Here is a 57,671-nt window from a genome sequence, read left to right on the forward strand (position 1 = left end):
TACTGGACACGTCAGCGTGAGCTGTCCCCGGGGGTGCACTGGCTTCGACGGGGGTTGCGAAATCGCCTGGCGCATGCCGAGGGGGTAGCTTTCCTCGTAAATCCAGCTGCAAAACTCTAGTTGCCAACGACGACAACTACGCTCTGGCCGCTTAAGGCCTAAGCCCCGAAACTGCTTGTGTCCGTGCTCGCAGCGTAGGGTCATTATCACGGAATCGCCGGGAGTGGCTGCCTGCCAGCACCCGGTTAACCCATAGCAGGCTGGTTCCTGGATGCGCTTTGCGCGCCGTGCTGTCCGGGGACGAGATCTAACGGAGCGCTAAGCATGTAGTGCCGGGGATGGAGTGCCTTCGGACGGGGGTTCAATTCCCCCCACCTCCACCAACACCGAAAAAGCCGCCTTTGGGCGGCTTTTTCTTTTTCACGGCGGCGACGCTCACCCCTTCCGGCTGCGCCGCAACAGACGCAATGCCGCCTGCTCCCACTGGCGCTCGCCGCGCGCGGAGGCAACGGCGCGCTGCAGGCGGCCGTCCTGCCAGCAGTCGAACACCACCGGGTCGATGTAGGAACTGCGGCACACCGCCGGCGTGTTGCCGAGAGACTTCGCAACCTGCGCGATCACTGTGTTGCGCAGCGCGGTCGTCGCCGTCGCATCGGGTTCGCCGTCCTCGCGCAGCGGCACATCGCTCGCCGCGAGCAGGCGGATCGCGGCCAGCGTACCGCCCCAGGTGCGGAAGTCCTTGGCGGTGAACGCCTCGCCCATCGCCTCGCGCAGGTAGTCGTTGACCTGTCCCGAATCCACCGGCTGCACCGAACCGTCGTCGTCGACGTACTGGAACAGCATCTGCCCCGGCAGTTGCTGGCATCGCCGCACCAGACGCGTGAGTCGGGCGTTGTCGAGCACGATGTCGTGCTCCTGCCCGCCCTTGCCGCGGAAATGCAGGTGCAGGCGCCCGCCGCGAAGGAACTCGACGTGCCGATTGCGCAGCGTCGTCAATCCGTACGATCGGTTGCCGCGCTCGTATTCGACGTTGCCCACGCGCAGCAAGGTATCCGCGAGCACCGATACCACGATCGCCAGCACCTTCTCGCGACCGAACCCTCGCCGCGCCAGGTCGCGCCGCAGCACACGGCGCAAGCGCGGAAGCGCTGCGGCGAAGGCGACGATGCGATCGAACTTCCGCGCATCGCGCACGACCTTCCAGCGCGGGTGGTAGCGATACTGCTTGCGACCGCGCGCATCGCGTCCCGACGCCTGCAAATGGCCGTTCGCGCGGCGACAGATCCACACATCGCGATACGCCGGCGGGATGGCAAGTGCACGGATGCGCGACAGCGTCTGCGCGTCGGTCACGTGTCGTCCATCCGGATCGACGTAGCTGAATCCCTTGCCCGCGCGGCGCCGACGCAGACCGGGCTCGTCGTCGTTCACATAGACCAGTCCGCCGTCACTGGCGGACTCGACACTGCCATTGGTGTCGAGGCTGGCATTCGCGGGAGCGTTCGATCGAGCCATGCGGCGAGCATTCCGCGTCGAGCATCAACGCCGCGTCGCGAAGTGCGGGATGATTCGAGGATGGCGTTCCTGCGCAGCTCCGACCCCGACACGCACGGCCCCAGCGAGGGCGCCTGCTTCCTGTATGTGCTTCCCTGCGCGTACGAGGACCTGCTCAAGCTCGGCTTCTCGCGGCATCCACTGGAACGCATGCAGGCGCTGCATCCGCGCTACTACGAGTTCTTCGACCTCGACCGCGCATTGCTGGTGGAAACCGACACGGTGCGCGACGCGCGCGACCTCGAACTGCGGTTCGGCCGCGCACTGACCGAACACGGCGCGCCCTCGCCACTGACCGTGCGCCGCGAAGCCGCCGGGCACACCGAGTGGTACCGCGGCGCCTACAGGCGACTCGCGGACGAGGCGAGACAACTGCGCGCGCAAGGCCACGTCGTGCACGAACCGCTGCGACCGTGGTTGCGTAAACAGCTGGAAAACCACGCACAGGGACTCTACGACTGGGCCGTGGCACTGCTCGAAAGCGTGCAGCACGAACCCGCGCAACTCGACGCGCCGGAGCTGGTCGGATTGCGTCGCCGCGTGGTCGATGCACTCGACGCGTACGTCGCGCTTGACCTCGATCTCGACCAGCACCTTCCGCCCGCACTCTCGCAATGGCAGCGCATGCGCGTGCGCTGAAAGCCCTACTTGCGCCCCGCGGGTAGCGGTTCCTCATCCATGCGGTAAGCCGGCGGCGAATACAGATTGATCGTCTTAAGCAGCGTGCGACCCGTATTGCGGATCTCGTGCCGCTCGCCTCGCTCGATCACGATCAGGCTGCCGGCACCGAGCTTCTGGCGTCGTCCTTCGACGATCGCCAGGCCGGTGCCGGATACCACGAACAACCACTGATCGGCGCCGCGATGGCGGTTGTCCGGACCGCCCTCATGGCCGCCCGGAGCGATGACCATTTCGGCCGCCTGCACCTTGCGGACCGCGAAAGCGACCCGGAATCCCTTGCCGAACCGGAAGCGCTTGTGCTTCACGGCGCTTGTGCTTCACGGCTCTCGCGTCGCGATGTCAGCGCGCCCTGCCGCGCGTGAACAGATTGACGATGGCCAGCAGCACGATCGCGCCGACCAGCGAAAGCAGCAGTCCACTGATGCTGAAGTTTCCGTCGTTGATGTCGCCACCGCCGATGCCGAGCGCGCCGCCCAGCCAGCCGCCGATGAACGCGCCGACGATTCCGACGACGATGTTGAGCAGCAGGCCCTGCTGCGCATCGCGACGCATCACGATGCTCGCCAGCCAACCGATCACGCCGCCCACGATCAACCAGATGATGATGCCCATGCTCCACCTCCTCGTCCGATGAACGGCGGGATGGTAGGCAGGCCATCGTGACGCGCGCGTGTGTGCGCAATCCACACGGTCGTGACGTGGCCTACACGGGCACGGCACCACTTTGGGTCGCATGGACTGGATGCTGCAGCTGCAGGTGCTCGCCGACACCGCCATCGCGATGGCGCTGGGCGGGGCGATCGGCTTCGAGCGCGAGCTGAAGAACCGCCCGGCGGGGTTCCGTACGCACATGCTGGTAGCCGGCGCGGCGGCGTTGCTCGTCGGGCTGGGCCAGTTGGTGCTGGAAGACCATCGCTTGGACAGCGACCTGCGCGTCACCGTGGACCCGCTGCGACTGGTCGAAGCGGTGATCGCGGGCGTGTCCTTCATCGGCGCCGGCACGATCTTCGCGCGGCGTGGCTCCGACGTCGTCGTCGGCATCACCACCGCGGCGTCGATCCTGATGGTCGCGGTGATCGGCGTGATGTGCGGCTTCCGTTACCACCTGCTGGCGGGACTGGCGACCGCATTGACCCTGCTGGTGCTGAGCGCGATAGCCACCGTCGAGCGCAGCCTCGCCGCGAAGGCGAGGAAGCTCCGCGACAAGCAGGACTGAATGCGCCGCACACGGCCTCACGAAGCCTTCGCAGCTGCTGCCTATGCTGGCACCGCCATGAAATCTCGCGCGTGGTGGAATCCCACATTCGCGCGGCGCGCGGTCGCCGCGGCGGCATGAACACGCAGGTGCAGAGCCTCGCGCGCACGGGCCGCATCGTGCGCTTCCTCATGCGTTATCGCGGCACCGGCGTGTTTACCGGCCTCGACCTGCGTTCGACCGCGCCTATCCCCAGTGAGACCGAATCCTTCGACCACCGCCCGGAGCAGTTCGTCGACGATCTCGAAGCGCTGGGACCGACCTTCATCAAGCTTGGGCAGGCGCTGTCGACGCGTCCCGACCTCGTGCCGGCGCCCTATCTCGCCGCGCTCGCACGCACGCAGAGCCACGCCACGCCGGTCGAATGGGATGCGATCCGCACGCAAGTGGAGAACGCACTCGAACGTCCGCTAACGGAGGTGTTCGCGTGGTTCGATCCCGCGCCGCTCGGCTCGGCATCGCTCGCGCAGGTACATCGCGCGCGCCTTCTCGACGGCCGGCCCGTCGCGGTGAAGGTTCAGCGTCCCGGCGTCGCCGACGAAGTGCGGCAGGATCTCGCGGTACTCGAATCCATCGCCAGCGGTGTCGATCACACCACCGGACTGGGCCAGCGCGTGCGTTTCTCCGACTGGGTGCACGAGTTCCGCAAGGCGCTGATGGGCGAACTCGACTACACGCTGGAAGCCGCGAACCTGGAACGCTTCTCCGAGCACCTCGCCGACTATCCCGACCTGCTGATTCCACGCCCGGTGTGGCCACTTACACGCACGCGCGTGCTGGTGATGGACCTCGTCAACGGTGACCCTCTCAACGGCCACCTGCACCTGCGCCTGCCGGTCGACGCTCGCGAAGGATTGTGCGAATCGCTGCTGCGCGGCTACCTCGACCAGATGTTCGTGCACGGCGAGATCCATGCCGATCCGCATCCTGGCAACCTTCTGATCACCGACGACGGCCGCCTCGCGATCATCGACCTCGGCATGGTCGTGCACGTGCCACCGCGCCAGCGCACGCGCCTGCTCAAGCTGATGTTCTCTTCGGTGGAAGGACGCGGCGACGATGCGGCGGACGAAGTGATCGCGCTGGGTACGCGACTGGAGACCTTCGATGAGGAACGCTACCTGCGTGAGTCGGGGCAGCTGATCGCACGCTATGCCGCGCACGCGGGACTACAGGATCATTCCGAAGGCCGGTTGATGCTCGACCTCACTCGCATCGGCGCGATGTGCGGGCTTCGTACGCCGCCGGAACTGAGCCTGCTCGGTCGCACTCTGTTGCATCTTGAAGGCGTGTGCCGGCTTCTGGCGCCGCACCTGAACGTGCAGAAGATCATCGGCGATCACATGCCGCGGATGATCACCGCGCAGATCCGTCGCTCTCTGTCGCTGCCGGCAATGGCGGTGGAAGCGGTTGAGTTGCAGGGGCTGGTCCAGGACGCCCCACGAAAGCTGTCGGCGGCGCTGTCACTGCTCGCCGAGAATCGGCTGCAGGTGCGCATCACCGGGCTGCAGGAATCACGTCTGATGGAGAACCTGCAGAAGATCGCCAACCGAATCGCTGCAGGCGTGATCGTGGCCGCGTTGATTCTCGCGTCCGCCCTGCTCCTGCGCGGCGCGGGAAGCGGCCAACCCAATCGCTACGAATGGCTCGCGCTGGTGCTGTTCCTGGTCGCCACCGCACTCGGCTTGGGTCTCGTCATCAGTGCGCTGCTGCGCGACCGCAAGGCGCGTCCACGCGAAGAACGCGGTCCTCGCGGCTGACCAGCGGCATCGCTTTCACGCCCTCTACGCGCACGCTTCACGCGTTCGCAATCGCGCGCGTGCCACTGTGCAAGGTCTATACGACCGCAGGAGCGAAACGCGATGAAAGTAGCTGAGATCATGAACACGAACGTCTTCCTCACCGCCCCGAACCGCAGTATCCGCGAGGCGGCCGAGACCATGCAGCGCATGGACGTTGGCAGCCTGCCCGTCGGCGATGGCGACCGCCTGGTGGGCATGGTGACGGACCGCGACCTCGCTATCCGCGCGATCGCCCGCGGGCTCGGCGCCGACACACCCGTGCGCGAGGTGATGACCGACCAGGTCCGCTACTGCTTCGACGACGAGGATGTCGAACATGTCGCGCGCAACATGGCCGACCTGCAGGTGCGGCGTCTGCCGGTGATCAACCGCGACAAGCGACTGGTCGGCTTCGTCTCGCTGGCCGACTTCGCCCACAGCGGCGACGACCAGTCGTCCGAGGAGCTGCTGAAGGGCGTCGCCAAGCCGCACTGATCGGACTGCCGACGCGGTCAGCGGATACAGACACACAAGAATGATGGCGACCCGAGGGTCGCCATCTTCGTTCCAGTACGCGTAGATCCCGCTTGCGTCACCGTCTCAACGGATGGTGGCGAAGCCGAAGTGCGGCTCTGACCCCATCTTCGCCGTCGCGCTGCGCTCAGCCAGGCGTGTCCATGCGGCAAGCGCCACCGGGAGCGCCTCGTTCCAATCCAAACGCGACACGCCGCGAATGCGTTCGTACGTGTGTTCGAGGTTGTCGGCCATGCCGTCGAAGTCGTTGCCGTGTCCGCGAAGGTAGGCGTCCAACCCGAGTTTCAGCGCCGGCAGGTAGTCGATGCTGCGGAAGCCCGGAACATAGTTGCGGTAGTGGCGCATCCAGTGCGCGACCTCTTCCTCCATGTCGACCGCATCCACCACGATCGAATGTTCGCCGTAGTACAGGTTCGCGTTCATCGTCTCTCTCCAAATGACTGACTGCCTCGCTGCGCCGCTCCTTCGATTCAGATTCGTCTACATCCGATGTGGACAGACAATGCGACGCAAGCAACGTGCCAAGAACTCGCGACGTCGGATCCATGCGATTGCGGTGTGAAAAAGCTTCGCGCCGCTGTCGTCCAGTGAGGCCGCGATGCCCGTTCGCACGTGGCGCGTCGTTCATATGAACAGCGCTATCGGAAAGAATTTCCTTCCGCGATGAAGCATCTTCAAGGCCGCTTAACCCCGGCGGACATACGCTGCCTTCCAGTCTCGATGGGGATTCCGTCCGTGCCTGCATCCTTGTTGATCGTCGACGATGATCGCGACTTCACCGAGTCCGCGGCCGATTTCGCGCGTATGCGCGGCTTCCAGCCCTACATCGCGCATTCGCTCGAACAATCGCGCCAGCTTGGCCACTTGCCTCCGCTGGACCTGCTGCTGCTCGACCTCGACCTGCCCGACGGCAACGGCCTGGATCTGCTCGATGATCCGGCGATGCCGGCGCACGAGCATGCCGTGATCGTCACCGGCAGTCCTACCGTGGAATCGGCGATCCAGGCCGTGTCGCGCCCTGTGTACGACTACCTGCTCAAGCCGTTGTGCCCCGCGCAGTTCGATGCCCTGCTCGCCCAGTCCGCCGCGGCGCATGCGCGCGCGCAGGACGGCACGTCGCAGCATGGAATGGTCGGCGGTTGCGAGGCGATGCAGCAGGTGTATCGCGACATCGAGCGCGTGGCGACCTCCAACGTCTCGGTGCTCGTCTGTGGCGACAGCGGTACCGGCAAGGAACTGGTCGCACGTGCGCTGCATGCGCGCAGCGGTCGGCGCGGTGCGTTCGTGGCGGTCAATGCCGGCGCAGTGTCGCCGGAGCTTCTCGCCAGCCACCTGTTCGGCCACGAGCGAGGCAGTTTCACTGGTGCGAACTATCGCCATGCCGGCTACTTCGAACAGGCCAATGGCGGCACGTTGTTCCTGGACGAGATCACCGAAATGACGCCGGCGCTGCAGGTCTATCTGCTGCGCGTTCTGGAGGCCGGCACGTTGACGCGCGTGGGGGGAAGCGAACCGATCGGCATCGACGTGCGCATCGTCGCAGCCACCAATCGCGATCCGCTCGTCGCGATGGAGGCCGGCGCATTGCGCGAGGATCTGTACTATCGCCTCGCCGACTACACGATGTGCCTTCCCCCGTTGCGCGAGCGCGGCGACGACGTGGTGCTTCTGGCGCGGCATTTCCTCGAGCAGCTCAACTTCCGCCACGGCACCGGACGGCGCCTCGCCGACGGCAGCGAACGCGTTCTGCTGCGACATGCGTGGCCCGGCAACGTGCGCGAACTGCGCAGCGCCATACAGCGCGCGTACCTCGCCAGCGATGGCCAGCAGGTTCGCGTATGGCCCGCCCAACGACGGATGCGGCCGGCGCTCGACGATGCGGACAGCGTGATCTTCACCGTCGGCACGAGCTACGCGGAGATCGAGCGTGAAATGCTGGCGCGTACGCTGGCCCGCTTCGACAACGACCGTACGCGCGCCGCGCAGGCGCTGGGCGTGAGCGTGCGCACGATCCACAACCAGCTCGCCCGCCTGAAGCGTTCGACGGAGGCGCGGTGACCGACGCTTCGACGGAACGCACCGAGGGCATGCACTGGCGCCACGCGCTGCGCAATGAGCTCAACACCATCACGATGGCGAATGCTGCCGCGGTGACGCTGCTCGATCACGGCGCGCCGCTGGAACGCGTGCGCGAACACCTGATGCGCGCCGAGGCTGCATGCCGCCGTTGCAGCGACCTGGTCCGCGACCCGGACAAGGATTGAGTCGCCACGCGACGCGAACGCGCCGCGTCAGGGACGCGTGCTGCCGTTGCCTTCCTGCAATTCCGGCTTGAACGGAACATCCGGCGGCGGCCGCGCGCCGGGAGGCTGGTCGTTGAGGTTTGGATCGCTGAGTCCGCATCCGCCGCCGAGCGCGAGCAGCGACACCACGCATTCGATGCGTTTGCCGGTGCCCGGGATCGGGATGGCGACCTTCTTGATGCCCTTGCGCACCCATTCGGCGAGCAGGGTTTCGTGGGGCACCCAGTACTTGTCGAGCGAGGTCGGTTCGAAGTCGTTCGGCTTGCGCTTGAGCCACGTGCCGGAGCGGTCGAGGTCGCGGATTTCCTCGGTGATCGCGCCCGGCGGCTGTCCGGGCGCTGCCGATCCCGGTTGTTCCGCCAGACGCACGCTGCCGTCGCGGTTGTACAGACCCGGCGTCACGCCGCGTTGTCCGCCCGGCGCGTTGCGCGTGCTCTCGCCCCAGTCGTCGCCGCGTGTCGGCGTGGACCAGGTGCCCGGTGCAGGTGTCGGACGCGGACCGGCGCCCGCGGTGGCGGGCGTGGTCGATGGCGCGGGCGTACCGGCCGTCCCTGGCGTGGCCGCTGCGGGTGCGGCCGGGCGCGCGGTCGAAGGCGCCGCAGGTGCTGTGCTGGCCGCGGAGGCGGGCGACGCAGTTGCGGTGCTCGGCGCTGTGCTCGGTGCCGCACTCGGCGTAGGCGGCGCGGCTGTCGGTGGTGCGGGCGTCGGTGCGGCGGCAACCGGTGTCGGAATCTCTCGCGTGCGCAGTGCCTGTTCGGTCGCGCGCACCTGCGGCACGGGCACGGTCGGCGTCGGCAGTTCGCGCACGGGCGCACGCTGCACCGGTGCGGTGACTTCGCGCACGGTGATCTCCTGCGCACGCTGCTCGATCGTCGGCGCGGCCATGTCCCGTGGTGCGATGTCGCGACGGATCGGTTGCACCGGCTCGGCGACGTCGGTCGTGCGCACGGTCGGTGTGGGCGACGTGAGGTCCGGCGCGACGATCGTCGGCTCGGTACGACGACGCGTTGGCGGCAGCACGAACACCTGCGGCGCGTCCGGCACCGGTTCGCTCACCGTGACGGCCTGTTCCTGCGGCGGCGCGGGTGTCGGCAGTTGCGGTTCGGGGACGTCGCGCTGGGCTATCTCGGGCAGCGGCGCATCGACGCTGGGCGCCGGCGGCGCGGGCACGGACGGCGCGGGCGCCGAGAGTTCAGCCGGCGCGGATGCCTGCGGTTGGGCGGGCGCGGGTTGCGGCTGCGGCGCGGGTTGCGACGGTTGCTCGGTCGGCTGCGCCTGGCCACCGCCCGGCTCCAGCGGCGTGCCCTTGCCGATGTATTCGATCATCACCACCTGCTCGCCTTCCGGTGGCGCCGCGCTTAGCGCCATGAAGCGCAGGTACATCAGGTACAGCAGCATCGCGCTGAAGAACACGTGCCAAAGCACGGTGAACGTGGCGGCGAACCAGTGCGTGCGGCGGTCGTACTTGTCCCAGCTGCGGTCTTCGCGCCAGTCCTGTCGCCACAGCGTGGCGAAGGCTTGCCAGCGCGTGAGTTCGGCGACACGGCGCGGCCGCATCGCCAGCGGACGCTGCACGAACACCGCGATGATCGCGTCGTCTGTCGCGCCGCGCACCGCGCCGGCGCGCTCGTGCATGCTGTCGAACCATGCCTGCCAACCGGGCGGAAACGTGCCCGGTGGACGACGCAGGTGCGGCGCGATGAGCTGCAGCCGTCGCTGCAGTGCGTGGATCAGGTCGGCGGCGGAGAACATCTACGTCGCCCGGCCCCGGGTCAGGCTGCCGAATCGCGCGGAATGTAGGGTGCGTCGCCGGTCGCGTGGTCGGTCGCGTCGCGTACCGCGGTCACGCCGGGCACCTTGCTCAGCAGGGTCTTCTCGATGCCCTGCTTCAGCGTCACGTCGGCCATGCCGCAGCCGTGGCAACCACCGCCGAAACGCAGCACTACGACACCGTCGGCGGTGACTTCCTGCACCGACACATGGCCGCGGTGCGAAGCGAGCTGCGGATTGATCTCCTGCTCGACGATCCAGTGCACGCGCTCCACGAGCGATGCCGAATCGGCCGGCGCCTCGCCCTTGATCTTCGGCGCGCGGATCTGCAGCTGCCCGCCGGTGGCCTGGGTCTCGTAGTCGATCTCGGCCGAGTCCAGGTAGGTCACGCTGGCCGCATCGAGCCACAGGGTGAAGCCGTCGCAATCCACCGCCCACTCGTCGCCCTGCAGGTCGGCCGGCTCGGCGAACTCCAGGCGCACGTCCGCGCGCGGCGTGCCGGCGTGGATCGCCGACAGTCGGACGCCAAGGCCCGGAAGCGCCTCGCGTTCGATCAGCTTGCGGAAATGGAGCTGGGCGGATTCGGAAATATTGATCATGGGGCTATTCTAACGGTGTCCGCGCAGCCTGAAGGCGCGCCCATCACCGGCGATCGCCGACGATGTGTTCCATTCAGTCGGTGTATCACCGCAAGGAGCCTTGAACCGTGAACGACCTGATTCCCCTCGCCCAGGCCCACTGCCTTGCCCGCCGCGGCAGCGAGCACAGGCTCAGCGAAGCGCGCGTGCGCGAACTGCTGCCCGAGGTGCCGGGCTGGGAGGTGGTCGAGGACGGCCATGCGATCTCCAAGACGTTCCACTTCCACAATTACTACGAAACGATGGCCTTCGTTAACGCGCTGGCGTTCATGGCCCACCGCGAGGACCACCACCCGGACCTCGGCGTGCACTACAACCGCTGCGTGGTGCGTTATTCGACCCACGATGTCGGCGGGCTGAGCGAGAACGACTTCATCTGCGCGGCAAAGGCCGAAGCCCTGTCGTCCTGACTTTCCGCGATCCGCACGTGAGCGAGGCCGTATGAGCATCGATCGTCACCTCCGCATCGTCCTGCCCCTTGCCGCCGTCGTGGCGCTGGCCGCCTGCCAGCCGCAGGCGCCGCAGGCACCGGCCGTGCCACCCACCGAACTGCTGGCAGTGGACACGCCTCCGCCGGGCTATCCGGAAGAACTCGCCTGCGACAACGTCGGCGGCCAGGTGGTCCTGCAACTGACGGTCGGTGCCGACGGCAAGCCGAGCTCGGTCGAGGTCTTCCGCAGCAGCGGTATCGCGCCGCTCGACAAGGCCGCGCAGGAAGGCGTACGCGGCTGGGTATTCAAGCCGGCCACGCGCGCCGGCGTCGCGCAGATAACGAAACTGCAGGTGCCGGTCAATTTCCGCCCGCCGCAGGTGCGGCCGCAGTCGTGCTTCGTGCTGGACGAACAGCGCCGCCGCGGCGGCTGAGCGCGCGTCTCAGCCCAGGCGGTCGAGCACGTCGACCAGCTCCGGCGCCAGCGGCGCGTTGAGCAGGTAAGGCGCCTTGCCGCCATCGAGGGCGAACTCCAGCGTGGACGCGTGCAGGAACAGCCGCTTCAGCCCGGCCTGATCGCGCAGACGTTTGTTGGCTTCGGCTTCGCCGTATTTGTCGTCGCCCGCGATCGGGTGGCCGATGTGCTGCGCGTGGACGCGGATCTGGTGGGTGCGACCGGTCTCGATGCGCACCTCGCAGTAGGACTGCCCGCCGCGACGCTCGAGCACGCGGAAATGGCTCAGCGAGGGCTTGCCGGCCGGATTCACCTGCACATGGCGCTCGCCGCCCTGGCGCAGGCCGATGTGCAGCGGCGCATCGACCGTCATCACGCCGTCGGGCATCCGACCGGTCAACAGCGCCAGATAGCGCTTGGTGATCCCGCCGTCCTCGCGCATCAGCGCCTGCAGTTCGGTCAGCGCCGAGCGCTTCTTGGCAACCACCAGCAGGCCGGAGGTGTCCCGGTCGAGGCGATGGACCAGCTCCAGCGTTTGTCCCGGGCGCAGCGCGCGCAGGGATTCGATGGCACCGTGGCTAATGCCGCTGCCTCCATGACTGGCCAGCCCCGACGGCTTGTTGAGCGCAAGCAGGCGGGCGTCCTCGAACACGATCGCCGCCTCCAGCGCGTCCAGCAGGCCCCTGGGCGGCGTCGGCCGGTCGCCGGCCTCGGCGAGACGGACCGGCGGGATCCGCACCTCGTCGCCGTCCTCGAGCTTGCGCTCGGCCTTGGCCCGGCCACCGTTGACGCGGACCTGCCCGGAACGGACCAGTTTGTAGACCAGCGAGCGCGGGGCGCCCTTCAGCTGGCCCAGCAGGAAATTGTCCAGGCGCTGGCCGGCACGGTCGGCCGGCACGCGCACGGTCCGGACCTGGGGCTCGGCGGCGCCCTTGGGGGCGGCCTGGCCGGTCTTGGGAGGGGCTGAATGGGTCATCCGACGGGGTTATCTGTTACACTCGCGACGCGAGATAAGGTTTTGATTTCGCAGGAAGTTGTTACATCAGCGGCCGAAAGCCCCTTCCTGCGATTCCGGTCCGCGTCTAACCACTGCCCCCGGGGCAGCCATGTTAGCAGCGATGGCCCGGCGGAACCGGACCTCGTCCGGCGGGTCAAACCGCCAGTGATGAACACGTCCCGTGCGGCGCTCGCGCCGCCGGCCCTAGCAGTCAGGATAGAAACAAAGCGCTCCCGCGGCGTGCCGTGGTGTCGTAGCGCTGGAAAACTTGAAGCCGGCCGCCAGACCGCTTTGTCATGCGCTGGCCAGCTTGCGGTATCCAGAGGCGAAACGCCCACGGCGTTCCGCGGCTGCAGGACGCGTTTGCGTCCTGCGCCGACCACGCGCAGGAGCGCGCGAGGAACGCAACAATGAAGCGAATGCTGATCAACGCGACGCAGGCGGAAGAACTCCGCGTCGCCATCGTCGACGGCCAGACCCTGTACGACATCGACATCGAACAGCCGGCCAAGGAACAAAAGAAGTCCAACATCTACAAAGGCAAGATCACCCGCCTCGAGCCCTCGCTCGAAGCGGCCTTCGTCGAATACGGCGGAGAGCGCCACGGCTTCCTGCCGCTGAAGGAGATCTCCCGCGATTACTTCCAGGCGGGCGTCGACCACAACAAGGCGACGATCCGTGAACTCCTGCGCGAAGGTCAGGAAGTGGTGGTGCAGGTCGACAAGGAAGAGCGCGGCAACAAGGGCGCTGCCCTGACCACGTTCATCTCGCTGGCCGGCCGCTACATGGTGCTGATGCCCAACTCGCCCACCGCCGGTGGCGTGTCGCGCCGCATCGAGGGCGAGGATCGCGCCGAGCTCAAGCGCGCGATGGACGCGCTGGACATCCCCGACGACATGGGCGTGATCATCCGCACCGCCGGCGTCGGCCGCGACGCGGAAGAACTGCAGTGGGACCTGGACTACCTGCTCCAGGTCTGGAAGGCCGTGGCCGAAGCCGCGCTGACCAAGCCCGCGCCGTTCCTGATCTACCAGGAATCGCGCCTGATCATCCGCGCCCTGCGCGACTACATGCGCCCGGACATCGGCGAGATCCTGGTCGATACGCCCGAGATGCACACCGAGGCGCGTGACTTCGTCGAGCAGGTGATGCCGCACAACCTGCGCAAGCTCAAGCACTACACCGACGACACGCCGCTGTTCAACCGCTTCCAGATCGAATCGCAGATCGAGAACGCCTACGAGCGCGAAGTGCGTCTGCCCTCCGGCGGCGCGCTGGTGATCGACCAGACCGAAGCGCTGACCGCGATCGACGTCAACTCGGCGCGCGCCACCAAGGGCGGCGACATCGAGGAAACCGCGTTCAACACCAACCTGGAAGCCGCCGAGGAAGTCGCGCGCCAGATGCGCCTGCGCGACCTGGGCGGCCTGGTGGTGATCGACTTCATCGACATGTCGTCGAACAAGCACCAGCGCGAAGTCGAGAACCGCCTGCAGCACGCGCTCAAGCAGGACCGCGCGCGCGTGCAGATCGGCCGCATCTCGCGCTTCGGCCTGCTCGAACTGAGCCGCCAGCGCCTGCGTCCGTCGCTGGGCGAATCCAGCCAGATCGTCTGCCCGCGCTGCGAAGGCCACGGCCGCATGCGCAGCGTCGAGTCGCTGTCGCTGTCGATCCTGCGCCTCGCGGAAGAGCATGCGATGAAGGAGAACACCGGCCAGGTGCTGGTGCAGGCACCGACCGAGATCGCCAACTACCTGCTCAACGAAAAGCGCCGCGCGCTCAGCGACATCGAACGCCGCCACGACGCGCCGATCGTGATCGTCGCCGACGAGCAGCTGCATACCCCGCACTACGAAGTCACGCGCATCCGCGAGAACGAGCTGGGCGAGGAATCGAACAAGCCCAGCTACCAGCGCGGCACCCCGCGCAAGTTGCCGACGCACGCGCTGACCAAGGCCAACCTCAACATCCCGGCGCTGCCGGCGGTGACTAACGTCAAGCCGGCCCAGCCCGCACCGCTGCGAGAGCCGCGCGAGCAGACCGCACCGACGCCGATGCCCGCGCCGGTCGTGGCCGCGCCGACGCATTCGATCGGTGTGGTCGAACGCATCATGCGTTTCTTCCGCGGCGGCGCGCCGATCGCGGTGGAACCGGCGCCGGCCGCCCGACCGCAGGACAGCCGCGGCGGACGCAACGACCGCAACGCGCCGCAGCAGCGCCGCGAAGGTCGCAACGGCAAGCAGGGTCGCGACAATCGTCGCGACGAAGCGCGCCGTGACGAGCCGCGTCGCGAGAAGGGTCCGCAGCAGCAGGCCCAGCAACCGCAGCAGGGCAAGCAACAGCAGCAGCCCAAGCAGCAACAGCCGAAGCAGCAGCAACCGCAACAGCAGAAGCAGGCGGAGCAGAAGCAGGCCGAGCAGAAGGCGCGTCCGCCCAAGCCGCAGGCCGACGAGCGCGCTCCCGCCCCGCAGCCGCAGGTGGCCGCCGAAGCGCCGCGTGCACCGCGCAACGAACCGCGTCCGGAAACCCGTCCGGAACCGACGCCTGCCGCCGAGGCCGCAGCCACTGCGCTGATCGCACCGGCCGTGGCAGTGGCCGCCGCTACGGCCGAGGCCCCTGTCGCTACCGCACCGGTCGCGACGCCGGCACCGGCCGGCGATGCCACGCATGCCGACGCCGCAGGCGAAGGCGGCGGACGCCGTCGTCGCGGTCGTCGTGGCGGCCGTCGTCGCCGTCGTGGCGGTGGCGCAGGCGAAAACGCCGCGGGCGTCGACGAGACCAACCTGCACGACGACGCCCTCGGTTTCGACGACGAGGACGACCAGCACGACGAGGCCGAAGCGCCTGCAGCCGCAGCCGCACCGTCGGCCCAGCGCTCGCAGCCCGAGTTCGATTTCGACGATGAGGCAGAGGCCGCTCCGCGCGCGCCGACGTCCGTTGCCGCCGCCCCGGTCCAGCCTGCTCCGGTCGTGACGCCGGCCGCAGTCGCCGCGACCGTGGCCGCCACGGTCGTCGTGCAGGAAGCCGCTTCCGAGCCCGCACCGGTCGTACAAACCCCGTCGCGGGACGTACCGGCGACGCACGTTCCGGCCGAGCCTGCCGTAGTGATCGAAGCGCCAGTCGTGGTGCCGGAACCCGTCCCCGCACCGGAAAAGGTCGAAGCGCCTGAAGTGGTCGAGCCGACGCCGGTTCCGACGCAGGACGAGAACGGCCAGGCTCCGGCGCAGGATGCCGCCGAGATCGCCGACTCCCGCCCGACCGCCACGGCGACCGCGTACGCCGAGCCGCCGCGCACGCGCGGCCTGTTCGACACGCTGCCCGTCGAGAGCGAGACCGAAACCGCCATCGAAGGCGAGCCGGCTGTCGAGGCCGAGCCTGTCCCGGCGCCGGCCGAGGCCGCAGCCATCGTCGAGTCGGAGGCGGTCGAAGCTTCAACGGCCGAAGAGGTTGCCGTCGAGACGCCCGCCGACGCGGCTGCGATCGAGCACGCGCATCTGGGCGAGCAGCACGATGGCGAGCGCAAGCAGGAGCAGGGTCACGCCTGAGTGGCGTCTCTCCCGCAGCAGTGAATCACTGGCCGCCTCCGGGCGGCCAGTGTGTTTTCAGGGCTCGGATTCCTGCGCCGTCGCGTCTCGCGACGAAATCGCTAGAGCGCGTGCGCCGGATTGATGACGCCGTAGCGACTGGCAAGTCTTGCCAGCGCGATGGTGTCGTTGATGTCGAGCTTCTCGAACAGACGCGCCTTGTGTGTGTTGACGGTCTTGGCGCTGAGACTCAGACGCTTGGCGATGTCGTCCTGGCGCATGCCCTGCACGAGCATCAACGCGATCTCCATCTCGCGCGGCGAGAGCAGGTCGAACGGCGAGGCGTCGCCTTCGATGCCGGACAGCGCGATGCTCTGTGCGATGCCGCTGGACAGATACCGCCGGCCGCGCGCGACTTCGCGGATCGCGCGCAGCAGCTCGCTTGCATCGCCCCCCTTGCCGACATAACCCGACGCGCCCGCTTCGAGCAGGCGCTTGGGCATCGGGCCGTCTTCCAGCACCGAGACGATGATGACGCGCGTGCCGTGATCGCCCTTGACCACGCGCTCGGTGACTTCCAGTCCGCTCAGTCCCGGCAGGTGCAGATCGCACAGCACGACATCCGGTTTGAGCTTGCGGATCAGCGGCATCGCCAGCTCGCCGCTCTCGACGTCGCCGAGCACCTCGATGTCGGTCTCGGCCGACAGGATCATGCGCATGCCGGTCCGCACCAGCGCATGGTCGTCCACGATGAACACTCGGATCGTCATCCTTCTCTCCGGTCGCACCAGCAAGACTTCATGGAAGGGAGGCCGCGGATAGGCCGTTCGGCCTATGGCGTCCACCCCGGACTGCGGCACACTGCCCGGATTCTAAAGGGGGCCTGCCCGATGCGCCGACTGAAAGTTGCACTGCTGCCGATCCTTTTTCTCAGCACCGGCCTGACCGCCGTCCAGGCCCGCGAGGCCACCCCGCCGCCCGGCCAGTGGCTGGAGGACGTCCGCAGCATCGCCGATGCGGGCGACAACGCCCAGCGCCGGGCCGCCATCGGCGCACGCCTGAAGGCACTCGGACTGGAGGCTCAGGCCGTTCCGTTCGAAGCCCGGCAGCGTGAGGGCGAGAACCTGATCGCCGAGGTCGCCGGCCCGTCGAGTGCGCCGCTGCTGCTGATCGGCGCGCATTCCGATCGCGTCGAAGCCGGCGACGGCGCCACCGACAACGCCTCCGGCAGCGCGACCGTCCTCGCCCTCGCCGAGCGCTTCCGCGCGAAGCCGCTCAAGCACCACCGCGTCGCCGTGGCGTTCTGGGACCTGGAGGAAGCCGGTCTGCTCGGCTCCAAGGCCTACGTCGACGGTGGCTCCACGCGACCGGCGTTGTACGTCAACTTCGACGTGTTCGGTTGGGGCGACACGCTGTGGATGATGGCGCCGGCCAACCAGCAGGCCGCACTGGTCGAAACCAGCCGCGCCGCCACCAAGGCGCAGCGCATCGGCTTCTCGCCGGGTGAACACTACCCGCCCACCGACCACCTGCCCTTCGTGCGCGCCGGCTGGCCGGCCGTGTCGTATTCGCTGGTCGATGCCGAAGAAGTCGCGAAGGTGCTTGGCGCCTACGCCGGCAAGAGTTCGCCGACGCCCGCCAAGGTGATGCAGGTGATCCACAGCGAGAACGACACCATCGACCAGATCGATGCGAAAGCCGTCGCCCGCGGTGTCGATGCCGTCGAACAGGCACTGCGCCTGTGGGATGCGCAGGCAGTCACGACCACGCCGACTACGACGTCCGGAAGCGGCGAGTAAGGCACGCAGTCGCGTGCCAGCATCGCGTCTCCCTTCACTCCACCAGACGCCATGAACCCGCACGCCGACTCCGCCCGCCGCTTCCGCCAACTGCACGCGCAGGGCGTCCTGCGCGTCGCCAATTGCTGGGACGCGGGCAGCGCCCGGCTGATCGAAAGCCTCGGCGCGTCCGCGATCGCCACCACCAGCGCGGGCCTGGCGTGGAGTCGCGGCTACGCCGACGGCGATACGTTGCCGGTCGAGCATCTGCTCGAGGCGGTGGCGGAAATCGTCCGGGTGATCCGCGTGCCGCTGAGCGTGGACGTGGAAGGTGGCTATTCGGACGATGCCGTCGTCGTTGCCGGCTACGTGATGCGACTGGCGCGACTGGGCGTGGTCGGCATCAACCTGGAGGACGGCAGCGGCGCTCCGGAGCTGTTGTGCGCGAAGCTCGCGCGCATCCGCGAAGCCTGCGCGCGCGATGGCGTCGACGTGTACGTCAATGCGCGCACGGACGTGTACCTGCGCGGGCTCGTCCCGCCGGAACGCCGTGTCGAGGAAACGCTCGCGCGTGCGGCGCTGTACCGCGATGCCGGCGCCGATGGATTGTTCGTGCCGGCACTCACCGATGCCGACGAGATTCGCGCGATCGCGTCCGGCACGACTCTGCCGCTCAACGTGATGCTCCGCTCCGCCCTGCCCGCCCTGGACGAACTCGAAGCCCTCGGCGTGCGTCGCCTCAGTGCCGGCTCCGATCTCGCCGAGGCCGCGTTCGCGCATGCACGACTGCTCGCATCGGCGTTCCTGCGCGACGGCCGCGCCGCCGCAGCGCCACGCATGGACTACGGCGACATCAACGCGCTGTTCGCGCCGCGCGACTAGCCTCGGCCTCATTGCGCATCGCGGCGCTTGGCGCGCGGGAAGTCGCCGTCGGACGCGGTCCGGATATCCTGTCGTTCCGGTTCCGGACCGCGCCCCCATACGGAGACCCCGCGCATGACCTCCTCCTTCGACGCATTCCGCATCCACAACGACGATGCGGGCTACCGCAGCGGCATCGAACGCATCGCGGTCGATGACCTGTCGCCCGGCGAAGTCGTCGTCCGTGTGGCCTTTTCATCGGTGAACTTCAAGGACGCGCTGGCCGGCACGGGCCAGGGCAAGATCCTGCGCCGCTTCCCACTGGTCGGCGGCATCGACGTGGCCGGCCACGTGGTCGCCTCCACCGATCCGTCCTTCCGCGAAGGCGATGAGGTCCTGGTCACCGGCTGCGGACTGAGCGAGACCCGCGATGGCGGCTACGGCGAATACGCGCGCCTGGAAGCGAAGTGGGTCATCCCGCTGCCAAAGGGCCTGAGCCTGCGCGAGAGCATGATCCTGGGTACCGCGGGCTTCACCGCCGCACTGGCGCTGTTCCGCATGCACGAGAACCGGCAGACCCCGGCGCTGGGCCCGCTGGCCGTCACCGGTGCGACCGGCGGCGTGGGTTCGCTGGCGGTCGACATCTTCAGTCGCGCTGGATTCGAAGTGCACGCGATCAGCGGCAAGCCCGAGCATGCCGATTACCTCAAGGCCATCGGCGCATCGCAGGTGCTCGGACGCGACGCCCTGGCGACGACGCGGCCGATGGAATCGGCGCGCTTCGGCGGCGGTCTGGACAACGTCGGCGGACCGATGCTCACCAGCCTGCTGGCGCAGACCACGCCCTACGGCAACGTCGCCAGCGCCGGCCTGGCTGCATCGCCCGAACTGGACGCCACGGTGATGCCCTTCATCATCCGCGGCGTGTCGCTGCTGGGCGTGGCCTCGGCCGGCACGGCGCGCGACGTGCGCGAAGCGGTCTGGCAGCACCTGGCCGACGACTGGAAGCCGCGCCACCTCGACCGGATCTGCATGCGCGAGGTCGGCCTGCCGCAGCTGCCCGAGGTATTCGCGAACATGCTGGCCGGCGGCTCGCTCGGACGCACGCTGGTCGTGATCTGACGCACGGATTGCACCTGGGCCGGCCGCGATGCGATGCGCGGCCGCCTGTTGCCACGCCGTCGGCGCTGGCTACAATCGCGGAACGTTCTGGGGGAAACATATGGCGCGCATTCTGATCGTCGACGACTCGCCGTCGCAGCTCATGGGTATCCGGCGAATCGTCGAGAAGCTCGGCCACGAAGCACTGACGGCCGAGGACGGCGCCGCCGGGGTCGAGGCCGCCAAGCGCGAGCTGCCGGACATGATCCTGATGGACGTGGTCATGCCGAACCTCAACGGCTTCCAGGCTACTCGCTCGATCACTCGCGACCCGACCACGTCGCACATCCCGGTCGTGCTGGTAACCACCAAGGACCAGGACACCGACCGCGTGTGGGGCATGCGCCAGGGCGCCAAGGCCTACATCACCAAGCCCTTCAGCGAGGGCGACCTGTCGGACGTGATCAGCCAGGTCATGAAGGCCTGAACCTCGCGCTCGATCCGCGCTAGTCCAGCAAGCGGCTGACGGCCTCGGCAAAGATCGCGAAGGCCGTCACGCCCGATACTCCCCAGAGGAAGCAGATGGCGTTGCGCATCCAGCGCGACGCGTAGGACTTTGGCTGTGGCATGCAGTCATGGCATCAGCCGCTGCCTCGCAAGACCATAGGAATTCTCTGATCTTGAGGACGGCCGTATCCGGCCTCTCTCGGAAACCTCTGATGGATGCGTGAGGGTGAGAAACCGAAACTGCGCGACCTTTCGACGGTTCCCGCATTCTCCATGTTCGAGAAGCTCGTTTCCTGGCCGGCCGTCGCCTTTGTCCTTGGCGTGGCCGTCCTGATCGCCTTCATGGGCTACCGCGAGACATCCGAGATGACGCGACTGTCCGAGCACGGTCGCAAGGCGATGGCGCAGATCGAGGAAGTCCACTGGACCACCCGGCGCGGGATCGACAGCAACTACACGCTGGATGTCACGTTCGAGCCGGAGGGTGGCAAGGCTGTCCACGAGGAGGTCTCGGTGGACAACGACATCGGCGAACAGGCGCGCAACGACGAATCCTTCACCGAGCTGGAAGTGTCCTACCTGCCGGACGATACGTCCGTGGTGCGTCCTGCCGACGCGGAAGACGGTTCAACTCGCATGTACGTGGTGGCCGGTGCGATGGCCGCTTTGGCAGCCCTGCTGGCGATGCTGCGCCTACGCCAGGGGTATGCTGCAGGCGGCTGATCGCAACGCAGGCCAGCCTGCTCGACGAAGCTTGCTCGAAGAACAAGGGTCGCCTCGGTGCCCCTTCGCTTTTCTGCCTTATGCGCGGCGCCAGTCGTCGCCGAACGCCTCGCCCATCCGCTCGTAGGCTTCGCGCTGCGCCTCGGTGTGCGCGCGTGGGGCGAGCACTTCCAGTTCCACGATCTGATCGCCCGGCGGGTGTTTGCCCGATGGATCGTTGGGCAATCCACGTCCGCGTAGACGCAGCTTGCGACCGGCTTCCGAGTTGGCGGGAATCTTCAGTTCAACCGCGCCGCCGAGGGTCGGCACGCTGACCGTGGCGCCCAGTGCGGCCTCCCACGGCGCGATCGCCAACACGTGGATCACGTTGCGGCCGTCCACTTCGAACCGCGGATGCGCGGCGTACTCGATCTCCAGCAGCAGATCGCCATGCGCGCCCTGCCCCGCGAGCCGGATCACCTGGCCCGGGCGGATGCCCTTGGGAATGCGCACGTCGAGGGTCTTGTCGTTGACCGAGATGCGCACGCTTCCGCCGCTGTAGACGGTCTCCAGTGCGACGGCCAGCTTGGCGCGCGTGTCGCCGCGCGGCTGCGGCCCGCGTTGGCCGAAACCACCACCGCGACCGAACAGGCTCTCGAAGAAATCGCTGAATCCGCCGCCCGCGCCGCCGCCGGCGAAGATCTCGTCGAAGTCGACCCCGCCAGGGCCCGCACCGCCAAAGCCGCCGGGCGGCGGCTGGACCTCATCGCCAGGACGGTAACCGCGTGCGCGCAACTGGTCGTACGCGGCGCGCTTGGGCGGATCGCGCAGGGCCTCGTAGGCTTCGTTGACCGCCTTGAACTTCTCCTCCGCGCCCGCTTCCTTGCTGACGTCGGGGTGGTATTTGCGGGCAAGGCGACGGTACGCCGTCTTGATCTCGGCATCGCCGGCGCCCGGTTCGACGCCGAGGGTTTCGTAGTAGTCCTTGAACTGCATGGATCGATCCGTCCGGAAAGCCAGGGCCGCTGGCCACGGGCGAAAGGTTAACGCACTGGATGCGAGGCTCGCGCACACGGCCGAGCCATCCAACGCATCATTGACGTTGGCTTGCCGGCCAACCGCTAGACTGCCGTCCAGAATCCGAGAAGCTCCCCACAGGACACGCACATGACCATCCAGATCGGCGAACGCATTCCCGAAGTGACGCTGCAGCGCATCCGCGAAGGCGTGGAGACCATCGACACGAACGCGCTGTTCGACGATCGCCGCATCGTCCTGTTCGCCGTGCCCGGCGCGTTCACGCCGACCTGCTCGGAAAAGCACCTGCCCGGCTTCGTGCAGCACTTCGAGGAATTCCGCAATCAGGGCATCGAAGTCGCCTGCATGGCGGTCAACGACCCGTTCGTGATGCAGGCCTGGGGCGTGAGCCAGCACGTCCCCGACGGCTTGATGATGCTCGCCGACGGCAACGGCGACTTCACCCGCGCGCTCGGCCTGGAACTCGACGCCAGCGCCTACGGCATGGGCCTGCGCGCCAGGCGCTTCGCCCTGTTCGCCGAAAACGGCGTGGTGAAGCTGCTGAACATCGAGGCGCCGGGCGAGTTCCGCGTGTCCTCGGCCGAGCACATGCTGGAGCAGCTCAAGCACGGCTGAACCACCGCGGCACGGGCGTCGCTCACGGCAGCACGCGGAAACTCACGCGCGACCACGCGCCACTGTCGGCCAGCGCGGTCAGGTGGTGGTCGCCGGCGTCGCCGAAGTCGTGCACGAAGCTGCCCTCGCCCGCCGACTCGCCGATCAGTCGCCCGTCCAGCAGCCAGCGCACGCGCGCCGGACTGCCCAACGCACGCAGCGCCAGTCGCACGCCGTGCGTGCTGCCCGGTGCGCTGGCGAGCGTGGCGCGATCGGACACGCCTTCGATCCGCAACGACTCGCTGGCCTCGCGACCGTCGGCGACGCAATCGGGCGACAGCGCCGGCAACTGCGCCGCGCGGCGCGATTCGCTCGATAGCCACGGCGACGCGAGTGCCGGCCAGCGGGCGATCTCGCGCGCGATCCGTTCGTGCTCGCGCGTACATTCCGCCGACAGCCGCAGGCCGTTGCGCGCGTCGACCTCGAAGCGCTCCACGCCCGCATTCCATAGCCGGGCATCGCGCTCGGCGAAAGTCGGCGGCAGCGAGCCGTCGAGCGTCCACGCCGGCATCCGACGCCGGCACAGCTGCGGCGCCTGCGAATCGAGTGGCAGGCCGAGCGGCCAACACACCTCGACCTCGGCGACCGTCGCCGGCATCGGCACCGGTGCCGCGTCGCCACGCTGGTGCGGCAGACTGTCGATCACCTCGAACAGCAGCGGCAGCGCCGTCACCGCGCCGTACTGACCCGGCAGCGGCGTGCCATCGGGTCGACCGACCCACACGCCCACCGTGTAACGGCGCGTACTGCCCAGCGCCCACGCATCGCGGAAGCCGTAGCTCGTGCCGGTCTTCCAGGCGACGCGGGTTCGTCCACGCGGATCGAAAGTTTCGTTGGCGACGCCGGAACGCGGATTGGCTTCGAGGATCTCGCGCACGATCCACGCCGCGCCCGGCGACAGCAGACGGCGATCCACGCGCGGCGCGTCGGGCGTGTAGCGCACACGTCCGGCGACACCGTTGCGATTGAGCGCGGCGTAGGCGCCGACGAGATCCTCCAGCCGCGCGCCGGTGCCGCCGAGGATCATCGACAGGTTCGGCTCCGCACCGGGCGGCCACTGCAGGCGGATGCCGGCGTGCGCCAGACGCGCGGAGAACCGCGCGGGACCGACGCGGTCGAGCAGGTCCACGGCCGGCACGTTGAGCGAGAGCCGCAAGGCCTGCGCCACGCCGACCGGCCCGTTGAACGCCGCATCGAAATTGCCAGGCCGGTAATTGCCGAACGACTGCGGCGCGTCGACCAGCAGGCTCTCGGAATGGATCAGGCCATCGTCCAGCGCCAGTCCGTACAGGAACGGCTTGAGCGTCGAACCCGGCGAACGCCACGCACGCACCATGTCGACGTGGCCCAGGCTTGCGGCGTCGGCGAACTCCAGCGAGCCGACGTATGCGCGCGCTTCGAGCGTGGCGTTGTCGACCACGAGCAGCGCTGCCGAGGTGCGCCCAGGCAGGCCGGAGAAATAGGCCGAGACACGCTCCTCAAGCGTGCGTTGCAGCTCCAGGTCGATCGTCGAGGTCAACCGCGTCGAATCCGGCCGCTCCACGCGCAGGCGCTGCGCGAGCAGCGGCGCATGTCGTGGGGGCTGCAGCGAGCGCGCGACCACGGACTCGACACGCGCATCCGCGACCACATCGGCGGACCACACGCCGGTCCGCTGCATGCGCGCGAGCACCTTGTCGCGGGCGATGCGCGCACGCTCGGGCTCGCGATCGGGCCGCAGCCGGCTCGGCGATTGCGGCAGGACCGCGAGCAATGCCGCTTCCGCGTGCGAAAGGCGCGAGGCCGGCTTTCCGAGGTACGCCCAGCTCGCCGCCTCCACGCCTTCGACCGTGCCACCGAACGGCGCGCGATCGAGATACAGGGTGAGGATCTCGCGCTTGTCCAGGTGAACTTCCAGCTGCACCGCGCGCAGCATCTGCCGCACCTTGCGCCACGGCGTACGCGGTGCGCGTCCGTGGCCGGCGTCGAGGATGCGCGCGACCTGCATCGTCAGTGTAGAACCGCCCGACACCACGCGTCCGCTGCGTGCCCATTGCACGGCGGCGCGCACCATCGCGACCGGATTAATGCCCGGATGCCGCCAGAACCAGCGGTCCTCGTAGGTCAGCAGCGCCTGCAGGTACAGCGGCGAGACGCGTTCCGGCGTCGTCGGATAGCGCCAGATGCCATCGACGTCGGCGAACGCGCGCAGCGGCGTGCCGTCGGCCGCGACCACGACCGCGCCCTGCCCGCGCGAATCCGGCAACGGCAGCGGGAACGCCAGGTCAAGCAGCATCGCCGCGATCAGCAGCGACAGCGCCGCCAATGCGCCCTGCATGCCACGGCGCCGCAGTCGCGTCCGCCACGCGCTCGAAATACGCGACGACATATACGACGCCGGGCGAGGAACGTCCGTGCGGACGCCCTCAACCGCCTCCCGGCTGGCGCACCGTCAACGTCGCGGGCACGGCCTTGCCGACGCCGCGCAGGTCGGGACGGTACATGTCCTCGACCAGCGGCGGCGGCACGGTGTAGGTGCCCGGCGTCACCGCGCGCACGAGGTAGAACACGCGCGCGGTATCGCCGGTGTTGAGCTTGAGCGCGGCGACGTAGCGATCGTCGCGGAACTCCTCGTGGCGCACCTCGGCCGCGTCGTCGCGATCGGACAGCTCGATGCCGTCGATCACCACACCGGCCCACTGCTTGCCGTCGCCGAGATTGAAGTTCTCGATCTCGAGCCCCGCCGGCAGCAGATCCGTCAGCAGTGCGTCGGCCATCGGGCGGCTCGCACGGATGCTCACCTGCACGATCAGCGCGTCGCCTTCGACCAGCGTCCCGCCTTCCCACGGCTTGCCATCGGCGGTGAAGTACTTGCGCACCACCTGCACGTGCGTGGCGTCCGCCGGCGGCGCCTCGCGAGGCACGCCGGCGATCTCCATGCTGGCGTACAGCGGCGGCTCGCCGTTGGCGTTGAACGACACGCCACGCGCGAGCGCGGCATCGTCGAACACGCGGCCGATGAAGCGCGCGGACCCGGCATCGGTGGCGACGTCGCCGACCTTCCACTGGCCGGACACCTGCCGCTTCTGGTCGGCCATCAAAGCCTTGCCGAGGCGCGCGAGCGCGACCTGTTCCTGCGTGCTCAACCACAACCAGCCGAGGTTGCGGCGCGCATCGAGTTCACGCCCCAGCGGCACGGTGCGCGCGTCGAATGCCGGCGTGGCCAGATCGTGTTCGTGCACCAGCGCGATCATCAGCGCATCGTCGCGCAGGCGGCTGCCGTAGTCGCCGAGGTACTCCGGGCGCGCTTCCGTATCGCGCGCGAAGCCTTCCTCGATCGCCTTGCGCCCGCGCGCGCGATCGCCCTGCAGCGACAGCGCCAGGCCGAGATGGACCAGCGGCAGGCCGGTCAGGCTCTGCTTGCGTTCGTTGTCGTACAGCGCGCGCAGCGTGCCCAGCGGCGCGCGGTTGACCCGAGCCAGCGCGTAACCCGCATACGCCTGATAGGCGAACTTGAGGTGCTCGCGCCGGTCGTAGCCGAAGAAGGGTGCGCCACCGGAAAGCAGGTCCTCGCTCAGCGCGTTCAGCGCCTTCTGCAGCATCGCGTCGGGCACGGCGAAGCCGGCCTCGCGCGCATCGAGCAGGAACTCGACCACGTACGGCGTGATCAGCGGATTGACGTAGTCGCCGTCGCCCCACATCGAGAAATGACCCGAACCGACCTGCATCGCCGCGAGGCGGCCGAATGCGCCTTCCATGCGCGCACGGCGCTGGGTCGCATCCAGTCCGTCACTGCCGAGCATCTTCGCCGTCGCCTCGTCGAGTTCGAGCGCCGCGAAGCCCTTGCTCGTGGTCTGCTCGGCGCAGCCGTACGGATACTGGAGCGCACCCTGCAACGCGGCGGCGAACGGAATCGGCGGCACCGCACTGACCGACAGGCGCGCGTTCACCGACATCGGCATCAGGCCGTCGGCGAGACCTGCGTCCAGCGGAATCGTGCCCGCCGCATCCAGCACGCGCGTGCGCGATCGCACGACAGACGGCCACGCCGGCCGCACCGGCACGTCGTAGCGCCGATCGACCTGGTAGCCGTTGCCTTCCACGCGCACGCGCACCTTCGCGACGGTGTAACCCTCGCGCGCCTGCAGCGGGAACGTGTAGGTCGTCTTGGCCTCATGACCCAGCTTCGCCGTGCGGGGGCCTTCGGCGACGGACAGCGGACCTTCGCCTTCGACGCGGACCTTGAAGCTGCCATCGCGACCGGTGAAGTTCTGCACGTCGAGCGTCACGTTGCTGCGATCGCCCGGCGCCAGCACGCGCGGCACGCTGGCCTCGGCCAGCACCGGCGCGCGCACCACGGTCTCGCGATCGCGATTGCCGTAGCGGCCGCCCGAGTACACCAGCGCCGACACGCGCAGCGTGCCGTTGAAGTCCGGCACGTCCAGGCGCACGCGCGCGTTGCCCTTCGCGTCCAGCTTCACCGGCCCGGCGAACAGGTCCACCGTCTGTACCTTCGCGGTCGGGCGTCGCGCCTGCGGCAACGCGTCCAGCGCCATGTCGCCGCCGAAACGGATCTTCGCCAGGCCGCCCTCGAAGCTTTCGATCACGCGGCCATAGACGTCGTACGCATCCACGCCGAGGCGGCGTTGCGCGAAGAAATGCGCGGCCGCGTCCGGCACCGGGAAGCGGGTGATGTTGAGGATGCCCACGTCGACTGCGGACACGGTGACGAAGGCCTGCTGTCCCGCAAGCTGCGGCACGCTCACCGTCACCGGCAATTCGCGCTGCGGCTGCATCGACGCCGGCACGGACAGGCCGACCGCGACATTGCGTTCGCGACGGTCCATCTTCACGTGGGCAACGCCGACCGCGCGTGCCGGCGTGATCCGGCTGGGCGCGCTGCCACCACGGAACACCAGCGCGGTCACGTAGACGTCGTGGCGTTCCCAGTCCTTCGTCACCGGGATCTCGAACGTGCTGCCGGCCTTGGCGTCGATGTCCTGCACGTACAGCATGTGGTCGCTCTCGACCATCAGCAGGCCCCTGCCGGCGTGCGGCGGCGTGAGCGTCACCTTCAACGTGTCGCCCGCGTGGTACGCGGTCTTGTCGAGCGCGAGCTTGACCTTGTCCGGGCGCGCGTCGAGGCCACGGTTCTCGTCGTTCCAGCTCCAACCGGCAGTAAACGGATATCGCGTGGTCAGCTTCGTCGCCGGATCGAACACATCCACGCGGTAATCGCCCCACTCCACCGGGAAATCGATCCGCGTCGGCGAGGCCCCCACATCCACCGCGCGCGTCTGGATGTCCTCATAGCGGCGGGTGAAGTCGTAGTTCCAGCCGCCGTCGTCGTCGTGGTTCCAGTGGTAGTCGCGGTGTTCGCGCACCAGCGTCACGCGCAGCGCCTTGCCGGGGCGCGGCTTCGCATCGCTGCCGACGCGCGCCAGTTCAAAGCGCGCGGTCGCGTTGGCATCGGCGCCTTCCTTGTCGTCGAACAGCGGACGCACGCCGACCAGCGCATCGGCGGGCCACAGCACGCGCTTGATTCCGCGGTTCACGCTGCGTCCGCCGGTCTCGTACACGCTGCCGTTGATGATCACGGCGATCGGCGTGACGGGTTTGGCCTCCGCGGGAAGCGCGATGTCCTTTTGCAGGCGGCCCTGTGGGTCGAGTTCGGTATCGATGACGTCGCTCGCTTCCTTCGGCAAGGTCAGGGTCGGATCGCCGAAGAAGTAGCCGGGCAACGCATCCAGCGGATGCTGTTCGACCGCCACCGCCAGCTTCGCGGTGAAGCGGTTGCCTGCGGCCGGCGCGCCGTAGAGGTAGGCGCCTTCGACCTGCAGGCGCAACGGCTCGCCGGGCTTCAGCACCGGCTGCGCGTCGAGATCGAGCTTGAGGCGCTCCGGCAGGAATTCCTCCACGCGCAGTGTCATGCCCTGCACCGCGTCCTTGCTGCCCGGGTCGGTACGGAATTCCACGCGCCAGCGACCCGTCGCCGCGTCGGCGGGAATCGCCTGCTCGTGGCGCACATGACCCTGCGCATCGGGTTGCAGGCGCGTTTCCAGGAACGTCTTGCCGTCGGGCTGCACGTAGCGCAGGAACAGCGGTTGCTGCGCGACGCCGGCCTTGGGCACCACCGGCTGGCCGTCCTGGTCGCGCAGCAGCGCGGACAGGCGCACGGTTTCACCAGGGCGATAGAGATCGCGTCCCGACCACGCGAACACGTCGAACCACGCCTGCTCGCGTCCGCTCACCGCGAACTCCGACAGGTCCAGCGCAGGCTGGTTGAACGGCAGCATCGACACGTCGCGGCCGCGCTGCGCGATCAGTACGTGGCCGGCATTGAGGCGATATCGCAACAGCGCATTGCCGTTGCCGTCGGTCTCGCCCTTCAGCACGGGCTCGCCGCGCGCGTCGAGCACCTTCAGCTCCACGCCCGACACCGATGCACCGTTCTGCAGCGAGGCGACGTGCACGAACAGCGTGTCCTTGTAGGCGCGCGCGTGCAGGCCGAGGTCGCTGACAGTGAAGAACGCGGTCTCGAATTCGTCCTGGAACTGCCCGGTGCGCTTCATCACCGCGAAGTACAGGCCGGGTTCCTGCAGCTCCTTCACGTCCTGCAGCGGCAGGTAGGTCAGCACGCGCTCGTTGGGCTTGCCGCCGAGCACGAAGCGGTTGACGTACACCGGTTCGGCGAGGCGCTCCAGCGGCGTCTTGTTGCTGTACTCGCTGCCCAGCTCCCAGCTGCCGCGACGGCCGCCGCGCTGGTAGTCGGAGAAGAAGCGCGGGAGTTCCTTCTCCTTCACGCGCAGGAATTCGACGTCGACCTCCGGTACGTTGATCGACACCACCGGCAAGCCGCGACTCTCGCGTGCGGGCAGCACGCTGCCCTGCGAAGCGAAACCTACCACCGGATCGAGCGGCCCGGTGTAGACGGTCCTGCGCTGTTCCTGTCCGAGGCGATCGCCCGACGCGGCGGTCACTCTACCTTTGATCGCCAGCGTGTATTCCTTGCTTGCGTCCACGTGCGGGAAACGCAGCACCTTCGCGTCGTCCGACAGCACCCAGCTGCCCTTCACCACCGCGCCGTTGGCGTCGGTGACGGCGATGAGTTCGTCGAACGATTGCGTGCCGACCAGCGGCCGGTTGAATTCGAGCGCGATGGCAAGCGACTCGTCGCCCTTCTGGTCGGGATACGCGGCGAGCAGCGCGAATCCCTGCACGGCTTCGCGTTGCGCCTTGATGGCCTCGCCGCTGACCGCGGGGAGTTGCCCGTCCGCGTCGCGCCGGCACCCGGCCAGCAACAACAGCGACAGTGCGACGACGCCCAGCCACGACAGCAGGCGGGCGTGGACGATTCCTTCCGATCCCGATACGCGCTTCATGCAGCCTCCCCAGGTTCGACACGAGTATAGGAGCTGCAACGCGACGCTGGCGTGGGGTTTTCGTCGCACCTGCACGGTGAGCGCTACCGCTGTCGCGGCGTGCCATGATGGCGCGCGCCGTCCGGCATCCCCGCCGCACAGGCCACTCCGGGACTTCCATGCTGCGTGACCTCCTGCGCCTCTCGTCGCACGAAGCGGTGCCGATGTCGCCTCCCTCCGCGCCCGCCGTCCTGGTGATCCGGCAGGGTGCGTTCGGCGACCTGATCCAGGCCGATGGCGCCCTCCGCGACATCCGCGCGCACCATCGCGACGCCCGCATCGTGCTGCTGGTCGCGCCGGCCTACCGCCGGCTGATGGAGCGCTGCCCGCACGTGGACGAGTTGGTCCTCGACCCGCGCGCGTCGCTGCTGCGCCCGGGCCAGACCCTCGCCGTCCTGCGCCGACTGCGGGCGCAGCGCTTCGAACGTGTCTACGACCTGCAAGGCAGCGACCGGACCGCGTTCTACCGGCGCTGGATGCCCGGGTCCGGCGAGTGGTTCCGCAGGCACAATCCTTCAGACAGCGGCGTGCCGGATCGCGAGGCGTACGCAACCCTGCTCGCCCAGGCCGGCATCGCCGGCAGGTCGCTGCCCGACGTGGGCTGGATGGCCGACGACGTGCAGGCGCTGCTCGACGCGCAAGGAATCCGCCCCGGCTACGTGGTGCTGGTTCCCGGCAGCGCCGCGCGACACCCGCACAAGCGCTGGCCGCACTACGCGGACCTCGCTCGACGACTCTCCGACGACGGCCGGCAGGTGGTCGTGGCGCCGGGTCCGGACGAACTCGAACTCACCCGCAACCTGCCCTGCCACGTGCTGACCGGGCCGTCGGGCTATCTCGACTGGTTCGCGTTGGCCGGCGTGTTGCGCGGCGCGGCGTTCGTCATCGGCAACGACACCGGTCCAACCCATCTGGCGGCCGGGCTCGGCGTGCCGGGGCTGGCACTGTTCGGGCCGCACACGAGCGCGAACCGTACCGGCATCCGCATGGGCCGTTTCGATGCGATTGAAGTCGCCGACCTGCAAGCGCTGTCCGTGGACGCGGTGATGGCCGAAATCCACGCGCGCATCGACGCGCATCCGGGCTCCGACCGACGCTGACGCCACGAACGAAAACGCCGCCCGGAGGCGGCGTTGGCTTTTCCCTTCTCCCCTTGCGGCGACCGAAGGGAGTGCAGGGCTGAGAAGGTGGCGCGAAGCGCCGGAAGAGGGGTGCCCTCCTGGCACGCGCTTCGCGCGTTCCCCTCTCCCGCCATGCTGCGCATGGCGACCTCTCCCTCAAGGGGAGAGGTGAGCCGCGATCAAGTCGGCAGCGACTCCGACTCGCCCGTGCTTGCACCGCCGAGACCGGCGTCGACCGGGGCCTCGGTCGTGCCTTCCTCGTCCTCGTCCAGCGAGGCGTCGACGCGTTCCAGCGTCTGCAGGCTTTCCTCCGCAGCCATGCGCATCAGGGTCACGCCCTGCGTGTTGCGGCCGACCTGCGAGATCTCCGCCGCACGCGTGCGCACCAGGGTGCCGCCATCGGAAATCAGCAGCACGTCATGGTGGTCCGAGAGCTGCACCGCGCCGATCAGCTTGCCGTTGCGCTCGGTCGTCTTGAGCGCGATCACGCCCTGCGTGCCACGGCCCTTGCGCGGGTACTCCTCGAGCGGGGTGCGCTTGCCGTAGCCGCGTTCGCTGGCGGTGAGGATGTCGCCCTCGCCTTCGACCACGATCAGGCTGACGACGTAGGCGCCGCTGGTGTTGGCTTCGCCTTCCTCGCCCTCCTCGCCTTCGGCCAGGCGGATGCCGCGCACGCCGGTCGCGGTGCGGCCCATCGAGCGCACGGCATCCTCGGCGAAGCGCACGGCCTTGCCGTTGCTGGCGAACAGCATGATGTCGCGCTCGCCATCGGTCAGCGCCACGTCGACCAGCGCGTCGCCGTCGTCGAGGTTGATGGCGATCTTGCCGCGCTGCAGGCGGAACGCGAACTCCGTCAGCGGCGTCTTCTTGACCGTTCCGTTGCGCGTGGCGAAGAACACGAAGCGGCCTTCCTCGTACTCGCGCACCGGCAGCACGGCCTGGACCTGCTCGCCGGCTTCCAGCGGGATCCAGTTGATGATCGGGCGGCCGCGCGCGTTCGGGCCGGCGTCAGGCAACTGGTGGACCGGCAGCCAGAACACGCGGCCGGTGCTGGTGAAGGTCAACAGCGTGTCGTGCGTGTTGACCAGCCACAGGTGGTCGATGAAGTCCTCGTCCTTGGTGCTGGCCGCGTTGCGCCCCTTGCCGCCGCGCTTCTGCGCGCGGTACGCACTGACCGGCTGGCGCTTGGCGTAACCGGAATGCGACAGCGTGACCACCACGTCTTCCGGCGCGATGAGGTCGAGGATGTCGAGGTCTTCCTCGCTCGCGCGGATCTCGCTGCGGCGGGCGTCGCCGAACTCTTCCTTGATGTTGCGCAGTTCGGTGCGGATCACCTCCAACAGCACGCCCGGATCCTCGAGGATCTCGATCAGGCCGCGGATGGTTTCCAGCAGCTGCTTGTATTCCTCGGTGAGCTTGTCCTGCTCCAGGCCGGTCAGGCGGTGCAGGCGCATTTCCAGGATCTGCTGCGCCTGCGTTTCGGTCAGCTGGTAGCGGCCATCGATCAGGCCCACGCCGGCCGGCAGGTCTTCCGGACGCGAAGCATCGGCGCCAGACGCCGCGAGCAGCGCACCGACCAGGCCCGGCTCCCACGTGCGCGCAAGCATGCGGTCGCGCGCTTCGTTCGGGTTAGCCGACGTGCGGATCAGCTCGATCATCTCGTCGATGTTGGCGAGCGCGACCGTGAGGCCTTCGAGGATGTGCGCGCGCTGGCGTGCCTTGCGCAGCTCGAAGATGGTGCGGCGGGTGACGACTTCGCGGCGGTGCTTGACGAAGACTTCCAGCAGGTCCTTCAGGTTCAGCAGCTTCGGGCGGCCGTCGACGATCGCCACCATGTTGATGCCGAACACCGACTCCATCTGGGTTTGCTGGTAGAGGTTGTTGAGCACGACCTCCGCCGATTCGCCGCGCTTGACCTCGATGTAGATGCGCATGCCGTCCTTGTCGGACTCGTCGCGCAGCTCGCTGATGCCCTCGAGCTTCTTTTCCTTGACCAGCTCGGCGATCTTCTCGATCAGGCGAGCCTTGTTGACCTGGTAGGGGATCTCGGTGACGACGATCGCCTCGCGGCCGTTGTCGGCCACTTCCACCTCGGCGCGCGCGCGCATGCGCACGCGGCCACGGCCGGTGCGGTACGCGGTGACGATGCCGGCGGTGCCGTTGATGATGCCCGCGGTCGGGAAATCCGGGCCCGGGATGTACTGGATCAGGCCGTCAACGTCGATCGCCGGGTCGTCGATCAGTGCGATGGTCGCGTCGATCACTTCCGACAGGTTGTGCGGCGGGATGTTGGTGGCCATGCCCACCGCGATGCCGGCCGAGCCGTTGACCAGCAGGTTCGGCACACGCGTCGGCATGACGGTGGGCTCGAGTTCCTTCTCGTCGTAGTTGGGCTGGAAGTCGACGGTTTCCTTGTCGATGTCGGCCATCAGCTCGTGGCTGATGCGCGACATGCGCGCTTCGGTGTATCGCATCGCCGCGGCGTTGTCGCCGTCGATCGAACCGAAGTTGCCCTGCCCGTCCACCAGCATGTAGCGCAACGAGAACGGCTGCGCCATGCGCACCAGCGTGTCGTACACCGCGGTGTCGCCGTGCGGATGGTACTTACCGATCACGTCACCGACGATACGCGCCGACTTGTAGTACGGCTTGTTGCTGTGTGCGCCGAGCTCGTTCATCGCGTACAGCACGCGGCGGTGCACCGGCTTGAGTCCGTCTCGCGCATCCGGGAGCGCGCGTCCCACGATCACGCTCATCGCGTAATCGAGGTAGCTGCGGCGCATCTCGTCTTCGAGGTTGACCGGGATGATTTCCTTGGCGAGTTCGGCCATCAGGGTTCCGTTCTAGAGTTTGCCCGCGCATGGCATGCGGGGAATGCATTCCGAACGAAACGACCGGTATTCGCGCACGTTGGAGCGGTCGCGAAATCGGCCTGACGGGCCCGTGCTGCAGCCCGCCGACGGCGGCTTCGAAAGGACAGGAAATGGTAGCACGAAACGGCACCCCGTCACACCCCGATTCCCGCGCAGAAACAATCACTTGCGCGGCTTTTTCAAGTGTTTTCGGGAATTCGGCGCCGGGCGCTCGACGCAGGGCCGGGGATGTTGCCGCGAATCCCGTCGCGGGCGACCGGATCAGCTGCCGAAAGCGACCTTCATCGCAGCCGCGTCGGGGCGCTCGATCACGCCGCGTTCGGTCACGATGGCGTCGATGAGTTCGTGCGGGGTGACGTCGAACACCGGGTTCCAGGCGCCTACGTCCTGCGCCGCGGTGCGCACGCCGCCGACGGCGAACAGCTCGCCCGGATCGCGTTCCTCGATGTGGATCGCATCGCCGGAGGGCGTTTCCATGTCGACCGTCGAGGACGGGGCGACGACCATGAACTTCAGGCCGTGGTGGCGCGCGGCGATGGCGAGCTGGTAGGTGCCGATCTTGTTCGCGGTATCACCGTTGGCGCAGATGCGGTCGGCGCCGACCACCACCCACTGCACGTCGCCGGACTTCATCAGGTGCGAGGCGGCGGAATCGGCGATCAGGGTCGGCGAGATGCCGTCCTGCTGGAGCTCCCACACCGTCAGGCGCGCGCCCTGCAGCCACGGCCGCGTCTCGCCGGCGAAGACCTTGTCGATGCGGCCCTCGGCCACGCCGGCGCGAATCACGCCCAGTGCGGTGCCGAAACCGGCGGTCGCCAGCGAACCGGTGTTGCAGTGCGTGAGCACACCGCTGCGCGGTTCGATCAGTGCGGCGCCAAGTGCGCCCATGCGACGGTTGGCAGCGAGATCTTCGTCGGCGATCGCCTGCGCTTCGCGGTCGAGCACGTCGCGCCAGTCGGCACCGGCGGTGACCAGCACGCGGCGCATGCGCGCCAGCGCCCAGGCCAGGTTCACGGCGGTCGGACGCGCCGCATTGAGGCGCTGCAGCGCGGGCTCGAGTTTCGTCGCTGCATCGTTGCCGTTCGCGGCCTCGACGCTGCGCGCGGCCAGGACGACGCCCCACGCCGCAGCAATACCGATCGCCGGCGCGCCGCGCACCGTCAACGCGTGGATGGCCTCGGCCACCGCATCGCTGTCGGCGCAGGTGACGTACTCGACCACGAACGGCAGCTTGCGCTGGTCCAGCAGTTCCAGGGAATCGCCGGTCCAGCGGATCGGGCGGATGCGGTCGTAACGATCGAAATCGAGGGTCGTGCTCATCCGTCGATTCTAGCCGGCGCATGTGCCAGGGGCACGCACGCCGGCGTTCGCATGCGCAGGAGGCGCGTCAGAAGGCCTGGAACTCGCCGCGGCAGCCGCTGGTCACCCATACGCCGTTGCGATCCCAGCCCCAGCTGTTGCCCTCGATGCATGCGGCCTTTGAGGTCTGGCGGACGAGGCGTGCGTCGCGACGGATGCTGAAGTTGCAGCGGCGCTGGCGATGATTGTCGGAACCGCAGTAGAGCGTCTGGGCGGAACCCCAGCCACCGCCCTGCCCGCCTCCGTGTCCACCGCCCCAACCGCCGCCCTGTCCGCCTCCGTGTCCACCATCCCAGCCGCCGCCCTGTCCGCCGCCGTAGCCGTTGCTGGCGAACTCGGCGCGGCAGCCGCCGTCGACCCACACGAAGCCGCGACCGACGCCCCAGTTGCGGCCTTCGATGCACGCGGTCTTGGAATGCTGGCGCACCAGCACGACGCGACGCCCGTCGATCGGGCACTGCTTGTAGCGGCTGTCGTTGGAATCGCAGCGCACGGTCTCGCCACGATCGTCGCCGTTCCAGCCACCGCCGTTGCCGTTGCCGCGACGACCGAGCGCGAACTCGGCGCGGCAACCGTTGTTCACCCACACGCCACGACGGTCGTAACCCCAGCTGCGACCTTCGATGCAGGCGGACTTCGAATACTGGCGCTCAAGGCGCACGCCGCCGCGCGTGTCGGCGGGACACTCGCGATAGCGGCTGTCGTTGGAGTCGCAGCGCACCGTCTGCCGTTCGCCATTGGCGTACTGCGCGGCCGCCGGTCCGACCCACGACAACACCGGCAGTGCAAGCAACAGTGCGAATCCCCGACGCAATCCCATGCTCATGTCGCCCCCTTGTCTGCGAATTCTTCTTAGGCGCCACTCTAGCGGGCGAAACTTAACGGGCACCACACCGGAACGCCCCTTTCGCAAACGGTTCAGCCGCCGCTTTGCTGCTTTCTCGGCAACTCGAATTCGGCACGGCAACCGTTCTCGACCCAGATGCCGTTGTCGTCGAATCCCCAGGTGCGCCCCTGCACGCAGGCAGAGCGCGACAGCTGGCGGAACAGGCGCACGCCGCGCGAGGTGTCGGCCGGGCAATGACGCGGCAGGCTGTCGTTGGAATCGCAGCGCACGATGTCGCCGCGCGGTGCTTCGTTGGCGACGTCGACCATCATGCGGAACTCGGCGCGACACCCGCCCGACACCCATACGCCGCGAACATCGGCGCCCCAGTTCTGGCCACGGATGCAGGGATTCTTGGAGAGCTGGCGAACCAGTTCGACACCGGCGCGTGTTTCCGAAGGACAGTGTTGCCAGCGACCGCTGCGAGATTCGCAGCGCATCACCTTGGCGCCATAACCGCTGCCGATGCTGCCGCCGTAACCGATGACGAAATCGGCCCGGCAACCGTAGCGCACCCAGATGCCAGAGGGATCCAGGCCCCAGCTCTGGCCTTCGTTGCATTCCGAACGCGACAGCGTGCGCAGCAGGCGCACGCCGCCGCGGATGTCGGCCGGACACAGGTTCGTTTCCTGGTCGCGCGATTCGCAACGCAGGATCCGATCGCCGTAGAAACGACCGCCCGCGTCCTGCGCCGGCGCGTCCGGCGCAATCAGTACACCCAGTGCCGCCAACGTCGAAAACGCCCAGCCGCGCATCAATGCACCCCTGCACTCCACACGTTCACTCTAGCCGGTCCATGCGAAAACCGACATCAAGGCCGGCTGGACAAAGAGTGAACTGCGACCTCAGGCACGGGCGAAGTCGAAGGCGAGCACGTCGGCAATCCGGCCCGTGCCCAGCAGGGCCATCATCAGCCGGTCCATGCCCAGCGCCACGCCCGCGCACTGAGGGAAACCCGCGTCCAATGCCCGCAGCAGGCGTTCGTCGCGCGGCGGCTCGCGGTCGCCACGCTGGCGCCGCAGCCGCAGGTCGCGATCGAAGCGTTCGCCCTGCTCGCGCGCGTCGGCAAGCTCGTGGTAGCCGTTGGCCAGTTCCAGCGGGCCCAGGTACAGCTCGAAACGTTCCGCCACCGGCACTTCGCCGTCGCGCACGCGCGCCAGCGCGCATTGCGACGCGGGATAGTCGTACACGGCCAGCAGCTGATCCGTCGGGAAGTCCGGCTGCAGGCGATGCGTCATCAGCAGGTCCAGCCAGTCGTCGCGGGTCAGGCCGGTCGGATCGATCACGATCTCGCCCAGCGCCGCGCGTAGTTCCCCGTCGCTGGACGTGGCCGGATCGACGCCGAGCCGCGTGCGGTACAGCTCGTGGTAGCCGATGCGCGACAGCGTCGCATTGCGACCGACCAGCGCGAGCGCAGCCAGCACCAGGTCCACGGTTTCGTCGATCAGGCGCTGGTGGTCCCAACCGAGGCGGTACCACTCGAGCATGGTGAACTCGGGATTGTGGCGACCGCCCGCCTCGCCGTCGCGGAACACGCGACCGAGTTCGTAGCAGTCGCCTAATCCCGCCGCCAGCAAGCGCTTGAGCGGATACTCCGGCGACGTGCGCAGCCAGCGCGTACGTGGCGCGCCGTCGGTGCGGCCACTGAATTCAAGATGGAACGAGGCGATGTTCGGATCGGTGTTGCCGGCCAGCGACATCACCGGCGTCTCGACCTCGACCACATCGCGCGCAGCGAAGAACGCGCGGACGGTCGCGTTGAGTCGCGCGCGCAGGCGCAGCGCATCGAACGTGGCCGATGGTTGCCAGTCGCTGCTCATCGCCGGCTCACGCCTCGTGCTCGGCAAGGAACGCGAGCAGGCGTGCTTCGTCCCAGATCTCCACGCCCAGTTCCTGCGCCTTGTCGAGCTTGGAACCGGCGGCCTCGCCGGCGACCACGAAACTGGTCTTCTTCGACACGCTGCCGGCGACCTTGGCGCCGAGAGCTTCCAGCTTCGCTTTCGCTTCGTCGCGGCTCAGGCTGGACAGCGTGCCGGTGAGCACCGCGGTCTGGCCATCGAGCACGCCCAGCGTCGCCGCAGTGGCCTGCGGCGTCAGCTCGACCAGTCGCGCCAGCGCGCGAGCGCCGCTATCGATCAGGCGCGCGTTGTCGTCGTCTTCCAGCCACTGCGCAAACGACTGCGCGGTGTCCGCGGGCAGGCCGGCGGCGACGAAGTTGTGCTCGGGTGCGTCGATCAACGCCTGCGCCGACGTAAACGCACCGGCCAGCTGTTCCGCGCGGATCTTCGTCACCTTCGGGATTTCCAGGTCGACGAGCAGCGTCGCAAGATCCAGACCGTCGCGCAGCTTCGGATTCGGTGCGTGCGCGTCGTTGATCATCACGCCGCGCGCGAGCAGGTCGTCGATCACCTGCTGGTTGCCCGGCTGATCGAAGAAATGACCGATGGCGCGCGCGACTTCGCCGCCGATGTCGGGCACGCGCTTGAACAGCGGCCACGGCAGGCGGCGGATCAGTTCGAGATCGCCGAACCACGTCGCCAGCGCCTTCGCCGTGCTCTCGCCGACGTGCTGGATACCGAGCGCGTAGAGGAAGCGTTCGAGCGTGGTGTTGCGACTGTGGTCGATCGCCTCGATCAGGTTTTCGGCCCACTTGGTCGCGACCTTGCCCGACTTCACCGTTTCCGGCGTGGTGCCGTCGCGCTCGTCGGCGCGGCGCTTCATCTCGAGCAGGTCGTCGAGTTCGAGCTTGTACAGGTCGGCGACGGACTTGAGGTAGTCGAGGTCCGACAGGTCTTCGATGAAGCGCTCGCCCAGCCCTTCGATGTCCATTGCGCGGCGCGAGGCGAAGTGACGGATGGCTTCCTTGCGCTGCGCGGCGCAGGTGAGTTCGCCCGAGCAGCGCCACACCGCCTCGCCTTCCTCACGCACGATCTCCGAACCGCACACTGGGCATTGCGTCGGCATCTGCCACTCGGGCGCGTGCGGGTCGCGGTATTCGGGCACCACGCGCACGATCTCCGGGATCACGTCGCCCGCGCGGCGCACGATCACGGTATCGCCGATGCGCACGTCCAGGCGCGCGATCTGGTCGGCGTTGTGCAGCGTCGCATTGGTCACGACGACGCCCGCCACCTGCACCGGCTTCAGGCGTGCGACCGGCGTGGCCGCGCCGGTGCGGCCGATCTGGATGTCGATGCCTTCCAGCACCGTGGACTGTTCCTGCGCGGGGAACTTGTGCGCGATCGCCCAGCGCGGCGCGCGCGAGACGAAGCCCATTTCGGCCTGGCCTGCGTAGTCGTCGAGCTTGTAGACCACGCCGTCGATGTCGAAGGGAAGCGAATCGCGCTTTTCGCCCATCGCGCGGTAGTAGTCGAGCAGGCCGTCCGTGCCTTCGACCACGTCGTTGAGCGCGCTCACCGGGAAACCCCAGTCGCGCAACTGCGCCAGCGTCTTCGAATGCGTGTCGGGCAGGTTCGCGCCCTCGACCACGCCCACCGCGTACGCATAGAACGCGAGCGGACGCTGCGCGGTCATGCGCGGATCGAGCTGGCGCAGCGAACCGGCCGCGCCGTTGCGCGGGTTCGCCAGCACCTTGCCGCCTTCCTTCACGGCGCGCTCGTTGTAGGCCTTGAACGCGGCCAGCGGCATGTAGACCTCACCGCGCACTTCCAGCACGGAGGGCCAGCCCTTGCCGCGCAGCTGCAGCGGAATGGCTTTGATCGTGCGCAGGTTGGCGGTCACGTCCTCGCCGGTGGCGCCGTCGCCGCGTGTGGCGCCCTGCGCGAAGCGGCCGTCCTCATAACGCAGGCTGATCGCGAGTCCGTCGAGCTTGGGTTCGGCGGAGAAGCGCGGCGCGCGACGGCCGAGCTTTTCCTCGATGCGACGTTCGAAATCGGCGACTTCCTCGTCGGTGAACGCATTGCCCAGCGACAGCATCGGGATCGCATGGCGCACTTCGGCGAACGTGCCGGTCGGGGCGATGCCGACGCGCTGCGTCGGCGAGTCCGGCGTCACCAGTTCCGGATGCGCGGCTTCCAGCGATTGCAACTCGCGCAGCAGCGCGTCCCACTCCGCGTCGGGGATCGAGGGATCGTCGAGGACGTAGTAGCGGTAGTTGGCGTCGTCGATGCGCTGGCGCAGTTCGGCGATGCGGTCGGCGGGAGTCGGAGTCTTGGCCACGTGCTTTCCTGGGGTCGTCGTCCGGCGACCGGGACATTCTGCGGGTGCGAGCGTGAGGGAGGAAGCGTTGACGTGCGCGGATACAGGCTATCGCGCGGCTGTCATTCCCGCGAAGGCGGGAATCCAACGACCCGATGCGGCACGCCCTTCGAAAGACGGAATGGCCCTGATGCATGGATTCCCGCCTTCGCGGGAATGACGGCAATGTGGCCGGCATCCGCAATCGTGCGCGCCGCCACGTCGACGCCCCACCTCAAGATCTCTTCAATCGTGAGAGCTCAAGCGCGGAGCGGCGGTAACGTCACCAGCGCGTCGGCTTGGTCAGCGGCGGCGCTTCGCGCTGGCGGTCGTAGGCACGCAGCTCATCGCGGATGTGGGCGATGCGCTGGCGTCCCAGCGCGTTGCGCTGTTCGTCCAGGACCACACCGTCCAGCAGTTCGGCCATGCGCTGCGCGGTCGGCAGCATCATTTCCCAGCCGTCGAGCGCGTTGACGGGCGCCGGCAGGGTCAGGAAGAACGCGATCGCCGGGGTTTCCAGCGCCTGGATCTGCGCCATGTCGAAACTGCCGGGCTTCATGATGTTGGCGACGCTGAATACCGGGCCGCGCTCGGGATGGTTCTCGACCAGGCGGTGGAACACGCCCATGTGGCCGTAGACCAGGCCGGCCTTCTCGGCCGCGACGACGATGTCCGGACCGTGCAGTTTCTGCCCCGCGCGCGCGGCCAGGTACAGCGTGACGATCTTGTCGAACTCTTCGGTGGTGCGACGGCCCAGCTCGTTGTTGGCGCCGCCTTCCAGGGTGCGGTCGAACAGCTCCAGCTCCGCCTGCGCGGTCGTCTCGCCAGCGGCGCGGCCCTGCTGCTCGAAATCGCGCGCGATCTGCTCGCCCAGCGTCGGTTCGTGGCGCGTCGACTCGGCGGCATCGCGCGGCACGCGCTTGCCCTGCCCCGGTTTGCGCGGGCGACCGAAGAACACGATCGCCGCGATCAGCACGAGACCCGCGATCAGGATTCCGATCCGCAGCAGGGTCATGTCGGACATTCGATGGGCTCCTTACCGATGTGGATGCGACGCCGCGATCAGGCCACGCCCGCCAGGCGCGAGGCCTCGGCCAGGTCGACCGACACCAGGCGGCTGACGCCCGGCTCGCGCATGGTCACGCCGGACAGCTGGTGCGCGGCTTCCATCGTCGCCTTGTTGTGGGTCACGAACAGGAACTGTACCTGCTCGCTCATCTCGCTGACCATCTGCGCGAGGCGACCGACGTTGGCTTCGTCCAGCGGCGCGTCCACCTCGTCGAGCAGGCAGAACGGCGCGGGATTGAGCCGGAAGATCGCGAACACCAGCGCGACCGCGGTCATCGCCTTCTCGCCGCCGGACAGCAGCGAGATGTTCGACACGCGCTTGCCCGGGGGGCGCGCCATGATCGACACGCCGGTGTCGAGCAGGTCTTCGCCGGTCAGTTCGAGGTAGGCGTGTCCGCCACCGAACAGGCGCGGATACAGCTCCTGCACGCCGCTGTTGACGCGGTCGAAGGTGTCCTTGAAGCGGCCGCGCGTCTCGCGGTCGATCTTGCGGATCGCATCTTCCAGCGTTTCCAGCGCAGCGGTGAGGTCGGCGTCCTGCGCGTCCAGGTATTCCTTGCGCTGCGCGGCCTCGGCGTGTTCCTGGATCGCGGCGAGGTTGACCGGTTCCAGTCGGCGCAGCTTGGAGTCCAGTTCGGACACGGTGCGTTCCCACGCCTGCGGGTCCATGTCCTCGGTGAGCGTGTTGACCACGTCCTCGAGCACGAAACCGGCTTCGACCACGGCCGCGGCGAGCTGCTCGGCCTTGAGCACCAGCGCCTGCTGCTCGAGGCGGCGCTGGCCGATGGCCTCGCGCTGCTGGATCGCCTGGTCGTCGCGCTGGTGGCGGACCTGTTCGAAGCGCCGCAGGTCGTTGTCGATGCCGTCCACCGCGGTACGCGCGGCGGTGAGGTTCTGTTCGGTGACCACGCGCTGTTCGAGCGCGACCTGGCGCTGTTCTTCCAGCGTCACGACCGGCTCGTCGCCGTCGGCGAGCTGCGCGGAGAGTTCGCCCAGGCGCGAGTCGAGCTGGCCGCGCTGGCCGCCCATGCGCGACAGCGCCTGTTCCAGCGCGACGATCTGGGTGCGCTGGGATTCCAGGGTCAGCGCCAGCGCGTGCGCGGTGTCGCGCGACTCGCGGGCGATGTTGCGGGTCTGGTCGCGCGCTTCACCGAGGACGCGACGCTCGGCATCCAGCGCCTGGCGCGTGTCTTCCAGCTCGCTCATCCGCACGACCGCCTCTTCCTGGCGGGCGCGCGCCTCGCGTGCCTGGTCCTGCGCGGCCTCCAGGCCCTGTGCGATCTGCGCCAGTTCCGCATCGATCTTCTCGATGCGCGAACGCGCGTTGTCGAGGCGGCCCTGCTGGCTCTGCAGCTGGCCGGCGATTTCCGACACCGAACGGTGCGCCATGTACAGCGTGCGCTGTGCGTCCTCGCGCTGCTGTTCGGCGGCGAGCGTGCGGTCGCGCAGCTGCACCAGCAGCGACTCGAGCTCGCGTTCGCGCGCCTGCAGCGTTTCGATATCGCCGCGCAGCGTCTGGATCTCGCGTTCGCGCAGCAGCGCGCCCTGCTGGGCGGCGCCGGAGCGCAGCACGCGCACCCAACCGGCGCCCATGCGTTCGCCAGTACGGGTGATGATGGACTCGCCCTCGCCCAGCATCGGCAGCAGCGCGCGGGCATCGGACAGGGTCTCGGCCGCATGCAGGCGGGCGAGGATGCGACGGACCGCGATCGGACCGCGCACCTTCGAGGCCAGCGAGGTCGGCGCGAATTCCACCGCGTCGTTGTGCGGATCGACCAGCGCGAGGCGGCCGTCGCCGAGTTCGCCGATCGCCTCGACCAGCGTTTCCGGCGACTCGACCAGCACGCCTTCGATCATCTGGCCCAGCGCGCTTTCGACGGCGTTCTCCCAGCCCGCTTCGACCTGAAGCGCTTCGCCCACGCGGGTGGCCGAATCCAGGCCGCGCGAACGCAGCCAGTTCAGCGCGGCGCCCTGCTCCTGACCGAGCGCGGCATGCTGCAGGGTTTCCAGCGACGACAGGCGGCCGCGCGCGGCCTGCACCTGCTTGCGCGCTTCGGCCAGCTCGGACTGCGCGGCGCGCTGCTGTTCCTGCAGCTCCGACAGTGTGCCCTTGCGGGTCTCCAGCTCCTCGCTGAGGCTGTCGATCGAGAACTTCTGCGTTTCGTGCTGTTCCTGCAGCGCGGCGAACGATTCGGTCAGCGCACCCAGGTCGAGCCCGCTGCGTTCGTTGCTGAGCGCTTCGCGACGACGGTCGGCGTCCAGCACCTGCCGATCGAGGTGTTCGATGCGGGTGCGTTCGACGTCCGCGGCGCGCGCGGCTTCGGCCTGGGCGCGGCTGTGCTGGTCCCAGCGCTGCTGCCAGTCGTTGAGTGCGACTTCGGCATCGCGCAACGCTTCCTGGCGCATGCCGTCCTCGTCGCGCAGCTGCTCCAGCTTCGGCTCGGCTTCGCCCACGGCGGCGCGCAGCACGTCGAGCTTGGTCTGGTCGCTGCCGATGTGTTCGCCCAGCTCGGCCAGCGCGGCCATCGCCTCATCGCGCGCCTTGTGCAGGCGCGTGGCCATCTCGCGCTGATGCTGGATCTGCTGTTCGATGCGGGCCAGCGTGCCGCTGACCTCGTAGCTGGCAGCCTGCGCCTTGTTCAGCGCCTCGGCGGCTTCCTCGCGCTTCACGCGGCCGACTTCGAGCTCGCGCTCGGCCTCACGCTGTTCGGCGATCAACTGCTGCAGGCGGGTTTCCTGTGAGTTGAGGCGTTCGCGCTGGCCCTGCAGCTTCTGGTCGAGGGCGCGGTGCTCCAGTGCCTTCCACTCGGCGTCCTTGACCTTCCGCTCGGCCTGGATGGTCTGGTACTGCTCGGCCTGGCGTGCCTGGCGCTTGAGGTGTTCGAGCTGCTTGCCGACTTCCTCGCGCAGGTCGCTCAGGCGGTCCAGGTTCTCGCGGGTGTGGCGGATGCGGGTTTCGGTTTCCTTGCGGCGTTCCTTGTACTTGGAGATGCCGGCGGCTTCTTCCAGGTAGACGCGCAGTTCCTCGGGCTTGGCCTCGATGACCTGGCTGATCATGCCCTGCTCGATGATCGAGTAGCTGCGCGGGCCCAGGCCGGTGCCGAGGAACAGGTCGGTGATGTCGCGGCGGCGGCACTTGGCGCCGTTGAGGTAGTACTGGCTGCTGCCGTCGCGGCTGACGGTGCGCTTGACCGAGATCTCGTTGAACGCGGCGTACTCGCCGGTGATGGTGTGGTCGGAGTTGTCGAAGATCAGCTCCACCATCGCCTGCGACACCGGCTTGCGCGCCGAGGAGCCGGCGAAGATCACGTCGGTCAGCGAATCGCCGCGCAGGCGGCTGGCCGAGCTCTCGCCCATCACCCAGCGCACGGCGTCGATGATGTTGGACTTGCCGCAGCCATTGGGACCGACGACGCCGGTCATGTTGGTCGGCAAATGCAGCGTGGTCGGATCGACGAAGGATTTGAAACCGGACAGCTTGATCGTGGACAGACGCATGCGGCGGGATGGCCTCTGGCTCGCCGCGTGAGGCGGCCGTGAATACCGTAAAGGATCAGGTTTACGCCCCAAGTGATTGATCGACTTGGGCGTGTCGCGCCATTTGGGACGCAGGTTCCCGGGAGTATACCGACTGCGCGCGGCCTGCGCGGAGGGCTCCGCGAGGGCCCCGGACGGGCTCGCGCCGGCCCGCCCTCAGCGCTGGATCAGCGAGCGCAGGCGGGCCTCGACGTCCGCCGTCAGCGGTCCCAGCACCCCGCGGCGATCGGCCGGGAGATGCGCCGCCGGATCGGCGTCGTCGAACACATAGTGGTCCAGCAGGGTCCGCCAGGCCTCGCGCTCGGCCCGGGGCAGCGAGCGGAACGCCAGCAGGCAATGCATCAGTGCGTCGAGGCCGGGTTCGGGCACATGGCCGGGGAACGCCGGCGGACGCCACCAGTAATTGATCAGCGCGTTGAGGCGTTCGAGCGAGGCGACGTGGTGCCACCACACCGGTGGGATGTAGATCGCATCGCCCGGTTCCAGCTCGGCCACCTGCGCGTGCGCCAGCGCCTCGCCGAGGCGCGGGTAGCGCGGATCGTCGACGGCGTCGATCGGCGGCAGGCTGATAGCGGCGGCGGTCGGCGCGCGATCGAGCGGGCCGACATAGAGATTGCGGACCTGCTCCGGCGGCATCAGCGTGAACCGGCGCCGTCCGCACACGACCACGGCGAGGTTGTGCGAGGTGTCGAAATGCGCCGGCGTGGTCACGCGATTGCCGATCCACAGCCGCGGCTGCACATCGGCGTCGAGGAGCGGCATCGGATGCGCATCCATCAACCCTGGCAGGCACTGTGCGACCAGCGCGCTCTGCATCGCCACGCCGCCCGCTTCGCCCTCCTCCTGCCGGCTGTACGCCGCGAGGCGCTCCAGCACCTGCGTCACGGTGACGCGGAAATGCCGGTAGTTGAAGCCGCTGAGGTCCGCGTTGTAACCGACCACGCCCAGCGCCTCGGGCGGCATCAGCAGCGCGTCGACCGGGGTGGCGTTGTCGTGGTGCGCCAGTTCGCGGGCGAAGGCCGAATCGGAACCGCGCGCCAGCGCGACCATTGGCCAGTCGCGGCAGATGCCGCGCAACACGCGCGGGCGCGCGCCGTCGATCAGCGCCTGCCGCGTGATCGGCCCATCGGCCGCACGGACTTCCTCGATGGCAATGGACATGCGGCTCCGGTCCCGCTGGCGGCAGCCCATGCTAGCGAAACATGTTGGCGAAAGCGGCGCGCGCGTCGCGCGAGGTCACCCCACCCGCTGTCCGGTTTCCGGATCGAAGCAGTGCAGGTGTTCGTCATGGTGGTCCAGGTGCACGATCTGGCCGACCTCCGGAAGGCCGCGCGGCGACAGGCGCACGACCAGCTCCGAACCGGCGCAGTCGAGATGGAGGAAGGCTTCGTTGCCGACCGGCTCGACGGTTTCCACGCGTGCGCTCAGGCGTCCCGCACCGGGTGCGGTCAGGAACAGGTCCTCCGGGCGCAGGCCGATCGTGAGGCGATGCCCGGCGAACGCGCGCATCGCCGATACCAGTGCGGCATCCGGATGCAGCGCCAGCTCCAGCCCATCGGCGACGCGCAGGCGCAGGCCATCGCCATCGGCGACGACGTCGCCCTGTAGCAGGTTCATGCGCGGACTGCCGAGGAAGGTCGCGACGAACAGGTTGGCCGGACGGTTGTACAGCGCCATCGGCGTGTCGATCTGCTGGATGCGGCCTTTATCGAGCACGACGATGCGCTGGCCCAGCGTCATCGCCTCGACCTGGTCGTGGGTGACGTAGACCATCGTCGTGCCGAGCTGGCGATGCAGGCGCGCGATCTCCACGCGCGTGGTCGCTCGCAGCTTGGCGTCGAGGTTGGACAGCGGCTCGTCGAGCAGGAACACCTGCGGGTTGCGCACCAGCGCCCGCCCGAGCGCGACGCGCTGGCGCTGTCCGCCCGACAGCGCGGCCGGCTTGCGATCCAGCAACGATTCCAGTTCGAGCATCGCTGCCGATTCGCGCACGCGACGGGCGATCTCGGCCTTGTCGGTGCCGCGCAGCTTCAGGCCGAAGCCGAGGTTATCCGCGACCGTCATGTGCGGATACAGCGCGTAGCTCTGGAACACCATCGCGATGTCGCGGTCCTTCGGCGCGACGTCGTTGACGCGACGCTCGCCGATGCGCAGTTCGCCGGAGGTGATGGTCTCCAGTCCCGCGATCATGCGCAGCAGCGTCGACTTGCCGCAGCCGGACGGCCCGACCAGGACCAGCAGCTCGCCATCGCCGATCTCGAACGTCGCATCGTCCACGCCGACGTAGCCGTTGGGATAGACCTTGCGCAGACGGTCCAGCGTGACTTTCGCCATGAATTCTCCGGCCCCTGACGACGGCATGGCCGACGTGATGCAGGTCGGCGTTTGGATTGTCGGCGATGCATTTGCCGCCGTCCTCGGCTATCCTGCCATGTAACCGTTTTCATGCCTATCCACCGCGTTTCGCCCTGCGCGAAACCGCCATCCGAGGCCGAATCACCGATGAGCCAGGCGCCTGGTCCCGACACGTTCGCGTTCCCCAAGGGCTTTCTGTGGGGTGCCGCCACCGCGGCCCACCAGATCGAGGGCTCGCCGCTGGCCGACGGTGCCGGTCCGAGCATCTGGACGCGCTTCGCCCACACCCCGGGGATGATGCTTAACGGCGACACCGGCGACGTCGCCTGCGACCACTACAACCGCTGGAAGGACGACGTGAAGCTGATGCGCGAGCTGGGCCTGCAGGCCTACCGCTTCAGCGTGTCGTGGTCGCGCATCCTGCCCGAGGGTACGGGTCGGGTGAACCAGAAAGGCCTGGACTTCTATTCGCGCCTGGTCGACGAGCTGCTCAACAACGGTATCGAGCCGCTGCTGACGCTGTACCACTGGGACCTGCCGGCGGCGCTCGACGACCGCGGTGGCTGGCTCAACCGCGACATCGCCGACTGGTTCGCCGAATACGCCGGCGTGATGTACCGCGAACTCGACGGCCGCGTGAAGAAGTGGGTCACGCTCAACGAGCCGTGGGTGGTCACCGACGGCGGCTACCTGCACGGCGCGCTGGCGCCCGGCCATCGCAGCAAGTTCGAAGCGCCGATCGCCTCGCACAACCTCATGCGCGCGCACGGCGCGGCAGTGAAGGCATACCGCGAACTGGGCCGCCACGAGATCGGCCTGGTGGTGAACATCGAACCGAAGTACCCGGCGACCGACTCGTCCGACGACGCGGCCGCGGTGCGTCGCGCGCACGCGTACATGAACGAGCAGTACCTGCACCCCGCCCTGCTCGGCCATTACCCGCCGGAGCTGAAGGAGATCTTCGGCAACGCATGGCCGGAATGGCCGGCGGAAGATTACGAACTGATCCAGCAGAAGCTCGACTTCGTCGGCATCAACTACTACACGCGCAGCGTCACCAAGGCCGCCGAGAGCTACCCGCTCAACACCGGCGTAGTGCGCCAGCCGCTGGGTACGTACACGGAGACCGGCTGGGAAGTCTTCCCGCAGGGCCTGACCGACCTGCTGGTGTGGTTCAAGCAGACCTACGGCGACCTGCCGGTCTACATCACCGAAAACGGTGCGGCGTTCTTCGATCCGCCGACCGCGATGGTGGACGACGACGGCAAGCGTCGCGTCAAGGACCCGCTGCGCACGGACTACCTGCGCAAGCACCTGCGCGCGATCCACGACGCGATCGACGCCGGCGTCGACGTGCGCGGCTACATGCTGTGGTCGCTGCTGGACAACCTGGAATGGTCGCTGGGCTATTCCAAGCGCTTCGGCATGATCCACGTGAACTACGGCACGCAGGAGCGCACGCCGAAGGACAGTGCGCTGTGGTACTCGCGGGTGATCCAGTCGCACGGCCGCTCGCTGGCCGACCCGCTGCCGTACTGAAGCCCCTCCTTACTTTCCCCACGCGTTTCGCGGACGGGATCCGTTGCCTCCCTCCCTCTTCGGCAACGGGTCCCTCCGTTCTATGTCACGACGCGACGACCGCTGATTTCGTATTCAGCGCCTTGCACGACCTCCGGCCGCCGCGCTTTCCCACACAGACGCCGGCCGAGCGATTACCCTGCGGCTCTTCCGCATTCCGCGCGAACGCAGTGGTGATTCCTTGAGCGTTTCCGTTCTTCCGGCCACCTCCCTGCTCGCCGACATCGGCGGCACCAATGCCCGCTTTGCCCTGGCCCGCCAGGATCCGGTCGAGCCCCTGCTGATGGAAAGCGTGCGCGAGTTCGCCGTCGCCGACTTTCCTTCGCTGTCCGATGCGGCACGCCATTACCTCGACACCACCGGTGCCACTGCGCAGAACGGCGTGTTCGCGGTGGCAGGTCGCGTGGACGGCGACGAGGCGCGCATCACCAATCATCCGTGGGTGATCTCGGCCACGCGCACCTGCCAAGCCCTGGGGCTGGACTCGGTTCGACTGGTCAACGACTTCGCCGCGCAGGCGATGGGCGCTTCGCTGCTGCAGCCCAAGGACGTGGTGCCGGTCGGCGGCGTCGGCTGGAACGGCCACGATGGCCAGGACCGCACTTTCGCGATCATCGGCGCCGGCACCGGGCTGGGCGTGGGCGGACTGCTGCGTCGCGATGGCCGCCATTACGCGTTGCAGACCGAGGGCGGCCACGTCGGCTTCGCGCCGAACTCACCGGAGGAAATCGAGATCCTCCAGCGCATGTCCGGCGAGTTCGGCCGCGTCTCCAACGAACGCCTCGTCAGCGGCCAGGGTCTGGTCAACGTGCACCGTGCGCTCAGCGCGATCGCGGGCGAGGATCCGGGACCGCTCAAGCCCTCCGACATCACCGCGCGCGCGAAGGAAGGCGACGAACGCGCACTGCGCACTGTCGACGTGTTCTGCGCCGTCTTCGGTGCCGCCGCGGGCGACCTCGTCCTGACCCTGGGCGCGTGGGACGGCGTTTTCCTCGCGGGCGGACTCGTACCCAAGCTGCTGCCGCAGATCGCGCACTCGGCGTTCCGCCAGCGCTTCGAATACAAGGGCCGGTTCTCGCCGACGATGGCGCGCATCCCGACGCTGGCGGTGGTCCATCCGCAGCCGGGCCTGCTGGGCGCGGCCGCGCTGGCGCAGACCGGAGCGTAGCCCACACCCCACCGTGCCCGAAGCTGTGCGAGGATCGGCTCATGGTCGACGCTGGCTCGCCCGCTTCCGCCCGCACCAACATGCCGGTCGCCCGGCATGTCCTGCACGTGCACCCGAACCGCGAGGTCTGGACCTGGGCCGCGGCGGTGTCGATCGCCGCCGATCTGCGTCGTGACTTGACCCTGCAACCGCGCGCGCGCCTGCTGCTGTCCGGCGGCACCACGCCGGGACCGGTCTACCACGCGCTCTCGCAGGCGCCGCTGGACTGGGAACGCGTCGACGTGGGCCTGGTCGACGAACGCTGGCTGCTCCCCGACGACCCCGAAAGCAACGCCTGGCTGGTTCGCCACGAGCTGCTGCAGGACCATGCCGCGCCCGCGCATTTCGAACCGATGACCCAGGCCGGCCGCAACATCGAGGGCGCGGTCGCAACGGCCAACGCGCATGCGCGACGCGAAGCGACCGTCGCGGTGTTCGGCATGGGCGACGATGGCCATACCGCCTCGCTGTTCCCGGCGATGAACGATTTCGAGCGCGTGATGAAGAGCCAGCGCGATTACGTCGCCATAGATGCGAGCGGCTGTCCCGGCGCGCGCGAATGGCCGCGTCGCATCAGCCTCACGCCGCACGGCATCGCGCGCATCCCGCACCGGCTGCTGCTATTGCATGGCGAACGCAAGCGCGCGGTGTTCGAACAGGCGCTGGTATCGGGCGACCTTGAGCGCTGGCCGGTGCTGACCACGCTCGACAGCGACCACGGCACGCCGCTGCACGTGCACTGGTACGAGTGATCGTTACGCGGCGTCGTACAGCAGCCGGTCCGCGTGGTCGATGAAGTAACCGGCGAGATATTCCAGGCGATCCAGGTCGACACTGTAGCCGTGCCGCGTCGTGTTGTACGCCGCTCCCGCCGCGACATGATCGCCACCCGACGCATCCCACGCCTGCAGCGCACGACGCAACGCCTCGGCCTCACCCTCCAGCCCGACCTCTTCGTAGGCGACGAAGATCGCGGGGAGTTCGTTGCGCCGGTTCTCCAGCGCATGCCAACCGCTGAACTGGCACTGCGCCTCCCAATCGAACAGGTAAGCGATCAGCACGTAACCGCGCGGCAACGACGCCTCATCGAGATCGGACTGCGTCAGCGCGATCGCCAGCTCCGTGAAGGCATCGATCCACGCGCGGTGATCGGGATGCCGCCAGAACTCCAGCGGCAACCCGCGCGCGACCGTGGGCTGGCGTATCACGGATTCGAGGATCGGGCGTACGGATTCGGGCAGCGACATGGGCGTCCTTGTGCGTCGTTGGCGGTTGGGATCATTCCACAGGTGCGGTGCGCATCGCGAACTCCCAAGGGAAGACGCGTAGCCGGCCTCTTGCCGGCCCACGATTTCACGCTGTTTATCCGGCCGTGGCGCGAACGTAGCGATCCTTCCCACACGCAGGTGATGCCATGAAAGGCCTTCTGCTCCTCGCGCTGCTGGTTCCGGTCGCCGCCTCGGCGGCGCCGAAGGTGACCGTCGATCGCGATCCGGCCGCGAACTTCTCCGCGTACAAGACCTACTACTGGGCGCTCAAGCCGCAGGGCGGTTCGCCGCTGGTGGACCAGCGCATCGTCGACAACGTCGACGCGCAACTGCGCGCCAAGGGCTGGACGCTGGCCGAACAGGGCGACGTCGCGGTCGCCGCGCACGTCTCCACGTCGCAGAAGCAGACCCTCGATACGTTCTACACCGGCACGCCGATGGGCGGCTGGGGCTGGCGCGGCTGGGGCGGAATGGGCATGGGGATGGGCACGGCGACGACCAGCGTGCACAACTACGAGGTCGGCACGCTCGTCATCGACATGTTCGACGCGAAGACGCAGAAGGCGGTCTGGCGCGGTACCGCGACGGAGACCGTGTCGTCGAATCCGGACAAGGTCGACAAGGCGGTCGACCAGGCGGTGACGCGGATGTTCGCGAAGTTCCCGCAATAGCGCATCAGGCGATGCGACGCAGCCCTCGCGGATGCGGGGCGCGTCCAATCACACCTGCGGCACGTTGCGCGAGCGCCCCACTTCCGAGCGCGGCGGCGCGCCGAACAGGCGCTTGTATTCGCGACTGAACTGCGAGGGGCTTTCGTAGCCGACGTGGCGCGCCGCGGACATCGCTTCCATCGCGCCACCGAGCATCAGCCGGCGCGCCTCGTGCAGGCGCAGGTGCTTCTGGAACTGCAACGGCGACATCGTCGTCACCGCCTTGAACTGGTGGTGGAACGACGACGTGCTCATATGCACCGAACGAGCGAGGTCGTCGATGCTCAGCGGTTCCAGATAGTTCTGCCGAAGCGACGACACCGCGCGGGCGATGCGGTGCGAGCGGGAATCGGTGACCGCGAGTGCACGCAGGCGATGGCCGAGTTCGCCGCTGAGCACGCGGTACAGGATCTCGCGTCGCAGCAGCGGCGCGAGCACCGGTACGTCCGAAGGCGTGTCGAGCAAGCGCATCAGGCGCAACACCGCATCCATCAGCGGACGGGTGACACGCGCCGCGTACAGGCCCGGATCCACACCCTGCGTCGCGTGCGACGTGCCGGCGTCGGCAAGCAGGTCGGCGACTTCCTGCGGGTCGATGTCGAGGCGGAAACACAGGTACGGATGCTCCGGCGTCGCCTCGACGACCTGTCCCGTCACCGGCAGCGTCACCGATACGACGAGGTAGTTGAGCGGGTCGTAGCGGTAGGTCTGGCCCGCGAGCGTGGCGACCTTGCTGCCCTGCGCGACGATCGCCAGGCGCGGCTCGTACACCGACGGTGTGCACGCGGTCGGCGCGCTGATGCGCACCAGGCTCAGCGGCGCATAGGCCGTGCCGTGGATGCCGTCCTCCGGTGTCGATCGGGCAATCCGCTCGGAAAGCTCCGCCAGCGACGCGCAGCCGGCGTGGTGCTCGATGTCCGGCGTGGAAGCAATGAGATTCATGGGGTTCCGGGCCGTCGTGTGACCTTGCCGATTATGGCCTCTGTGCCAAAGGTCATGTTGCCGATCCGGTCGAATTGCAGGATCAGGCAATTATCGTGCAGCAATGGACTAGCTCGGACTGGGGGCGCGCGCCTACCTTAATTCGAGCATCGCCGTGGACGCTGGATCGTCACGGCCCCGTCCTGTACCAGCGCCACGCCGCTTCGCGGTGTCGCGGCGATGGCGTCGGCCGGTCACGGCGTGCGCGCACTGTCAGCCACCGCCTCCCCCACGGATGCAGCACGATGTGGATCGTCCAATACGCCCTGAGCCGCCGTTACACCATCGGCGTGCTCGCCATCCTGATCCTGCTGTTCGGCACGCTGGCGGCGCGGCGAATGCCGACCGACATCCTGCCCGAGGTTGGGATTCCCTCGATCAACCTGGTGTGGACGTACAACGGCCTGCCCGCCGCCGACATGGCCGCCAAGCTCACCTCGTTCTCCGAGGTGGCGATCATGAACACGGTCGACGACCTGAAGGAGGTCCGCTCCGACACGATCAACGGCGCCAGCATCGTGCGCATCGACTTCCAGCCGAACGTAAGCCTGGACCGCGCGCTCGGCCAGATCACCTCGGTCTCGCAGACGATCCTGCGGCGCATGCCGCCGGGCACGTCGCCGCCGCTGGTCATCCGCAACAACGTGTCGTCCACGCCGGTGCTGATGCTGGTGCTGTCGTCGGACTCGATGACCGAAGCGCAGCTCTACGACTACGCGCGCCTGCAGCTTCGCTCGCAGATCCAGACCATTCCCGGCATCCGCATGTCGCTGCCCTACGGCGGCGCGGCGCGGCAGATCATGGTCGACCTCGATCCGGCCGCGCTGCAGACCTACGGGCTCACGCCGGCTGACGTCACCGGCGCGCTTGAACGCGGCAGCCCCACCCTGCCCTCCGGCTCGATCCGCGAGAACGCGCGCGAGATGCAGATCTCGCTCGACACCAGTCCCGCAACGGCCGCGGATTTCCTCGACATCCCAGTCGCCGCGCGCAACGGCACGCTGGTGTACGTGCGCGACATCGCCTCGGTGCGCGACGGTGGCGCGCTGCAGACCAACGTCGCGCGCATGGACGGCTCGAGCGCGGTGGCGGTGGCGCTGATCAAGCTCGGCAACGCCTCGGCAGTGGAGCTGGTACGCGCGGTGCGCGAACGCCTGCCGGAGATCGAAGCATCCGCACCGCCCGGCACGCGCATCCAGCCGATCTTCGACCAATCGGTGTTCGTCGACAACGCGATCGGCTCGATCCGACACGAAGCGATCCTGGTCGGCCTGCTGGTCGCGCTGGTCGTATTGGTGTTCATCGGCTCGTGGCGTTCCAGCCTGATCGTGCTGTCGGCCATTCCGCTCGCACTGCTCGCGTCTGTCGCGGTGCTCAGCCTGCTGGGCTACACGTTCAATGTGATGACGCTGGGCGGCCTCGCGCTCGCGATCGGCATCCTGGTCGACAACGCGGTGGTGGACGTGGAGAACACCAACCGCAACATCGCGATGGGCAAGGACGTGCGCACCGCGATCCTGGACAGCGCGAAGGAAGTGGTGTTCCCGGAGATGGTCTCCACCATCGCCATCTGCATCGTGCTCACGCCAATCCTGCTGATGACCGGATTGTCGGCGTGGGTGTTCACGCCGCTGGCGCTGGCGGTGATCTTCGCGATGCTGGCCTCGTTCCTGCTCTCGCGCACACTGATCCCGGTGCTGTGCTACCTGCTGCTGCCGGCCGACATCCGCAGCCGCGAGAATCCGCGCTGGAAAGCCGAGAAGCTGCTGCTCTCGGTCAGCCACAAGGTCGAACACACGCTCGAATCGCTGCGCGAGCGCCACCATGCGCTGCTGGTGAAGCTGGGCCATCACGGCGGCGTGCTCGCGATGGCGGCGCTACTGGTGATCGCGCTGGGCGCGGGTTCGGCATTGATGCTGGGGCGCGAGTACTTTCCGCAGGTCGATGCCGGCCAGCTGCGTTTCCAGGTGCGCTTTCCGTCCGGCACGCGACTGGAGGAAACCGCCGCGCGCGTGACCCAGATCCAGCGCGAGATCCGCGAGATCATCCCCCCTACCGAACTGCAGACCGTCTACGAACAGATCGGCGTGCCCGACGCGGTCAACCTGTCGCTGGTCGACAGCGCGGTGGTCGGTTCGTTCGAAGCCGAGATCATGCTGCAGCTGAAGACGCCGCACGGCCCCAGCCACGAATACCTCTCGCGCATCCGTCATCGCCTTGCCGAGAAGTTCCCCGACGTGAAGATGTTCGAACGTCCGCCGGACGCGACCAGCCGCACGCTGGCCGGCTCCGCCGCGGCCGCGTTCGAAGTGCGCCTGATCGGCCGCGACAACGCGGGCAACCTCGCACTCGCGCGCGAGATCGAGCAGCAGCTCAAGCAGGTGCCGGGCGCGGTCGACGTCGCGCTGCGCCAGGTGCTCGACCTGCCCGAATACCAGGTGCACATCGACCGCACGCGCGCGGCGCAGTTGGGACTCGATGCGCAGCAGGCCAGCCGCGCAGTGCTGGCGGTGCTCGGCTCGGCCGGCACGGTTTCGCCGGTGTATTGGACCGATACCGTCAACGCACTCGCCTACACCGTGCAGGTGCAGGCGCCGCCGCCGAACATGACCAGCATCGACGCGCTGCTCAACGCGCCGCTGCGCATCGGCAACGATGGACAGGCCGTGCTCCTGCGCAACATCGCCACGGTCACGCCGCGCAACGTGCCGGCGAGCCTGGCGCGCACCACGCTGGCGCCGACGATCAGCGTGCTGGCCAACGTCGAAGGCACCGACCTGGGCTCGGTCCATGACCGCCTCACCAGGATCACCAAGTCGATGGAAGCGCGCCTCAAGCCCGGCAACCGCATCGAGATCGTCGGCCAGGCCGGCGAGATGCAGAGCGCTTACAGCGAACTCGCCGCCGGCCTGCTGATGTCGGCGACGCTGGTGTTCCTGGTGCTGGTGGTGAACTTCCAGTCGTGGATCCAGCCGCTTGTGGCGATGTCGGGCCTGCCGGTCGCGATCGCCGGCGCGGCCATCGGCCTGTTCCTCACCGGCACGCCGCTCAGCGTGCCCGCGTTGATGGGCGTGATGATGGTGATCGGCGTGTCCACCGCGAACAGCGTGCTGGTGACCAGCTTCGCGCGCGGACTCGTCGCACAGGGACACGATCCCGAACTGGCCGCGTACGAATCGGCCGCGGTGCGACTGCGACCGGTGCTGATGACCGCCAGCGCGATGGTGCTGGGCATCATCCCGATGGCGATCGGCCTGGGCGAAGGCGGCGAGCAGAACGCGCCGCTGGGCCGCGCGGTGATCGGAGGCCTGCTCTTCGGCACGCCCGCCACGCTGATCCTGGTGCCCTCGATCCTCGCGGTGCTCGGCCGCATGCCCGCCGCAGCCCGCCACGCCGCGCTCGGCGATTCCGAATCCGTTACCACCTCCGGCACCGACGGCGCCGAAGCAGGAGCCACTCCATGATCATCTCGCCTACTCGTTCCGTTGCCGCGCACACGCTGCTCGCGACCGTCGTGGCGTTCACGCTCGCCGCGTGCAGCCGCAGCGCCGCCGAAACCACGCCGCCGGTCAGCGTGCCCGAAGTCCTCACCGCGCAGGCCAGGGCCGCCGACAACGCGTTCGACCTGCGCCTGCCGGCGCGCGCACTGGCCGGCGAATCCGCGCAGATCTATCCACGCGCAACCGGTTTCGTCAGCGAGCGTCGCGCCGATCTCGGCGACGCGGTGGGCGCAGGCCAGGTGCTCGCGGTGATTTCCGCGCCCGAATCCGACCAGGCCGTGCGCGAAGCCGCCGCCGGTCTCGAACAGGCGCGCGCGGACCAGGAACTGGCCAGGGTCAACTACGACCGCGCGCAGGTACTGATCGGCTCGGGCGCGATTTCCAAGGAGCTCTACAGCGACCGCAAGGCCAACTACGACGTCGCCGTCGCAGCACGTGGCGCGGCGGAAGCGCGCCTTGCGGCGGCGCGCGAACGGCAGGGCTTCCAGACCGTGCGCGCGCCGTTCGCCGGCGTGGTGGTGGCGCGCAATGTCGAACGCGGCGATCGTGTGGTCGGCGATGCCGCGAGCGCGGAGCCGATGTTCGAAGTCAACGCGCTGGATCCGCTACGCGTGGTGGTCGACGTGCCGCAGAACGTGGCGCTGCAGATCCGCCCCGGCGTGGAAGGCGACGTCAGCTTCCCGGAACTCCCGGGCCAGACGTTCAAGGCGCAGGTCGTGCGCAGTGCGCAGGCGATTTCGCGCGACGCTGGCGTGATGCGCACCGAACTGCGTCTGCCCAATCCCGATAGCCGCATTCCCGCCGGCATGGTCGGCACGGTGACCTTACGCCTGCCGCGCGCGGCACCGGCAGTGGTCGTACCGCTGTCGACGGTGATCCAGCGCGGCAGCGGCGCCCAGATCGCGACGCTCAAGGATTCGACGCTGGAGTTCCGCGACGTCACTCTCGGCCGCAACCTCGGCAACGAGATCGAGATCCTCTCCGGTGTCGCGGCCAACGACACGGTGGTCCTCGCGCCCAATGCACTGCTCACGCCGGGCAGCCGGGTGAAGGCGCGCACGCTGCCGCC

General features: G+C 68.3%; 45 protein-coding genes and 1 other RNA gene (1 of these 46 only partly in view). 23 read left to right on the forward strand and 23 right to left on the reverse strand.

The window, feature by feature from the left end; genetic code table 11:
• Positions 1-29: 29 nt before the first annotated feature.
• Positions 30-383: a transfer-messenger RNA gene (gene ssrA, locus FOF45_RS16705) on the forward strand.
• 52 nt (positions 384-435) lie between these two features.
• Here ssrA and FOF45_RS16710 read toward each other — a convergent pair.
• A complete protein-coding gene (locus FOF45_RS16710) occupies positions 436-1,515 on the reverse strand; it encodes a DNA topoisomerase IB (RefSeq protein ID WP_158986850.1) in 1,080 nt (359 codons plus the stop codon).
• 60 nt (positions 1,516-1,575) lie between these two features.
• On the opposite strand from FOF45_RS16710, the gene FOF45_RS16715 reads away from it, so the two are divergent.
• Positions 1,576-2,193 carry a GIY-YIG nuclease family protein gene (locus FOF45_RS16715; protein WP_158986852.1) on the forward strand — a complete coding sequence of 206 codons (618 nt, stop codon included), beginning with the start codon at positions 1,576-1,578 and terminating at the stop codon, positions 2,191-2,193.
• 5 nt (positions 2,194-2,198) lie between these two features.
• Here the strand turns inward: FOF45_RS16715 and FOF45_RS16720 are convergent, their stop codons facing one another.
• A complete protein-coding gene (locus tag FOF45_RS16720; protein WP_158987619.1) occupies positions 2,199-2,465 on the reverse strand; it encodes a cupin domain-containing protein in 267 nt (88 codons plus the stop codon).
• 109 nt (positions 2,466-2,574) lie between these two features.
• Complete coding sequence (locus tag FOF45_RS16725; RefSeq protein WP_158986854.1) at positions 2,575-2,847, reverse strand: GlsB/YeaQ/YmgE family stress response membrane protein; 273 nt, start codon at positions 2,845-2,847, stop codon at positions 2,575-2,577.
• A gap of 121 nt (positions 2,848-2,968) precedes the next feature.
• Between FOF45_RS16725 and FOF45_RS16730 the strand changes: the two genes are divergently transcribed.
• The 3 genes from FOF45_RS16730 (at position 2,969) to FOF45_RS16740 (ending at position 5,766) form a co-directional block, all read left to right on the forward strand.
• Positions 2,969-3,451 (forward strand): MgtC/SapB family protein, encoded by a 483-nt coding sequence (locus FOF45_RS16730; protein WP_158986856.1) that lies wholly within the window; start codon positions 2,969-2,971, stop codon positions 3,449-3,451.
• 74 nt (positions 3,452-3,525) lie between these two features.
• Entirely contained in the window at positions 3,526-5,250 is a 1,725-nt protein-coding gene (locus tag FOF45_RS16735; protein WP_233264175.1) for an ABC1 kinase family protein, read from the forward strand.
• 120 nt (positions 5,251-5,370) lie between these two features.
• Entirely contained in the window at positions 5,371-5,766 is a 396-nt protein-coding gene (locus tag FOF45_RS16740; RefSeq protein WP_233264176.1) for a CBS domain-containing protein, read from the forward strand.
• Positions 5,767-5,871: 105 nt separating this feature from the next.
• Here FOF45_RS16740 and FOF45_RS16745 read toward each other — a convergent pair whose 3' ends face one another.
• Complete coding sequence (locus FOF45_RS16745; RefSeq protein ID WP_158986860.1) at positions 5,872-6,228, reverse strand: hypothetical protein; 357 nt, start codon at positions 6,226-6,228, stop codon at positions 5,872-5,874.
• Between the two features lie 312 nt (positions 6,229-6,540).
• On the opposite strand from FOF45_RS16745, the gene FOF45_RS16750 reads away from it, so the two are divergent.
• Both FOF45_RS16750 and FOF45_RS16755 read left to right on the forward strand, forming a co-directional pair.
• Complete coding sequence (locus FOF45_RS16750; RefSeq protein ID WP_158986862.1) at positions 6,541-7,863, forward strand: sigma-54-dependent transcriptional regulator; 1,323 nt, start codon at positions 6,541-6,543, stop codon at positions 7,861-7,863.
• Positions 7,860-8,069: a hypothetical protein gene (locus FOF45_RS16755; protein ID WP_158986864.1), complete on the forward strand. Its 210-nt coding sequence runs from the start codon at positions 7,860-7,862 to the stop codon at positions 8,067-8,069. Before FOF45_RS16750 ends, FOF45_RS16755 begins: the two co-directional genes overlap by 4 nt.
• Positions 8,070-8,096: 27 nt before the next feature.
• On the opposite strand, the gene FOF45_RS16760 is transcribed toward FOF45_RS16755, so the two are convergent.
• Both FOF45_RS16760 and FOF45_RS16765 read right to left on the reverse strand, forming a co-directional pair.
• The gene (locus tag FOF45_RS16760) at positions 8,097-9,860 is read right to left on the reverse strand and encodes a transmembrane repetitive protein (protein ID WP_158986866.1); all 1,764 of its coding nucleotides are present in this window, start codon (positions 9,858-9,860) and stop codon (positions 8,097-8,099) included.
• Positions 9,861-9,880: 20 nt separating this feature from the next.
• The gene (locus FOF45_RS16765) at positions 9,881-10,477 is read right to left on the reverse strand and encodes an NfuA family Fe-S biogenesis protein (protein ID WP_158986868.1); all 597 of its coding nucleotides are present in this window, start codon (positions 10,475-10,477) and stop codon (positions 9,881-9,883) included.
• 107 nt (positions 10,478-10,584) lie between these two features.
• Between FOF45_RS16765 and FOF45_RS16770 the strand changes: the two genes are divergently transcribed.
• Both FOF45_RS16770 and FOF45_RS16775 read left to right on the forward strand, forming a co-directional pair.
• The gene (locus FOF45_RS16770; protein WP_158986870.1) at positions 10,585-10,926 is read left to right on the forward strand and encodes a 4a-hydroxytetrahydrobiopterin dehydratase; all 342 of its coding nucleotides are present in this window, start codon (positions 10,585-10,587) and stop codon (positions 10,924-10,926) included.
• Positions 10,927-10,957: 31 nt separating this feature from the next.
• Positions 10,958-11,380, forward strand: a complete 423-nt coding sequence (locus FOF45_RS16775) for an energy transducer TonB (RefSeq protein WP_158986872.1) — start codon at positions 10,958-10,960, stop codon at positions 11,378-11,380.
• A 9-nt stretch (positions 11,381-11,389) separates the two neighbouring features.
• Here FOF45_RS16775 and FOF45_RS16780 read toward each other — a convergent pair whose 3' ends face one another.
• Positions 11,390-12,376, reverse strand: coding sequence for an RluA family pseudouridine synthase (locus FOF45_RS16780; RefSeq protein ID WP_158986874.1), 987 nt, complete (start codon positions 12,374-12,376; stop codon positions 11,390-11,392).
• A 431-nt stretch (positions 12,377-12,807) separates the two neighbouring features.
• Here FOF45_RS16780 and rne point away from each other — a divergent pair, with 431 nt between their 5' ends.
• Positions 12,808-15,942 carry a ribonuclease E gene (gene rne / locus FOF45_RS16785; RefSeq protein ID WP_158986876.1) on the forward strand — a complete coding sequence of 1,045 codons (3,135 nt, stop codon included), beginning with the start codon at positions 12,808-12,810 and terminating at the stop codon, positions 15,940-15,942.
• A gap of 101 nt (positions 15,943-16,043) precedes the next feature.
• Here rne and FOF45_RS16790 read toward each other — a convergent pair whose 3' ends face one another.
• Positions 16,044-16,691: a response regulator gene (locus tag FOF45_RS16790; protein WP_158986878.1), complete on the reverse strand. Its 648-nt coding sequence runs from the start codon at positions 16,689-16,691 to the stop codon at positions 16,044-16,046.
• A gap of 120 nt (positions 16,692-16,811) precedes the next feature.
• On the opposite strand from FOF45_RS16790, the gene FOF45_RS16795 reads away from it, so the two are divergent.
• The 5 genes from FOF45_RS16795 (at position 16,812) to FOF45_RS16815 (ending at position 20,891) form a co-directional block, all read left to right on the forward strand.
• Positions 16,812-17,720, forward strand: a complete 909-nt coding sequence (locus FOF45_RS16795; RefSeq protein ID WP_158986880.1) for a M28 family metallopeptidase — start codon at positions 16,812-16,814, stop codon at positions 17,718-17,720.
• A 51-nt stretch (positions 17,721-17,771) separates the two neighbouring features.
• Positions 17,772-18,581, forward strand: coding sequence for an isocitrate lyase/PEP mutase family protein (locus FOF45_RS16800; protein WP_158986882.1), 810 nt, complete (start codon positions 17,772-17,774; stop codon positions 18,579-18,581).
• A 114-nt stretch (positions 18,582-18,695) separates the two neighbouring features.
• Positions 18,696-19,682, forward strand: coding sequence for a YhdH/YhfP family quinone oxidoreductase (locus FOF45_RS16805; protein WP_158986884.1), 987 nt, complete (start codon positions 18,696-18,698; stop codon positions 19,680-19,682).
• A gap of 100 nt (positions 19,683-19,782) precedes the next feature.
• Complete coding sequence (gene pilH / locus FOF45_RS16810) at positions 19,783-20,148, forward strand: twitching motility response regulator PilH (protein ID WP_158986886.1); 366 nt, start codon at positions 19,783-19,785, stop codon at positions 20,146-20,148.
• A gap of 293 nt (positions 20,149-20,441) precedes the next feature.
• A complete protein-coding gene (locus FOF45_RS16815; protein ID WP_158986888.1) occupies positions 20,442-20,891 on the forward strand; it encodes a DUF3592 domain-containing protein in 450 nt (149 codons plus the stop codon).
• 78 nt (positions 20,892-20,969) lie between these two features.
• On the opposite strand, the gene FOF45_RS16820 is transcribed toward FOF45_RS16815, so the two are convergent.
• Positions 20,970-21,866: a DnaJ C-terminal domain-containing protein gene (locus FOF45_RS16820; RefSeq protein WP_158986890.1), complete on the reverse strand. Its 897-nt coding sequence runs from the start codon at positions 21,864-21,866 to the stop codon at positions 20,970-20,972.
• Between the two features lie 171 nt (positions 21,867-22,037).
• On the opposite strand from FOF45_RS16820, the gene FOF45_RS16825 reads away from it, so the two are divergent.
• Positions 22,038-22,523 (forward strand): peroxiredoxin, encoded by a 486-nt coding sequence (locus FOF45_RS16825; RefSeq protein WP_158986892.1) that lies wholly within the window; start codon positions 22,038-22,040, stop codon positions 22,521-22,523.
• Positions 22,524-22,545: 22 nt separating this feature from the next.
• Here the strand turns inward: FOF45_RS16825 and pbpC are convergent, their stop codons facing one another.
• Both pbpC and FOF45_RS16835 read right to left on the reverse strand, forming a co-directional pair.
• On the reverse strand, positions 22,546-24,879 hold the full coding sequence (pbpC, locus tag FOF45_RS16830) for a penicillin-binding protein 1C (protein ID WP_233264244.1): 2,334 nt from the start codon (positions 24,877-24,879) through the stop codon (positions 22,546-22,548).
• An 88-nt stretch (positions 24,880-24,967) separates the two neighbouring features.
• Positions 24,968-29,923, reverse strand: a complete 4,956-nt coding sequence (locus FOF45_RS16835; RefSeq protein WP_158986896.1) for an alpha-2-macroglobulin family protein — start codon at positions 29,921-29,923, stop codon at positions 24,968-24,970.
• A 158-nt stretch (positions 29,924-30,081) separates the two neighbouring features.
• On the opposite strand from FOF45_RS16835, the gene FOF45_RS16840 reads away from it, so the two are divergent.
• Positions 30,082-31,062, forward strand: a complete 981-nt coding sequence (locus tag FOF45_RS16840; RefSeq protein WP_199244518.1) for a glycosyltransferase family 9 protein — start codon at positions 30,082-30,084, stop codon at positions 31,060-31,062.
• A gap of 200 nt (positions 31,063-31,262) precedes the next feature.
• Here FOF45_RS16840 and gyrA read toward each other — a convergent pair whose 3' ends face one another.
• The 10 genes from gyrA to FOF45_RS16890 form a co-directional block, all read right to left on the reverse strand.
• A complete protein-coding gene (gyrA, locus tag FOF45_RS16845; RefSeq protein WP_158986898.1) occupies positions 31,263-33,914 on the reverse strand; it encodes a DNA gyrase subunit A in 2,652 nt (883 codons plus the stop codon).
• Positions 33,915-34,217: 303 nt separating this feature from the next.
• Positions 34,218-35,276, reverse strand: coding sequence for an S-methyl-5-thioribose-1-phosphate isomerase (mtnA, locus tag FOF45_RS16850; protein ID WP_158986900.1), 1,059 nt, complete (start codon positions 35,274-35,276; stop codon positions 34,218-34,220).
• 67 nt (positions 35,277-35,343) lie between these two features.
• Positions 35,344-36,141, reverse strand: a complete 798-nt coding sequence (locus FOF45_RS16855) for a DUF3011 domain-containing protein (RefSeq protein WP_199244519.1) — start codon at positions 36,139-36,141, stop codon at positions 35,344-35,346.
• A gap of 92 nt (positions 36,142-36,233) precedes the next feature.
• Positions 36,234-36,956, reverse strand: coding sequence for a DUF3011 domain-containing protein (locus tag FOF45_RS16860; RefSeq protein WP_158986902.1), 723 nt, complete (start codon positions 36,954-36,956; stop codon positions 36,234-36,236).
• A gap of 90 nt (positions 36,957-37,046) precedes the next feature.
• Complete coding sequence (epmA, locus tag FOF45_RS16865; RefSeq protein WP_158986904.1) at positions 37,047-38,021, reverse strand: EF-P lysine aminoacylase EpmA; 975 nt, start codon at positions 38,019-38,021, stop codon at positions 37,047-37,049.
• A 7-nt stretch (positions 38,022-38,028) separates the two neighbouring features.
• Positions 38,029-40,380, reverse strand: coding sequence for an NAD-dependent DNA ligase LigA (ligA, locus tag FOF45_RS16870; protein ID WP_158986906.1), 2,352 nt, complete (start codon positions 40,378-40,380; stop codon positions 38,029-38,031).
• A gap of 301 nt (positions 40,381-40,681) precedes the next feature.
• Positions 40,682-41,422 (reverse strand): cell division protein ZipA, encoded by a 741-nt coding sequence (zipA, locus tag FOF45_RS16875; RefSeq protein ID WP_158986908.1) that lies wholly within the window; start codon positions 41,420-41,422, stop codon positions 40,682-40,684.
• 38 nt (positions 41,423-41,460) lie between these two features.
• Entirely contained in the window at positions 41,461-44,964 is a 3,504-nt protein-coding gene (smc, locus tag FOF45_RS16880) for a chromosome segregation protein SMC (RefSeq protein WP_158986910.1), read from the reverse strand.
• 195 nt (positions 44,965-45,159) lie between these two features.
• On the reverse strand, positions 45,160-46,164 hold the full coding sequence (locus FOF45_RS16885) for a cupin-like domain-containing protein (protein ID WP_158986912.1): 1,005 nt from the start codon (positions 46,162-46,164) through the stop codon (positions 45,160-45,162).
• Positions 46,165-46,239: 75 nt separating this feature from the next.
• Positions 46,240-47,337: an ABC transporter ATP-binding protein gene (locus tag FOF45_RS16890; RefSeq protein ID WP_158986914.1), complete on the reverse strand. Its 1,098-nt coding sequence runs from the start codon at positions 47,335-47,337 to the stop codon at positions 46,240-46,242.
• A 168-nt stretch (positions 47,338-47,505) separates the two neighbouring features.
• On the opposite strand from FOF45_RS16890, the gene FOF45_RS16895 reads away from it, so the two are divergent.
• From FOF45_RS16895 to pgl, 3 genes are all read left to right on the forward strand, one after another.
• A complete protein-coding gene (locus FOF45_RS16895; RefSeq protein ID WP_158986916.1) occupies positions 47,506-48,897 on the forward strand; it encodes a GH1 family beta-glucosidase in 1,392 nt (463 codons plus the stop codon).
• Between the two features lie 220 nt (positions 48,898-49,117).
• Positions 49,118-50,104 carry a glucokinase gene (gene glk, locus FOF45_RS16900; RefSeq protein WP_233264177.1) on the forward strand — a complete coding sequence of 329 codons (987 nt, stop codon included), beginning with the start codon at positions 49,118-49,120 and terminating at the stop codon, positions 50,102-50,104.
• An 80-nt stretch (positions 50,105-50,184) separates the two neighbouring features.
• Complete coding sequence (gene pgl / locus FOF45_RS16905; protein ID WP_158987629.1) at positions 50,185-50,895, forward strand: 6-phosphogluconolactonase; 711 nt, start codon at positions 50,185-50,187, stop codon at positions 50,893-50,895.
• Positions 50,896-50,898: 3 nt separating this feature from the next.
• Here the strand turns inward: pgl and FOF45_RS16910 are convergent, their stop codons facing one another.
• Complete coding sequence (locus tag FOF45_RS16910) at positions 50,899-51,390, reverse strand: hypothetical protein (RefSeq protein WP_158986918.1); 492 nt, start codon at positions 51,388-51,390, stop codon at positions 50,899-50,901.
• Between the two features lie 167 nt (positions 51,391-51,557).
• On the opposite strand from FOF45_RS16910, the gene FOF45_RS16915 reads away from it, so the two are divergent.
• Complete coding sequence (locus FOF45_RS16915) at positions 51,558-52,082, forward strand: DUF4136 domain-containing protein (RefSeq protein ID WP_158986920.1); 525 nt, start codon at positions 51,558-51,560, stop codon at positions 52,080-52,082.
• 48 nt (positions 52,083-52,130) lie between these two features.
• Here the strand turns inward: FOF45_RS16915 and FOF45_RS16920 are convergent, their stop codons facing one another.
• Positions 52,131-53,063 (reverse strand): AraC family transcriptional regulator, encoded by a 933-nt coding sequence (locus FOF45_RS16920; RefSeq protein ID WP_158986922.1) that lies wholly within the window; start codon positions 53,061-53,063, stop codon positions 52,131-52,133.
• 284 nt (positions 53,064-53,347) lie between these two features.
• Between FOF45_RS16920 and FOF45_RS16925 the strand changes: the two genes are divergently transcribed.
• Positions 53,348-56,566 (forward strand): efflux RND transporter permease subunit, encoded by a 3,219-nt coding sequence (locus tag FOF45_RS16925; RefSeq protein WP_158986924.1) that lies wholly within the window; start codon positions 53,348-53,350, stop codon positions 56,564-56,566.
• A protein-coding gene (locus tag FOF45_RS16930) for an efflux RND transporter periplasmic adaptor subunit (RefSeq protein WP_158986926.1) crosses the window boundary here: on the forward strand, positions 56,563-57,671 show its 5' portion. 16 nt of this gene lie beyond the right edge of the window; 1,109 of the gene's 1,125 nt are visible here — the first part of the coding sequence; the start codon lies at positions 56,563-56,565; its stop codon lies off the right edge, out of view. Before FOF45_RS16925 ends, FOF45_RS16930 begins: the two co-directional genes overlap by 4 nt.

The organism is Lysobacter panacisoli, assembly GCF_009765165.1.
Classification (GTDB): domain Bacteria; phylum Pseudomonadota; class Gammaproteobacteria; order Xanthomonadales; family Xanthomonadaceae; genus Lysobacter_J; species Lysobacter_J panacisoli.

Bases quoted from the DNA above. Each gene is read 5' to 3' on its own strand.
- FOF45_RS16710 (WP_158986850.1), bottom strand. From the start codon at position 1,515: ATGGCTCGATCGAACGCTCCCGCGAATGCCAGCCTCGACACCAATGGC.
- FOF45_RS16715 (WP_158986852.1), top strand. From the start codon at position 1,576: ATGGCGTTCCTGCGCAGCTCCGACCCCGACACGCACGGCCCCAGCGAG.
- FOF45_RS16720 (WP_158987619.1), bottom strand. From the start codon at position 2,465: ATGGTCATCGCTCCGGGCGGCCATGAGGGCGGTCCGGACAACCGCCAT.
- FOF45_RS16725 (WP_158986854.1), bottom strand. From the start codon at position 2,847: ATGGGCATCATCATCTGGTTGATCGTGGGCGGCGTGATCGGTTGGCTG.
- FOF45_RS16730 (WP_158986856.1), top strand. From the start codon at position 2,969: ATGGACTGGATGCTGCAGCTGCAGGTGCTCGCCGACACCGCCATCGCG.
- FOF45_RS16740 (WP_233264176.1), top strand. From the start codon at position 5,371: ATGAACACGAACGTCTTCCTCACCGCCCCGAACCGCAGTATCCGCGAG.
- FOF45_RS16745 (WP_158986860.1), bottom strand. From the start codon at position 6,228: ATGAACGCGAACCTGTACTACGGCGAACATTCGATCGTGGTGGATGCG.
- FOF45_RS16760 (WP_158986866.1), bottom strand. From the start codon at position 9,860: ATGTTCTCCGCCGCCGACCTGATCCACGCACTGCAGCGACGGCTGCAG.
- FOF45_RS16765 (WP_158986868.1), bottom strand. From the start codon at position 10,477: ATGATCAATATTTCCGAATCCGCCCAGCTCCATTTCCGCAAGCTGATC.
- FOF45_RS16775 (WP_158986872.1), top strand. From the start codon at position 10,958: ATGAGCATCGATCGTCACCTCCGCATCGTCCTGCCCCTTGCCGCCGTC.
- FOF45_RS16780 (WP_158986874.1), bottom strand. From the start codon at position 12,376: ATGACCCATTCAGCCCCTCCCAAGACCGGCCAGGCCGCCCCCAAGGGC.
- rne (WP_158986876.1), top strand. From the start codon at position 12,808: ATGAAGCGAATGCTGATCAACGCGACGCAGGCGGAAGAACTCCGCGTC.
- FOF45_RS16790 (WP_158986878.1), bottom strand. From the start codon at position 16,691: ATGACGATCCGAGTGTTCATCGTGGACGACCATGCGCTGGTGCGGACC.
- FOF45_RS16795 (WP_158986880.1), top strand. From the start codon at position 16,812: ATGCGCCGACTGAAAGTTGCACTGCTGCCGATCCTTTTTCTCAGCACC.
- FOF45_RS16800 (WP_158986882.1), top strand. From the start codon at position 17,772: ATGAACCCGCACGCCGACTCCGCCCGCCGCTTCCGCCAACTGCACGCG.
- FOF45_RS16805 (WP_158986884.1), top strand. From the start codon at position 18,696: ATGACCTCCTCCTTCGACGCATTCCGCATCCACAACGACGATGCGGGC.
- pilH (WP_158986886.1), top strand. From the start codon at position 19,783: ATGGCGCGCATTCTGATCGTCGACGACTCGCCGTCGCAGCTCATGGGT.
- FOF45_RS16815 (WP_158986888.1), top strand. From the start codon at position 20,442: ATGTTCGAGAAGCTCGTTTCCTGGCCGGCCGTCGCCTTTGTCCTTGGC.
- FOF45_RS16820 (WP_158986890.1), bottom strand. From the start codon at position 21,866: ATGCAGTTCAAGGACTACTACGAAACCCTCGGCGTCGAACCGGGCGCC.
- FOF45_RS16825 (WP_158986892.1), top strand. From the start codon at position 22,038: ATGACCATCCAGATCGGCGAACGCATTCCCGAAGTGACGCTGCAGCGC.
- pbpC (WP_233264244.1), bottom strand. From the start codon at position 24,879: ATGCAGGGCGCATTGGCGGCGCTGTCGCTGCTGATCGCGGCGATGCTG.
- FOF45_RS16835 (WP_158986896.1), bottom strand. From the start codon at position 29,923: ATGAAGCGCGTATCGGGATCGGAAGGAATCGTCCACGCCCGCCTGCTG.
- FOF45_RS16840 (WP_199244518.1), top strand. From the start codon at position 30,082: ATGCTGCGTGACCTCCTGCGCCTCTCGTCGCACGAAGCGGTGCCGATG.
- gyrA (WP_158986898.1), bottom strand. From the start codon at position 33,914: ATGGCCGAACTCGCCAAGGAAATCATCCCGGTCAACCTCGAAGACGAG.
- mtnA (WP_158986900.1), bottom strand. From the start codon at position 35,276: ATGAGCACGACCCTCGATTTCGATCGTTACGACCGCATCCGCCCGATC.
- FOF45_RS16855 (WP_199244519.1), bottom strand. From the start codon at position 36,141: ATGAGCATGGGATTGCGTCGGGGATTCGCACTGTTGCTTGCACTGCCG.
- FOF45_RS16860 (WP_158986902.1), bottom strand. From the start codon at position 36,956: ATGCGCGGCTGGGCGTTTTCGACGTTGGCGGCACTGGGTGTACTGATT.
- epmA (WP_158986904.1), bottom strand. From the start codon at position 38,021: ATGAGCAGCGACTGGCAACCATCGGCCACGTTCGATGCGCTGCGCCTG.
- zipA (WP_158986908.1), bottom strand. From the start codon at position 41,422: ATGTCCGACATGACCCTGCTGCGGATCGGAATCCTGATCGCGGGTCTC.
- smc (WP_158986910.1), bottom strand. From the start codon at position 44,964: ATGCGTCTGTCCACGATCAAGCTGTCCGGTTTCAAATCCTTCGTCGAT.
- FOF45_RS16885 (WP_158986912.1), bottom strand. From the start codon at position 46,164: ATGTCCATTGCCATCGAGGAAGTCCGTGCGGCCGATGGGCCGATCACG.
- FOF45_RS16890 (WP_158986914.1), bottom strand. From the start codon at position 47,337: ATGGCGAAAGTCACGCTGGACCGTCTGCGCAAGGTCTATCCCAACGGC.
- FOF45_RS16895 (WP_158986916.1), top strand. From the start codon at position 47,506: ATGAGCCAGGCGCCTGGTCCCGACACGTTCGCGTTCCCCAAGGGCTTT.
- pgl (WP_158987629.1), top strand. From the start codon at position 50,185: ATGCCGGTCGCCCGGCATGTCCTGCACGTGCACCCGAACCGCGAGGTC.
- FOF45_RS16910 (WP_158986918.1), bottom strand. From the start codon at position 51,390: ATGTCGCTGCCCGAATCCGTACGCCCGATCCTCGAATCCGTGATACGC.
- FOF45_RS16915 (WP_158986920.1), top strand. From the start codon at position 51,558: ATGAAAGGCCTTCTGCTCCTCGCGCTGCTGGTTCCGGTCGCCGCCTCG.
- FOF45_RS16920 (WP_158986922.1), bottom strand. From the start codon at position 53,063: ATGAATCTCATTGCTTCCACGCCGGACATCGAGCACCACGCCGGCTGC.
- FOF45_RS16925 (WP_158986924.1), top strand. From the start codon at position 53,348: ATGTGGATCGTCCAATACGCCCTGAGCCGCCGTTACACCATCGGCGTG.